Annotated in this window: 46 protein-coding genes, 1 tRNA gene and 1 pseudogene (1 of these 48 running past the window's edge); 29 read left to right on the plus strand and 19 right to left on the minus strand. The window is 66.1% G+C overall.

The annotated features are described in order from the left end of the window. From A5791_RS04305 to mfd, 8 genes are all read right to left on the minus strand, one after another. Positions 1 to 257, minus strand: a 257-nt coding sequence (locus A5791_RS04305; protein ID WP_067231809.1) for a hypothetical protein, incomplete at its 3' end; no start/stop codon positions are given. 269 nt (positions 258 to 526) lie between these two features. Beyond that, positions 527 to 1,480, minus strand: coding sequence for a Ppx/GppA phosphatase family protein (locus A5791_RS04310; protein ID WP_156660992.1), 954 nt, complete (start codon positions 1,478 to 1,480; stop codon positions 527 to 529). Further along, positions 1,471 to 1,953, minus strand: coding sequence for a DUF501 domain-containing protein (locus A5791_RS04315; protein ID WP_067231675.1), 483 nt, complete (start codon positions 1,951 to 1,953; stop codon positions 1,471 to 1,473). The genes A5791_RS04310 and A5791_RS04315 overlap by 10 nt, the downstream gene beginning before the upstream one ends. After that, complete coding sequence (locus tag A5791_RS04320; protein WP_067231679.1) at positions 1,946 to 2,608, minus strand: septum formation initiator family protein; 663 nt, start codon at positions 2,606 to 2,608, stop codon at positions 1,946 to 1,948. The genes A5791_RS04315 and A5791_RS04320 overlap by 8 nt, the downstream gene beginning before the upstream one ends. 5 nt (positions 2,609 to 2,613) lie before the next feature. Beyond that, entirely contained in the window at positions 2,614 to 3,903 is a 1,290-nt protein-coding gene (gene eno, locus A5791_RS04325; RefSeq protein WP_067231683.1) for a phosphopyruvate hydratase, read from the minus strand. A 73-nt stretch (positions 3,904 to 3,976) separates the two neighbouring features. Then, positions 3,977 to 4,702 (minus strand): lytic transglycosylase domain-containing protein, encoded by a 726-nt coding sequence (locus A5791_RS04330; RefSeq protein WP_067231686.1) that lies wholly within the window; start codon positions 4,700 to 4,702, stop codon positions 3,977 to 3,979. A 263-nt stretch (positions 4,703 to 4,965) separates the two neighbouring features. Then, entirely contained in the window at positions 4,966 to 6,066 is a 1,101-nt protein-coding gene (locus A5791_RS04335) for a nucleoside triphosphate pyrophosphohydrolase (protein WP_067231689.1), read from the minus strand. A 61-nt stretch (positions 6,067 to 6,127) separates the two neighbouring features. Continuing rightward, the gene (mfd, locus tag A5791_RS04340) at positions 6,128 to 9,793 is read right to left on the minus strand and encodes a transcription-repair coupling factor (protein ID WP_197504594.1); all 3,666 of its coding nucleotides are present in this window, start codon (positions 9,791 to 9,793) and stop codon (positions 6,128 to 6,130) included. A gap of 108 nt (positions 9,794 to 9,901) precedes the next feature. Here mfd and A5791_RS04345 point away from each other — a divergent pair. Next, positions 9,902 to 10,906 (plus strand): annotated as a pseudogene (locus A5791_RS04345) (hypothetical protein); the annotation flags it as partial. Here A5791_RS04345 and A5791_RS04350 read toward each other — a convergent pair. Beyond that, positions 10,848 to 11,441 (minus strand): TetR/AcrR family transcriptional regulator, encoded by a 594-nt coding sequence (locus A5791_RS04350; RefSeq protein WP_156660997.1) that lies wholly within the window; start codon positions 11,439 to 11,441, stop codon positions 10,848 to 10,850. The pseudogene A5791_RS04345 and the gene A5791_RS04350 sit on opposite strands and share 59 nt — an antisense overlap. A gap of 216 nt (positions 11,442 to 11,657) precedes the next feature. On the opposite strand from A5791_RS04350, the gene A5791_RS04355 reads away from it, so the two are divergent. From A5791_RS04355 to A5791_RS04375, 5 genes are all read left to right on the plus strand, one after another. After that, positions 11,658 to 11,732 (plus strand) — tRNA-Gln (locus tag A5791_RS04355). A 97-nt stretch (positions 11,733 to 11,829) separates the two neighbouring features. Beyond that, positions 11,830 to 13,314 (plus strand): bifunctional UDP-N-acetylglucosamine diphosphorylase/glucosamine-1-phosphate N-acetyltransferase GlmU, encoded by a 1,485-nt coding sequence (gene glmU, locus A5791_RS04360; RefSeq protein WP_067231816.1) that lies wholly within the window; start codon positions 11,830 to 11,832, stop codon positions 13,312 to 13,314. Between the two features lie 102 nt (positions 13,315 to 13,416). Continuing rightward, the gene (locus A5791_RS04365; protein WP_067231699.1) at positions 13,417 to 14,397 is read left to right on the plus strand and encodes a ribose-phosphate diphosphokinase; all 981 of its coding nucleotides are present in this window, start codon (positions 13,417 to 13,419) and stop codon (positions 14,395 to 14,397) included. Further along, a complete protein-coding gene (gene arsC, locus A5791_RS04370; RefSeq protein ID WP_067231703.1) occupies positions 14,398 to 14,754 on the plus strand; it encodes an arsenate reductase (glutaredoxin) in 357 nt (118 codons plus the stop codon). A gap of 23 nt (positions 14,755 to 14,777) precedes the next feature. Further along, positions 14,778 to 15,386, plus strand: coding sequence for an LpqN/LpqT family lipoprotein (locus tag A5791_RS04375; RefSeq protein ID WP_067231819.1), 609 nt, complete (start codon positions 14,778 to 14,780; stop codon positions 15,384 to 15,386). Positions 15,387 to 15,464: 78 nt separating this feature from the next. Here the strand turns inward: A5791_RS04375 and A5791_RS04380 are convergent, their stop codons facing one another. Beyond that, positions 15,465 to 18,770 (minus strand): LuxR family transcriptional regulator, encoded by a 3,306-nt coding sequence (locus tag A5791_RS04380; protein WP_231995799.1) that lies wholly within the window; start codon positions 18,768 to 18,770, stop codon positions 15,465 to 15,467. A 92-nt stretch (positions 18,771 to 18,862) separates the two neighbouring features. Here A5791_RS04380 and A5791_RS04385 point away from each other — a divergent pair, with 92 nt between their 5' ends. The 5 genes from A5791_RS04385 (at position 18,863) to pth (ending at position 25,917) form a co-directional block, all read left to right on the plus strand. After that, positions 18,863 to 22,012 carry an adenylate/guanylate cyclase domain-containing protein gene (locus A5791_RS04385; RefSeq protein ID WP_231995800.1) on the plus strand — a complete coding sequence of 1,050 codons (3,150 nt, stop codon included), beginning with the start codon at positions 18,863 to 18,865 and terminating at the stop codon, positions 22,010 to 22,012. A gap of 230 nt (positions 22,013 to 22,242) precedes the next feature. Further along, on the plus strand, positions 22,243 to 23,475 hold the full coding sequence (locus A5791_RS04390; protein WP_067231709.1) for a cytochrome P450: 1,233 nt from the start codon (positions 22,243 to 22,245) through the stop codon (positions 23,473 to 23,475). Positions 23,476 to 23,486: 11 nt separating this feature from the next. Beyond that, complete coding sequence (locus A5791_RS04395) at positions 23,487 to 24,356, plus strand: oxidoreductase (protein ID WP_067231713.1); 870 nt, start codon at positions 23,487 to 23,489, stop codon at positions 24,354 to 24,356. 280 nt (positions 24,357 to 24,636) lie between these two features. After that, positions 24,637 to 25,305 carry a 50S ribosomal protein L25/general stress protein Ctc gene (locus tag A5791_RS04400; protein ID WP_067231826.1) on the plus strand — a complete coding sequence of 223 codons (669 nt, stop codon included), beginning with the start codon at positions 24,637 to 24,639 and terminating at the stop codon, positions 25,303 to 25,305. 36 nt (positions 25,306 to 25,341) lie between these two features. Beyond that, a complete protein-coding gene (gene pth / locus A5791_RS04405; RefSeq protein WP_067231716.1) occupies positions 25,342 to 25,917 on the plus strand; it encodes an aminoacyl-tRNA hydrolase in 576 nt (191 codons plus the stop codon). A 13-nt stretch (positions 25,918 to 25,930) separates the two neighbouring features. On the opposite strand, the gene A5791_RS04410 is transcribed toward pth, so the two are convergent. The 5 genes from A5791_RS04410 to A5791_RS04430 all read right to left on the minus strand — a co-directional run bounded on the left by A5791_RS04410 (position 25,931) and on the right by A5791_RS04430 (position 31,910). Continuing rightward, the gene (locus tag A5791_RS04410) at positions 25,931 to 27,565 is read right to left on the minus strand and encodes a fatty acyl-AMP ligase (RefSeq protein ID WP_067231720.1); all 1,635 of its coding nucleotides are present in this window, start codon (positions 27,563 to 27,565) and stop codon (positions 25,931 to 25,933) included. A 267-nt stretch (positions 27,566 to 27,832) separates the two neighbouring features. Next, positions 27,833 to 28,792, minus strand: coding sequence for a 4-(cytidine 5'-diphospho)-2-C-methyl-D-erythritol kinase (locus A5791_RS04415; RefSeq protein ID WP_067231723.1), 960 nt, complete (start codon positions 28,790 to 28,792; stop codon positions 27,833 to 27,835). Between the two features lie 58 nt (positions 28,793 to 28,850). Further along, positions 28,851 to 29,777 (minus strand): 16S rRNA (adenine(1518)-N(6)/adenine(1519)-N(6))-dimethyltransferase RsmA, encoded by a 927-nt coding sequence (rsmA, locus tag A5791_RS04420; RefSeq protein WP_067231726.1) that lies wholly within the window; start codon positions 29,775 to 29,777, stop codon positions 28,851 to 28,853. After that, positions 29,741 to 30,829 carry a resuscitation-promoting factor gene (locus tag A5791_RS04425; protein WP_067231729.1) on the minus strand — a complete coding sequence of 363 codons (1,089 nt, stop codon included), beginning with the start codon at positions 30,827 to 30,829 and terminating at the stop codon, positions 29,741 to 29,743. Before A5791_RS04425 ends, rsmA begins: the two co-directional genes overlap by 37 nt. A 220-nt stretch (positions 30,830 to 31,049) precedes the next feature. Continuing rightward, positions 31,050 to 31,910, minus strand: a complete 861-nt coding sequence (locus A5791_RS04430) for a TatD family hydrolase (protein ID WP_067231733.1) — start codon at positions 31,908 to 31,910, stop codon at positions 31,050 to 31,052. 18 nt (positions 31,911 to 31,928) lie between these two features. On the opposite strand from A5791_RS04430, the gene metG reads away from it, so the two are divergent. After that, the gene (gene metG / locus A5791_RS04435) at positions 31,929 to 33,485 is read left to right on the plus strand and encodes a methionine--tRNA ligase (protein ID WP_067231736.1); all 1,557 of its coding nucleotides are present in this window, start codon (positions 31,929 to 31,931) and stop codon (positions 33,483 to 33,485) included. Here metG and A5791_RS04440 read toward each other — a convergent pair. Further along, positions 33,469 to 34,149: a DUF6875 domain-containing protein gene (locus A5791_RS04440; protein ID WP_082966733.1), complete on the minus strand. Its 681-nt coding sequence runs from the start codon at positions 34,147 to 34,149 to the stop codon at positions 33,469 to 33,471. The two genes, metG and A5791_RS04440, sit on opposite strands and share 17 nt — an antisense overlap. Further along, positions 34,136 to 38,047 carry a non-ribosomal peptide synthetase gene (locus tag A5791_RS04445; protein WP_067231740.1) on the minus strand — a complete coding sequence of 1,304 codons (3,912 nt, stop codon included), beginning with the start codon at positions 38,045 to 38,047 and terminating at the stop codon, positions 34,136 to 34,138. The genes A5791_RS04440 and A5791_RS04445 overlap by 14 nt, the downstream gene beginning before the upstream one ends. A gap of 614 nt (positions 38,048 to 38,661) precedes the next feature. On the opposite strand from A5791_RS04445, the gene A5791_RS04450 reads away from it, so the two are divergent. After that, positions 38,662 to 39,024, plus strand: a complete 363-nt coding sequence (locus A5791_RS04450; RefSeq protein ID WP_067231743.1) for a PAS domain S-box protein — start codon at positions 38,662 to 38,664, stop codon at positions 39,022 to 39,024. Positions 39,025 to 39,044: 20 nt separating this feature from the next. Here A5791_RS04450 and A5791_RS04455 read toward each other — a convergent pair whose 3' ends face one another. Together A5791_RS04455 and A5791_RS04460 are read right to left on the minus strand one after the other, a co-directional pair. Further along, positions 39,045 to 39,713: a TetR/AcrR family transcriptional regulator gene (locus tag A5791_RS04455; RefSeq protein ID WP_067231746.1), complete on the minus strand. Its 669-nt coding sequence runs from the start codon at positions 39,711 to 39,713 to the stop codon at positions 39,045 to 39,047. A 128-nt stretch (positions 39,714 to 39,841) separates the two neighbouring features. After that, positions 39,842 to 40,519 (minus strand): TetR/AcrR family transcriptional regulator, encoded by a 678-nt coding sequence (locus tag A5791_RS04460; protein WP_067231750.1) that lies wholly within the window; start codon positions 40,517 to 40,519, stop codon positions 39,842 to 39,844. Between the two features lie 353 nt (positions 40,520 to 40,872). Here A5791_RS04460 and A5791_RS04465 point away from each other — a divergent pair, with 353 nt between their 5' ends. The 16 genes from A5791_RS04465 to A5791_RS04540 all read left to right on the plus strand — a co-directional run. After that, positions 40,873 to 41,172: a PE family protein gene (locus tag A5791_RS04465; RefSeq protein WP_067231753.1), complete on the plus strand. Its 300-nt coding sequence runs from the start codon at positions 40,873 to 40,875 to the stop codon at positions 41,170 to 41,172. Positions 41,173 to 41,192: 20 nt separating this feature from the next. Beyond that, a complete protein-coding gene (locus A5791_RS04470) occupies positions 41,193 to 42,383 on the plus strand; it encodes a PPE family protein (RefSeq protein WP_067231756.1) in 1,191 nt (396 codons plus the stop codon). Positions 42,384 to 42,537: 154 nt separating this feature from the next. Then, on the plus strand, positions 42,538 to 43,320 hold the full coding sequence (locus A5791_RS04475) for a glucose-1-phosphate cytidylyltransferase (protein ID WP_067231832.1): 783 nt from the start codon (positions 42,538 to 42,540) through the stop codon (positions 43,318 to 43,320). Then, positions 43,317 to 43,979, plus strand: coding sequence for a PIG-L deacetylase family protein (locus tag A5791_RS04480; protein WP_067231835.1), 663 nt, complete (start codon positions 43,317 to 43,319; stop codon positions 43,977 to 43,979). Before A5791_RS04475 ends, A5791_RS04480 begins: the two co-directional genes overlap by 4 nt. 45 nt (positions 43,980 to 44,024) lie before the next feature. Then, positions 44,025 to 45,071: an NAD(P)-dependent oxidoreductase gene (locus A5791_RS04485; protein ID WP_067231759.1), complete on the plus strand. Its 1,047-nt coding sequence runs from the start codon at positions 44,025 to 44,027 to the stop codon at positions 45,069 to 45,071. Further along, entirely contained in the window at positions 45,068 to 45,634 is a 567-nt protein-coding gene (gene rfbC / locus A5791_RS04490) for a dTDP-4-dehydrorhamnose 3,5-epimerase (protein ID WP_067231761.1), read from the plus strand. The genes A5791_RS04485 and rfbC overlap by 4 nt, the downstream gene beginning before the upstream one ends. 48 nt (positions 45,635 to 45,682) lie before the next feature. Continuing rightward, the gene (locus A5791_RS04495) at positions 45,683 to 46,531 is read left to right on the plus strand and encodes a WecB/TagA/CpsF family glycosyltransferase (RefSeq protein WP_231995801.1); all 849 of its coding nucleotides are present in this window, start codon (positions 45,683 to 45,685) and stop codon (positions 46,529 to 46,531) included. A gap of 12 nt (positions 46,532 to 46,543) precedes the next feature. Continuing rightward, positions 46,544 to 48,049: a sugar transferase gene (locus A5791_RS04500; RefSeq protein ID WP_082966735.1), complete on the plus strand. Its 1,506-nt coding sequence runs from the start codon at positions 46,544 to 46,546 to the stop codon at positions 48,047 to 48,049. Positions 48,050 to 48,061: 12 nt separating this feature from the next. Continuing rightward, entirely contained in the window at positions 48,062 to 49,564 is a 1,503-nt protein-coding gene (locus A5791_RS04505) for a flippase (RefSeq protein ID WP_082966736.1), read from the plus strand. Further along, positions 49,561 to 51,585 (plus strand): glycosyltransferase, encoded by a 2,025-nt coding sequence (locus A5791_RS04510; protein WP_067231764.1) that lies wholly within the window; start codon positions 49,561 to 49,563, stop codon positions 51,583 to 51,585. The genes A5791_RS04505 and A5791_RS04510 overlap by 4 nt, the downstream gene beginning before the upstream one ends. 25 nt (positions 51,586 to 51,610) lie before the next feature. Continuing rightward, entirely contained in the window at positions 51,611 to 53,113 is a 1,503-nt protein-coding gene (locus tag A5791_RS04515) for a hypothetical protein (RefSeq protein WP_156660995.1), read from the plus strand. Between the two features lie 120 nt (positions 53,114 to 53,233). After that, on the plus strand, positions 53,234 to 54,463 hold the full coding sequence (locus tag A5791_RS04520; RefSeq protein WP_067231772.1) for a class I SAM-dependent methyltransferase: 1,230 nt from the start codon (positions 53,234 to 53,236) through the stop codon (positions 54,461 to 54,463). Positions 54,464 to 54,522: 59 nt separating this feature from the next. Next, positions 54,523 to 55,605 carry a class I SAM-dependent methyltransferase gene (locus A5791_RS04525; protein WP_067231775.1) on the plus strand — a complete coding sequence of 361 codons (1,083 nt, stop codon included), beginning with the start codon at positions 54,523 to 54,525 and terminating at the stop codon, positions 55,603 to 55,605. A gap of 7 nt (positions 55,606 to 55,612) precedes the next feature. Continuing rightward, the gene (locus tag A5791_RS04530) at positions 55,613 to 56,446 is read left to right on the plus strand and encodes a bifunctional 2-polyprenyl-6-hydroxyphenol methylase/3-demethylubiquinol 3-O-methyltransferase UbiG (protein ID WP_067231779.1); all 834 of its coding nucleotides are present in this window, start codon (positions 55,613 to 55,615) and stop codon (positions 56,444 to 56,446) included. A gap of 93 nt (positions 56,447 to 56,539) precedes the next feature. After that, complete coding sequence (locus A5791_RS04535) at positions 56,540 to 57,616, plus strand: glycosyltransferase family 4 protein (protein ID WP_197504596.1); 1,077 nt, start codon at positions 56,540 to 56,542, stop codon at positions 57,614 to 57,616. Beyond that, on the plus strand, positions 57,616 to 57,671 hold the 5' portion of the coding sequence (locus A5791_RS04540; protein WP_067231784.1) for an acyltransferase. Its footprint extends 1,189 nt past the window's final position; only the first 56 of its 1,245 coding nucleotides appear in the window; its start codon is at positions 57,616 to 57,618; its stop codon lies beyond the right edge, outside the window. Before A5791_RS04535 ends, A5791_RS04540 begins: the two co-directional genes overlap by 1 nt.

A 57,671-nucleotide genomic window follows, 5' to 3' on the forward strand; every position in this document is an offset into this window, starting at 1 on the left:
GTCCGCACCCGGTTGATGATCCGGTATTCAGTTGCGTGTGGAATGTACGCCGGTGCGTACATCCCACGGCCCAGCCGTCGTACCCGATGCCTGCCGATTTCCCAACGCAACGCGTCTGACACCGCCTTCGAAGGCCTGCCGCGGACGCAAAAGCCGTACCGGTCAAGCGCATCGATTAGTTCGACGATGGTCGCAGGCCCATTCTGCGACAGATACATCGTCAGCACGTAGCGCAGCTCGATTCCTTGAAGTTGCATGCGCGAATCGTTGCACGCCGGTACGACATTGGCTGGCTGAGCGTATGGCGTATCGCGTTCAGTGTGAAACTATGGCGTCCAGTGTGAAACCTGGGCGCTCATACGGCGAAAACCCCGCCCTCACGTCACACCGAAAGCCGTAGATTCACAACCGAATGCCGAAGACCGTCCGCCGTCAGCACCAACTGCGGACCACAGCGCAGTTGTCGCGCTGAGGTGGACAAACAGTTGTGTGCCCCTCTTCCAGATACGCGTGTGACAGATGTGACTCAGCCCGTAATCGAGAGCGCGATCCCGTCCAAAATGTCGTGTTCGCTCACCGTCAACTCGTCGATACCCGCCCGCTCATGCAGCTCACGCGCCAGCTCCTGCACCACGATCGCTCCCCCGCCGATCACGTCAGCCCGGCCCTCGTGCATCGGCGGCAGCGCGGCCCGCCGAGACCGCGTCATGCCAATCAGCCCGTCGCAGACAGCCAGCAGATCACCCATGGCGACCCGCGAAAGGTGAATGGCCGCAGCATCATACACACTCATATTGTGGGCCAGCGCCGACAATGTGGTCATCGTTCCGGCGAGCCCGACCCAGGTCCGGGCTCCTTCGACCGGCACCGCCCCCAGCGCGATTTCGAGCCGTTCCCGCACCATCCCGCGTGCCGCCTCGACTTCCTCCGGTGCCGGCGGGTCCGAGTGCAAACACCGCTCAGTAAGCCGCACACATCCGATGTCGGCCGAATAGCTTGCCACGACTTCGGATTCGCCGAGCACGATCTCGGTCGACCCCCCACCCAAGTCGACGACGACGAAAGGCGCACCGCCACTGTCCAATTCGTCGATCGCCCCGTGGAACGACAACGACGCTTCCTCATCGCCACTGATCACTTCGGCAACCGCGCCAGGGATCACCGCACCCAGCACGTCGGCGGTCATGGCGAAGAACTCGTCACGATTGCCCACGTCTCGCGCGGCCGACGTGGCGACCATCCGCACCTTTTCGACGCGGTGCGCCTTGAGCAGCGCCGCGTAGTCGGTCAGCGCCGCCCGGGTTCGGGCCAGCGCTTCCGGCGCAAACTGGCCCGTCGCGTCGACTCCCTGCCCTAGTCGCACGATTCGCGTCTCGCGATGCACGTCGCGCAAGCCTGCCAACCCGGCCTCCACATCGGCGATCAGCAAGCGAATTGAGTTGGTGCCGCAGTCAATTGCGGCAACCCGGCTCACGGCCAACGCAGCACCTCCGCCGTCCCCGGCTCGCCGGACAATAGTGAGAGCGCCTCGTCACCGAGCGGATTCATCCCCGGTCCCTTGGCCAGCGAATGCGCGATCAGCACGTGCAGGCACTTGACGCGGTCGGGCATGCCACCGGCGGAGTAGGTGGTGCCCAACGACTCGATCGCGTCCCGCTCGGCCAGATACGACTCGTGTGCACGCCGATATGCGGCGGCCAGTTCGGGGTCCTGATGCAGGCGCTCGGTCATCTCACGCATCAGTCCGGTGGTCTCCAGCCGGCTCGCGGCCGCGGTGAGCACTGGATGCGTCAGGTAGTACAACGTCGGAAATGGCGTGCCGTCAGGAAGTTTCGGAGCGGTCTTCACCACGCCGGGCTGACCGTCGGCGCAACGGTAGGAGATCTCGAGCACGCCGCGAGGCTCGCGACCGAGCTGACGCGCAACCGCCTCCAGGTCGGCGCGATCAACCACCGGGCGACGTGGGCTTGGGCAGTCCCGGTGGCCCAGGCTCTGTGGAGGGGGCCGGCGGACCGACGGTGGGTGGCAAGTGTGGCGCGTCGGCGATGGTATGCCACAGCGAGGTGTACCAGGGGTTGTTGCTGGCCGGCTTCGGTGTGTCAGGGCCCGGCTGCGGGGACACCGTCGCCGTCGCGGGTAGTTGCACCTGGAACGGGATATCCCCGGGCTTCACGAAACCGAGACGCTCGCGGGCCTGCGCCGCGATGTAGGCCGGGTCGGCGAGCTTGTCCTTGCGCTGCTGGAGCTCCCCGATCTGCTGGCGCAGTGCAGCTTCGGTCGCGGCCAACTGATTCATCTCCGTTTGCTGCTGAAAGTACGTGCGTACCGGGCCGGCGATGGTCAGCGTCAGCACGCACACGACGATGGCCAGGATCGCGGCCCGCCGCGCGGTGAAACCCAGCCGCTGCTCGGACCGCTGTTCCACCGATTCGGTAATCGACTGCTTGATGGGTTCGATGACCTGCTCGCGCAGGCTTCGCGTCGCGCCGGCGTGCGGAGCCTGGGCGGCTTTGGCGGGCTTGGCAGAGCGACGGGCCCGAGCCGAGTCACCGGCTTTCCCCGGACGCGAGGCCGGAGAGCGACGTTTCCCGTTGGCTGCCAAGCTAATTCAACCTATTTCGGGTCCAGGGCGAATCGCGGGAAGGCGAGATCACCGGCGTAGCGCGCGGCGTCACCGAGTGCCTCTTCGATCCGCAACAACTGGTTGTACTTTGCGACGCGCTCGCTGCGGGCCGGCGCACCGGTCTTGATCTGCCCGCTGCCGACCGCCACTGACAGGTCGGCGATCGTGGTGTCCTCCGTCTCGCCGCTGCGGTGACTCATCATCGTGCGATACCCGCTGTGGTGTGCCAAGGCGACCGCGTCCAGCGTCTCGGTCAAGGTGCCGATCTGATTCACCTTGACCAGCAATGCGTTAGCCACACCCTTTTCGATGCCGTCTTCGAGGCGTTCGGGATTGGTGACGAAGATGTCGTCGCCGACAATCTGCACCCGGTCGCCGATCGCCGCCGTCAGAGCGGCCCAGCCGTCCCAATCATCTTCGGAGAGTGGATCTTCGATGGACACCAATGGGTACTGGCCGAGCAGGCCGCCGTAGAACTCGGCCATCTGCTCGGCGGTGCGGGTCGCGCCCTCGAATTTGTAGCCGGTGCCTTCAGTGAAGAACTCGGTAGCCGCGGCGTCCAGGGCCAGCCCCACGTCGGTTCCCAGCTTGAAGCCGGCCGACTCGATGGCCCGGCCGATCAAATCCAAAGCAGCGGTGGTGCCCGCGACATCCGGCGCGAAGCCACCTTCGTCGCCCAGCCCGGTGGACAGCCCCTCCTTCTTGAGGACCGACTTGAGGGAGTGGTACACCTCGGCACCCCAGCGCAGCGCCTCCGCGAAGCTGGGCGCACCGATCGGGGCCACCATGAACTCCTGAATGTCGACGGCCGTGTCGGCATGGGCACCGCCGTTGAGGATGTTCATCATCGGCACCGGCAGAATGTGCGCGTTGGGGCCGCCGATGTAGCGGAACAGCGGCAGCTCGGCGGAATCCGCGGCAGCCTTGGCGACGGCCAGGGAGACCCCCAGAATCGCGTTGCCGCCCAACCGTGACTTGTCCGGGGTGCCGTCCAGGTCCACCAGCGCCTGGTCGACGAGGCGCTGGTCGTCGGCGTTGAGTCCGATGACCGCCGGGGCGATCTCATCGAGCACGGCCTGCACGGCTTTCTTCACGCCCTTGCCGCCGTAGCGATCGCCTCCGTCGCGCAATTCGACTGCCTCGTGCTCGCCGGTCGACGCACCGGACGGCACCGCTGCGCGGGCGAATGTTCCGTCGATCAGAGCGACCTCGACCTCGACCGTCGGGTTGCCACGGGAATCGAGGATCTCGCGGGCACCGACCTGCTCGATAATCGGCACTGGGTTCTCCTTTGCGCTCTCTGAAAGGTCCCGGCAGCCTTTAGCGTAAGGCCTGGGTCAGCGCCCTATCCTTCTACAGCGGGTGACCCGCCGCGTAGGCGGTCGCCCAGTCCCGCACCGCCCGCGCGTAAACGCCCGAGTTGTTGTATGCCCGCAGCGCGGTTATCCATCCTCGCGGTGTCGCGAGATCCTTTCCGCGCCAACACAAATAACCTGCGGCCGAGAGCGCGGCATCGTCGATGTTGTCCGCGCTGACCGCGCCGTCGTTGTTGGCATCGACGCCGTACAACCGCCAGGTCTCCGGAATGAACTGCATCGGACCCATCGCCCGCACCACCCCGCTGCCGTCCGATGGACCACTGTCGTCGACGATGCGCAGCGTGCCGCCGGTTCCGTCGAGGTGAACACCCCGGATCGGCGGAGTCACATCCCCGTTGGGAGCCACCGTCGCACCCCGGTAGGTGCCATGATGACTCTCTACTTGCCCAATACCGGCCAGCGTGGTCCACGCGATATGGCACTTGGGATTCTCGACTTCGGCGACCCGGGCGGCGTAGGCGTAGGCCTCGAGCGCGATCACCGGTATTTCCAGTGCCGGAGCGCGCTTCTCCGCCCAATCACGCAACTGATCCGCGGGCCGGCCACGGGCATAGGTATCCACCGGCGGCACTGGGTCACCCGACGGCGGCGGCACCCCGTCGGGGATGAAAAGGCTGAGCTGCCAGGTACAACTTGACGCCAAAAGCATGGCGGTCGCACCGATAACGGCGACCGCCCGCAACCAACGTCTCGGCGACACAGTGCTTACTTTGGCTTCCACGACTCCGCGTGCATTTCCTCTTATTTCCGGCTAGCCCATCAACATCGTCCCATGGGATCGCCGGCAACCCCGTTTCCACTGGCCGGGAAGGCCAACATTTCAGCGATTTTTCGATTAGCTGCAGATAATTCTGGCTAGCAAATCGGACCCGACGACTTCGACGCCCGGTAGTCATAGCAAACATTTAGCCGATCGCTGAAACGAAGTTGCGGGGAACCGGCCCGCCGCGACCATAAAACGTGCTACCGACGGCCTTTGCGCTTCTTCGAACCGCCGCTGGATGCCTTCGGCTTGTCGGCTTCGTCGCCTTCCTCGGCTTCGTCGGCTTCCTCGGTTTCGTCGGCTTCCTCGGTTTCGTCGGCTTCGTCGGCTTCGTCGGCTTCCGGCGCGACGACGGCCGGTGCAGCGGGCGGCCAGTAGGCGCGCCACTCGTCCTCGGTGACCGCGCCCAGCGGAGCCACATCGAACTCCTCGGCAACGTCGTCGCCACGACGTGCGGCGGCGATTGACCTCTCGACGCGGCGAACCGTGTCGGCGAACTCCAAAACGGCTGTGCGCAGCGAGTTTTCCGCATCGACATGGGTCGACAGCGAGATGGAGGTGATCTCGTCGGGGATCAGATCGGCAGGCAACCCGGCGTTGCCGACTCGCTCAATCACCTTTTGCGCCAACGCCAGCGCCGGCTGGCCGGTATGCACGTCGTCCATCACCGACTGCCGTGGCCTTTCGGCGGCCTTGCGCTCTTCCCACTGAGCCAACTGGGCTTCGAGCGAAATAGGTTTTCCGGCAAGCACTTCCGGCACCCGATTGCCGAGCTTCCGGATCAGGGCTGCGGCGACGTCGTCGATGGTGAAGGGCAGCTGCGGCGCATCCTCGGCGATACGCGCATGAAAGAGAACCTGCAGCAACACATCGCCCAGCTCCTCGCGCAGCTGATCCGCGTTGCCGCTGCGGACCGCGTCCAACAGCTCGTAGGTCTCTTCCAGCAGGTACCTGCGCAACGAGTCATGAGTCTGCTCACTTTCCCACGGCCCGGCGACGCGAAGCTTGTCCATCATCGCGACGGCGTCGACAAGCCGTTCGCCGCGCGGGGTCGCCGGCGCCGCAATCAGCCGGGCGCCGGCGGCCAGTCGCGCGGTGACGGCGGGGTGATTGGCATCGGACGACAACAACACCGGCGCTGGGGCTTCCGGATCTCCGGAGTGCACCGGGCGCGCGGCGGGCAGCGACCAGGGCACCGCGACGGGCATCTCCTCGGTGTACTGCACTTCGCCGCTGAGGAATTCGATGGCTTCGACGGGCACCAGCGACGGGCGGCGTGGGTCGCACAACACGACGATCATTTGCGCCGCTCCTCCCCGTCCTTTTCGTCGCTGCGCGCCATATCGTCGCCGGCGCGGATTATCACGCTTGGCGCTCCTCACTCGAAGTCGCTGCAGGGCCCGTTATACCAATTTCCTGCTGCGGTTTGCCCTCAAGGGCAGTTACCAAGTCGGCGACCATCTGGACCAATTCGACATCGCGGATGCGAGGCGCACCGACACCGCCGGCCCGCGGGATCGGGACCTGAACCGTCGACGTGGTGGCGCGGTAGCTCGCTGCCGGATGGATGCGCTTCAGCCGAACCTGGGCGGAATCCGGCAAAAGCATCGGCGACAACCGCACCGTCGCCGCCGACGGCGCCGAAACCTCGGTGATGCCGGCAGCACGGCACAGCAGCCGTAGCCGCGCCACCGCCACCAGTCGTCGAGCCGGTTCGGGCAGCGGCCCGTAGCGGTCGGTGAGCTCGTCTACGACGGCAGCGACGGCAGCGTCGTCACCTGCTGAGGCAAGGCGCCGGTAGCCCTCCAGTCGCAGCCGGTCGCTGGCGATGTAATCCGGCGGCAGGTGCGCATCGACCTGCCGGTCGATGCGCACGTCCTTGGGCTCCTCGGCCGTCGTCACCGTCTTGCCCTCGGCGGCCGCGCGGTAGGCCTCGACGGCCTCACCCACCAGCCGCACGTACAGATCGAACCCGACCCCCGCCACGTGCCCGGACTGTTCGACGCCGAGTACGTTTCCCGCGCCGCGGATTTCGAGGTCTTTCAAAGCGACCGCCATACCCGCGCCCAGCTCGTTGTTCTGCGCGATGGTCGCCAGCCGGTCGTAGGCCGTTTCGGTCAACGGGGCGTGCGGCGGGTAGAGGAAGTAGGCGTACCCGCGTTCGCGACTGCGCCCGACCCGGCCGCGCAGCTGATGCAGCTGGGACAGCCCGAACGTGTCGGCCCGCTCGACGATCAGCGTGTTGGCGTTGGAGATGTCCAGGCCGGTCTCCACGATCGTGGTGCACACCAGGATGTCGTATTCCCGGTTCCAGAACCCCTGCACGGTGCGTTCTAACAGCTCCTCCGGCATTTGGCCGTGCGCGACGACCACCCGCGCCTCAGGCACCAAATCGCGCACCCGGGCGGCGGTCTGGTCGATCGAGCTGACCCGGTTGTGCACGTAGAAAGCCTGCCCGTCCCGCAGCAGCTCGCGACGCAACGCGGCCGCGACCTGCTTGTCGTCGTGCGGGCCGACATACGTCAGCACCGGGTAGCGGTCCTCGGGCGGCGTCAGGATCGTCGACATCTCCCGGATGCCGGCCAGACTCATCTCCAAGGTGCGCGGGATCGGCGTGGCGCTCATGGTCAGCACGTCGACGTGGGTGCGCAACGACTTGATGTGCTCCTTGTGCTCGACGCCGAAACGCTGCTCCTCGTCCACCACGACCAGGCCCAGATCCTTCCAGCGGACCGCCGTCTGCAGCAGCCGATGGGTACCGATCACGACGTCCACCGATCCGTCGGCCATGCCGTCTAGCACCGCACGGGACTCCGTCGCATCGGTGAACCGGGACAGACCCTTGACGACCACCGGGAAGCCGGCCATCCGCTCGCGGAACGTCTCCAAGTGCTGATCGGCCAACAGCGTCGTGGGTACCAGCACGGCGACCTGCTTGCCGTCCTGGACCGCCTTGAACGCCGCCCGCACCGCGATCTCGGTCTTGCCGTAGCCGACGTCGCCGCAGATCACCCGGTCCATCGGCACCGGCTTCTCCATGTCGGCCTTGACCTCGGTGATGGCAGTGAGCTGGTCGATGGTCTCGGTGAAACCGAAGGCGTCCTCCATCTCGGCCTGCCACGGCGTGTCCGGGCCGAACGCGTGTCCGGGGCTGGCTTGCCGCTTGGCGTACAACGAGACCAGCTCGCCGGCGATCTCGCGGACCGCGGAGCGCGCCTTGGTCTTGGTGTTGGCCCAGTCGCTCCCGCCGAGCCGGCTCAGCGCCGGCGCCTGCCCGCCGACATAGCGGGACAGCTGATCCAGCGAATCCATCGGGACATAAAGCCGGTCGGCCTGGTGGCCGCGCTTGCTCGACGCGTACTCGAGCACCAGATATTCCCGACGCGCTCCGCTGACCGTGCGCTCGACCATCTCCACGAACCGCCCTATGCCGTGCTGGTCGTGCACCACCAGGTCGCCGGCCGTGAGCGCAAGCGGGTCGACGGTGTTGCGGCGCTTGGCCGCCAGTCGCTTGCCGTCGACATTCGTGGCCCGGCTGCCGGTCAGGTCGGTTTCGGTGATGATCACCAGGTTGGCGGTCGGTATCACCAGGCCGTCGTGCAGCGGGCCCTTGAGCACCCCGACTATCCCTTGTTTTGGCGAGGCGCCGCAGTCCAGCATGGCGGCGGGGGTGTCGGATTCGGCCAGCCGTTCCACGACCCGGTGTGCCGTCCCGGTCCCGGGCGCGACCACCGCGGCGTAGCCACCGGTCGAGACGTGCGCGCGCAGCATCGCGAAGATCGCATCGATGTCGTGCTGATGTCCGCGGGCGGACGGCGCCGTCCGGACGTCCAGCTCCATTGCCGACTCGGCGGAGAGCTGGCTCAAGGTCCACCACGGATGACCCGAACCGGCCGCGGCTGCGCGCAGCTCGTCCAGCTCGGCGAACCCGGATCCGCCCAGCTGACCGACGTCCAGCGGCGCTTTATCGTCTCGAGAGCCCATCGCCGCGACCGACCACGACGCCTCCAGGAACTCGCGGCCGGTCTTGATCAGGTCGGCTGCGCGGGTGCGCACCTTCTCCGGGTCGCACACCAGCACCGGTGTGGCGTCGGGTAGCTGATCGGTCAGCAGTGCATGGGCCCCGTCTTCCGCGGGCTGGAGCACCGAGAGGAGGGCTTCCATGCCGTCGACCGGGATGCCCTCGGCGAGCTTGGTCAGCATGTCGGTGAGCGTGCCGGTGATCGCGCCCTCGTCGGCGGGGTGCCGTTCGGCCAGCGCGGCGGCGCGGGCCCGGACATCGTCGGTCAGCAGCAGTTCCCGGCAGGCGACGGCGACGAGGGTTTCGACCGCGATCTCGGGGATGGAGCGCTGGTCCGCGACCGAGAACATCCGCATTTCGCTGACCTCGTCGCCCCAGAACTCGACGCGGACCGGGTGTTCGGCGGTCGGGGGGAACACGTCGAGGATCCCGCCGCGGACCGCGAACTCGCCGCGCCGGCCCACCATGTCGACCCGGGTGTAGGCCAGGTCGACCAGCCGGGCGATCACGTCTTCGAACTCGATCTCCTCACCGACGGACAAGCTGACCGGTTCGACCAGGCCCAGTTGCGGGGTCATCGGCTGCAGCAGCGAGCGCACCGGCGTGACCACCACACGCAGGGGCGGGCCCAGCCGGGCGTCATCGGGGTGGGCCAGCCGCCGCAGCACCAACAACCGGGTGCCGACGGTGTCGACGCCGGGCGATAGCCGTTCGTGCGGCAGCGTCTCCCAGGACGGGAACACCGCCACCGCCTCGCTGAACACGCCGCGCAGTTCGGCGTTCAGGTCGTCGGCTTCCCGGCCGGTCGCGGTCACTACCAGCAACGGGCCTTGCCGAGCCAGTGCGCAGGCCACGAACAGGCGTGCGCTGGCCGGTCCGACCAGCGTCAATTCGTCGGGTCGATCGGAGGCGCGCGCGATCAGCTGCTGGAATGTCGGCGCTGTCAACGCCAATTCGACGAGCCCCGCGATCGGGGTATCTGGGCTGCCAGGCCCCGGTGCGGTCATGATGCATCCCATTCTAGGGGCGGCAAAAATCGTCAATATTGGGCCGGGCGGCGTCAAGGAAGCGTAAGGAAATCGGCTTGAAGGCTCGCTCGGGCGCACGTTGAATGCATGACATTGCTGGACATGCTGCCTTCCATCGGCAAGGCCGCTCCGCGGCGGTTCGATCCGGCGATCTGGCCGACGACTACCTCTTCCGACGAAGACTTCCGGTATCGCGCGCGCCGCTATCGCAAAAGCCTGCGGGACGTAGAGGTGGTCTATGCCGGCAAGTCGCTGCTGACAACCGCGGTGGCGCGCTGGGCGCACGAGGAGGGGCTCGGTATCGATGTCTGCTCGCCTGGTGAACTGGCTGTCGCCCTGGCCGGCGGTGTGGATCCGGCCCGCATCATCATGCATGGCAACGCAAAGTCGCCCGAGGATTTGCCCGACGCGGTGGCCGTCGGGGTCGGGCGCATTGTCGTCGACTCGGACATCGAGATCGCCTACCTCGCCAGCCTGGCAAAGCGGCGCCAGCGGGTGCTCGTGCGGGTGACGCCCGATGTCGACATCCAAGGAAACCGCGCGGTCACCACCGGGATCAGCGCCCAGAAGTTCGGGTTCACGTTGGACGGCGACCGGGCCGCCGAGGCGGTCGAACACGTACTTGCGCACCCCACCCTCGACTTGATCGGGCTGCATTGCCACATCGGCTCGCAGGTCACCGATCCGGCACTGTACGGCGAAACGATTCACCGGATGATCGCCGCGATGGCCGACATCCGCGCCAGGCACGGCGTCATCCTGACCGAACTGAACATCGGTCTCGGTGGCGATCGCGAGCGCGGCGACGCCGGGCGAAGCGGGTCGCCACCAATCGGTCTCGGTGGCGATCGCGAGCGCGGCGACGCCGGGCGAAGCGGGTCGCCACCAATCGGTCTCGGTGGCGATTGCGAGCGCGGCGGAGCGGAGCTCAGCCTCGATCAGCTGGCCGCGGTAATCGAGGACGCCCTCGACGAGGGCTGCGCCGCCGAGCACTTCCCCCGTCCGGCCGTCGTGGTCGAACCCGGCCTATCAGCTACTCGTCCTGCAGCTGCGGATCGGCTTCGAGGTGCGTCAGGCCGTTCCACATCAGGTTGACCAGGTGCGCGGCGACAACTTCTTTTTTGGGCTCCCGTGTGTCGAGCCACCATTGCGCCGTCATAGACACCGAGCCGACTAGTGCCTGGGCATACAGCGGGGCCAGGTCGGGGTCGAGCCCGCGGCGGGCGAAGTCGCCGGCCAGGATGGAGCTGACCTGGCTGACGGCATCGTTGAGCAGGCTGGAGTAGGTGCCCGAGCTGATCGAGGCCGGCGAGTCGCGGATCATGATGCGGAAGCCGTCGGTGCGCTCCTCGACATAGGTGAGCAGTGCCAGCGCGACCCGCTCGACGCGAACCCGGGAGCGGTTGTTGGTCAGCGACGAAGTGATGCCGTCCAGCAGCGCCGACATCTCCCGGTCGACGACCACCGCATACAGGCCCTCTTTGCCGCCGAAGTGCTCGTAGACGACGGGTTTGGACACGTTGGCCCGCTGCGCGATCTCCTCGATCGAGGTCCCGTCATAGCCCCGTTCGGCGAACAAGGAGCGCGCGATGCCGATTAGCTGGAGGCGGCGTTCGTTGCCCGTCATCCGTGCGCGGGGGGCCCGCACTTCCTTGCCCGGTGCTGCCACGTCAACAAGGGTATCGGTTTGTGCGCTGCGCATTCGCCCGTTCACTGACCGCGTTGAGTCTGCGCCTACGGCGAGCCCCACTCGACATTCCACGCCATAGCCGCAGGCTCAACGCCGACATTTCACACTCGACTAAAGTCTTGGGGGCGCGGGCCGCCCGCCGTTGTTAAGCAATCCGTCGTGGTGTAATCGGCAGCACCTCTGATTTTGGTTCAGATAGTTCAGGTTCGAGTCCTGGCGACGGAGCCACATATCGACCAGTTCTTTGCCGCGAGCGGGCATGGAATGCCACGCTTAACGGCGTGTCGGCGTACAACCGCGCACGCTCGCGACCGAAGGAGACTTGATGACCTTTCGTGGTGACACCGCGGTCGTCGTCCTGGCGGCCGGGCCCGGCACACGCATGCGATCGGACACCCCGAAGGTGCTGCACACCCTGGGCGGACGCAGCATGCTGTCGCATTCGCTGCACACCATGACGAAGCTGGCACCCCAGCATCTGGTGGTGGTGCTCGGCCATGACCACCAACGGATTTCCCCTCTGGTCGCGGAGCTGGCCGATACCCTCGGACGCAGCATCGAGGTCGCGCTGCAGGATCAGCCGCTGGGCACCGGGCATGCCGTCCTGTGCGGCCTGTCGGCGCTGCCCGCTGACTATGCCGGAATCGTCGTCGTCGTCGCGGGCGACACCCCGCTGCTGGACGCCGATACGCTGGCCGATCTGATCGCCACCCACGGTGCGACCCACCCCGAAGGCAAAGCTGCCGTCACGGTGCTGACCACGACGCTGGACGATCCACACGGCTACGGCCGCATCCTGCGCACTCAGGACGACGAGGTCATGGCGATCGTCGAGCAAACCGACGCCACGGCATCGCAACGCGGCATCCGCGAGGTGAACACCGGGGTCTACGCCTTCGACATCGGCGCGCTGCGCTCCGCGCTGAGCCGACTGAGCTCCGACAACGCCCAGCAGGAGCTTTATCTGACCGACGTCATCGCCATCCTGCGCCGCGACGGGCAGACCGTCAGCGCCCGGCACATCGACGACAGCGCACTGGTAGCCGGCGTCAACAACCGGGTTCAGCTGGCCGAGCTGGGCGCCGAGCTCAATCGCCGGATCGTGGCCGCCCACCAACTGGCCGGGGTCACCGTCGTCGATCCCGCCACCACCTGGATCGACGTCGACGTGACGATCGGCCGCGACACGACCATCTACCCCGGAACTCAGCTGCTCGGCCGCACCCGGATCGGTGGTGGCTGCGTCGTCGGGCCGGACACCACCCTGACCGACGTCAGCGTCGGTGACCGCGCAACAGTCTGCCGGACCCACGGAAGCGAGTCGTCTATCGGCGACGGCGCGACCGTCGGGCCGTTCACCTACCTGCGGCCCGGGACCGTATTGGGGGCCGACGGGAAGCTCGGCGCGTTCGTCGAGACCAAGAACTCCACCATCGGCGCCGGCACCAAGGTGCCGCATTTGACCTATGTCGGGGACGCCGACATCGGCGAGCACAGCAATATCGGCGCGTCCAGCGTGTTCGTCAACTACGACGGCACCACCAAGCGGCGGACTACCATCGGCTCGCACGTGCGCACCGGCTCGGACACCATGTTCGTGGCGCCGGTGACCGTCGGCGACGGCGCCTACACCGGGGCCGGCACGGTGGTCCGCGAGGACGTCCCGCCGGGAGCGCTGGCGGTGTCGGCGGGCCCGCAACGCAACATCGAGAACTGGGTCCAGCGCAAGCGCCCGGGGACTGCGGCCGCAGAAGCGGCCGAGGCCGCTAGGCGCGCTGCTCAGGCGGCCGAATCCGAACAGAAACCGTGAGTTCGTTTCCCGGCTACCCGCCAATTTGCCGGTACTCTTCGCTACGTACGATGAGTAGTCCGTTTTGATCTCGATCGATCCCGAACGCGCGAGGGCAGCACGTTGAGCCACGACTGGACCGATAATCGCAAAAATCTGATGCTGTTCAGCGGCCGCGCGCATCCAGAGCTGGCCGAGCAGGTGGCGAAAGAGCTCGACGTCCACGTCACCGCACAAACGGCGCGCGAGTTCGCCAACGGCGAGATCTTCGTGCGGTTCCACGAGTCGGTGCGCGGCTGCGACGCGTTCGTGCTGCAGTCCAATCCAGCCCCGGTCAACCGGTGGCTGATGGAACAGCTGATCATGATCGACGCGCTGAAGCGGGGCAGCGCCAAGCGGATCACCGCGGTCCTGCCGTTTTACCCCTACGCCCGCCAAGACAAGAAGCACCGCGGTCGCGAACCCATCTCGGCGCGACTGGTCGCCGACCTGCTCAAGACCGCCGGCGCCGACCGGATCGTGACGGTCGACCTGCACACCGACCAGATCCAGGGCTTCTTCGACGGACCCGTCGACCACATGCGCGGACAGAACCTGCTGACCGGCTACATCAGGGACAACTACCCGGACGGCAACATGGTCGTGGTCTCCCCCGATTCCGGCCGGGTGCGCATTGCCGAGAAGTGGGCCGACGCGTTGGGCGGCGTTCCGCTGGCCTTCATTCACAAGACCCGCGACCCGCGGGTGCCCAACCAGGTGGTGTCCAACCGCGTGGTCGGTGAGGTCGCCGGCCGCACCTGTGTGCTGATCGACGACATGATCGACACCGGCGGCACCATTGCCGGCGCGGTAAAGCTTCTGCATGACGACGGCGCCGGCGACGTGATCATTGCGGCCACCCACGGCGTCCTGTCCGACCCGGCCGCCGAACGTTTGGCCGGGTGCGGAGCGCGCGAGGTGATCGTGACGAACACGTTGCCGATCGGCGAGGAGAAGCGTTTCCCGCAGCTGACGGTCTTGTCCATCGCGCCGCTGCTGGCCAGCACCATTCGCGCTGTTTTCGAAAATGGCTCAGTCACAGGGCTTTTCGACGGAGACGCCTAGATGGGTTCTGGTTCGGGCGACACTGTCATCTACCACAACCCCAAGTGCAGCACCTCGCGTAAGACGCTGGACTTGTTGCGGGACAACGGTATCGAGCCGCAGATCGTCCAGTATCTGAAGACGCCGCCGTCGCGGGCAGAGCTGGTACGCATGATCCGCGACGCCGGGATCGACGTGCGCACGGCGGTACGCAAGCGTGAACCCTTGTACGCGGAACTCGGCCTCGCCGATGCGGGCGACGACGAATTGCTCGACGCGATGGCCGAGCATCCGATTTTGATCGAACGACCGTTTGTCGTCACGCCGAAGGGCACTCGGCTGGCACGGCCTGTCGACGCTGTCCGCGAGATTCTGTGAAGCGCTGTGTGGCTGCGGTCACGATGGCCGCGTTGGGCGCGGTCGCCTGCGGGCCGAAATCGCCTGACTTCCAATCGGTCTTGTCCACGACAAGCAGCGCAGCAGCGACGACAACCACCACCACCGGCAAGCCCGCCCCCCTCTCGGAATACCTGGAGAGCATCGGCGTCAACGGCGAGCCGGTGCCACCGGGTGACGTTCCCGATCTCACCGTGTCCATTCCCACGCCGCCGGGGTGGGGGCCGCACGGTGATCCGAAGGCGCACCCGAACGCGGTGATGCTCGCCAAGGGCGACAACTTCCCGGCGGCCCTGCTGGTCGTGTTCAAGCTGCGCGGAAGCTTCGATCCCGCCGAAGCGATCAAACACGCCAATGCCGATATGCCCGAAGGCTTTCACCAACTGAATGCCTCTATGGCGCCGTTCAACGGCTTTCCGTCGTCGATGGTCGAGGGCAGCTACGACGCACGAAGCGGGCGCATGCACAGCTGGAACCGGATCGTGTTGCCGACGGGCTCGACGAACCAGCGATACATGGTCCAGCTGACCATCACCAGCATGGCCGGCGAAGCGGTCAAGCAGAGTGACGACATCGAGGCGATCATTCGGGGATTCGTCGTCGCGAAGAAATAGCGTCCACCGCGAAAGTGCAACTAGCTACGCGTTTCTCGAGTAAGGCCGTCGGTAGTTGCACTCTCGCGACCGCGCTAACTAGTGGCGGGTTGCTTCCTGGACGAGCTGCACGCGAGACGTCAGGCCGAGCTTGGCGTATACATGCGTCAGATGGGTTTGCACGGTACGCGGGGAGACGAACAGCCGCGCGCCGATCTCCTTGTTGCCCAGACCCTCCCGGACCAGACGCACGACGTCCCGCTCCATGGGCGTCAGCGAGCGCCAGCCGGTGGTCGGGCGTTTGCGTTCGCCACGACCGCGCTGGGCGTAAGCAATTGCCTCCTCGGTCGACAACGCGGCACCTTCGGCCCGGGCAGCGTCAAAGTCGTTGTGTCCCAATGCCGCTTGGACTGCTGCCACGGCGGCGTCATAGCCTGCTTGATACATCGGGTAGCGCGGGTGCCTCATGCGTTGCCGTACAGCCTCCGCCGCTCCCAACAGACGCGCCGCGTACGCGTAGTTGCCATCGTCGGCCGCAAGGCGGGCAAGGCATTCCAGAGTGTCGTCCACCCGCAGGTATCCCCGAGTCTGTGCGGCGATGGTGAGCGCGTCATGGGCGTCGCGCTCAGCTTGCTCCGGCTCACCCTGCCCGATCGCAACATATGCCCGCACTATCAGCGTGAACGCTCGGGGCCATCCGGCTAGCGCTTCGACGGTTTCGTCAGCCCAACGTCGGGCGGTCACCAGGTCCCCGCACGCCAAGGCGGCCTCGGCCGTAGGGGTCAAGGTTCTAGTGAACCTTTCGCGCAGCTGATTGGTGTGCTGCCAGGCGGTTTCGGCTGCCGTAAATGCTGCCGCTGCGTCGCCGTCGGCAAGAGCAGCCGCAGCGAACACCGCATACACCCCGTCTTCCATGACGCCGCCGATCGCCTCGGCGGCGGCCAGGACGGATTGCGCCTCGGTGCGCGCGCCTGACACCTCACCCTGGTGTGCGAGCCCGGCGCCATGACATAGCCGAGCGAAGATCGCCGTGGTCAGATCTCCATCCATGTCGGCATCGTCAGCCACGGCCCGGACGGTTTCGCTTGCCTGCGTGAGGTTTCCCTGCAACATCAGCGCTAAGCCGAGCCACAATCGGTTGTTCCGTGAATAGAATCGGTCGCCGAGCGCGTCGGCGAGGTCACGCCCCTGTTCTGCGGCCGGGAGCGCTGCGGTCGGGTCACCGGCTATGACGCTGGCGGTCGCGTAATAGCTGCAGACCAGACAGAGGCTCCACTGATCACCCGCTGCGCGGGCGAGGTCAATCGCCTCCGCGAAGTAAGAGTGGGACCCTTCGGCGGTGCTGGCGGCGCGCACCCCGCAGGCGATGAGGGCGCGCGCGATCAACGCCGGGTCGTCGAGCTGACGAGCGAGGGCCAGCGCCCTTTGTGGGCGATCCGGGGGTGTTAACGCACCGACCTGCGCAGCGATGATGGCTTCGTGGGCCGCCGCGCTCGCCCACACCGCCGGTTCGATGTCCGCGTTGGCCTCGTCGCTCAAGATGGCGTCTATTCCAGCCAGCGCTTCCTGCGCACGCCCGCCCCGTAACCACAACGGCCGCAACGACAATATGAGCCGCAGGGCCGTCTCGGGCTCGGAGTTCTCCCGGCTCCACGCGAACGCGGCTCGCAGGTTGTCGATTTCGGTTTGAGCCCAGCGCAACAACTGCTCATCGTGGGCGTGGCCAAGTGCTTCACGCTCCGCCGCCGTAGTCGCGTAGTAGTCGCGATGGCGCGTTCGGATCTCGACGGCCTCGCCGGACTCACCCAGTTTTTCTTGCGCGTATTGACGGATGGTTTCCAGCAATCGATAGCGCATTCCCGCACCTGTGTCGATGCTGGTTTCGGAGGCAACGACGAGGGATTTGTCGACCAATAGGGTCAGCAAATCCAGGAGTTGGTAGGTCTCCGCTGTGCTGGTGGCGCCGACGGCCTGGGCGGCATCGAGGTCGAACCCGCCCATGAATACCGCAAGCCGCCGGAACAAGACCCGCTCCGGTTCGGTCAGTAGTGCATGCGACCAGTCCACCGAAGCGCGCAGGGTCTGCTGACGCCGCACCGCCGTGCGCGCACCGCCGGTCAGCAACCGGAACCGGTCATGCAGGCTGTCCACGATCTGCTTGAGCGACAATGCCCGAATACGCGCTGCGGCAAGCTCAATCGCCAAGGGCATACCATCCAGGCGTGTGCAGATCTCTTTGACGAGATTCGTATTCTCTTCGCTCACAATGAATTCGGGTCGCGCATGGCGAGCACGGTCGCTGAACAACTCGACGGCCTCGTCGGCAAGGGACAACGACGGCACCAGCCAGGCCAGCTCGCCCGGTACCCCCAGCGGCTCCCGGCTGGTGGCGAGCACCGTCAAACGCGGGCACGCACCCAGCAGTTCGACGATCATGGTCCCGCACGCATCGAGCAGATGCTCGCAGTTGTCCAGCAGCAACAACATCGTCTTCTCGCCGAAGAACCGCACCAGCGTGTCCATGGTCGAGCGCCCCGGCTGGTCCGGCAGACCGAGCGTGCGAGCGGTCGTAACGGGAACCACCGCCGCATTGGTGATCGGCGCCAGGGCGACATACCAGATGCCGTCAGAGAACTCGGCATTCAACTGAGCGGCCACTTCGACGGCAAGGCGCGTCTTGCCAGTACCGCCGGCACCGGTCAACGTCACCAGCCGATTACCCGCGACCAGCTCACGCAACTCCGTCATCTGCCCCTGGCGCCCAATGAAACTCGTCAACTGAACCGGAAGATTGTGCGACGCAACGACACTACGCACCCGCAACGGCGGAAACTCATTACGCAAATCCGGATGACACAACTGCACCACGCGCTCCGGACGCGGCACCCCCCGCAGCGGATAACTGCCCAACTCCGTCAACCACACATCCTCAGGCAACCGATCCACCACCAACGATTCCGTCACGCCCGACAGCACGGTTTGGCCGCCATGCGCCAGATCGCGCAATCGTGCCGTGCGGTTGATCGTCGGACCGACGTAGTTGCCCTCGTCGCGCAACTGAATCTCACCGGTATGCATACCGATGCGCACCCTCAGCAGGGCCAGCGGCGCCCGCTGCAACGCCAAGGCACACGCCACCGCATCGGACGCCCGCGCGAACGCCGCCACGAAGCTATCGCCCTCACCCTGCTCCACCGGACGCACCCCGCCATACGCCGCGACGGTCTCATCCACCGTGCGGTTCAGTACCGCCAGCGCCGCTGTCATCTGCTCGGGCTGAGACTCCCACAACCGCGTCGACCCCTCGACATCAGCGAGCAGCAACGTCACCGTCCCAGTCGGCAACAACTCGCTCACACCCAACTCACTCCAGGTCAGCGTCGGCATCTCCACGTGTTGGCTCATGGTAGCCAGCATCGCCGTCGCAACCTATGCAAAACATCCGCCAGAGCGCGCAGATACCTCCGCCGGCCCGCGTAGGGTGCCACGATATCCAGGTGACCGATGGTCGACCGATTGAAGAGTTGCTGGATCGTGCGGTCGCTGCGATCAACCGCGGTGACCGCGCCGCCGCGACCGCCCTGGCCGCTCAGGTGCTGGCTGCTGACAGCGCCAACGCCGAGGCCGAAGACCTATTGGCCGTGCCAGGCAATCCCGGTGAGATCCGCCGATTGACCATTTTCTTTGCCGACCTGGTGGATTCGACGGTGTTGTCGACTCGGGTCGAGCCCGAGACCTATCGCCTGCTGGTGGGTCGCTATCGCGAGCAGGTACTGCGTGCCGTTAATCGCTACGAGGGTCACGTCGGCTCCACCAAAGGCGACGGATTGCTCGCGGTGTTCGGCCATCCGATCGCCCACGAGGATGATGTGCGCCGCGCGATACAGGCGGGCCTCGAAATCACCCGCGAAGTAGCCAAACTCAGTGAACAGGCCCGCCGCCGCTTCGGAATCGAAATCAACGTCAGGATCGGGGTGCATCGCGGCCTGGTGTATCTGGATACCGTCCAGGACGACGTTTACGGGCTGGCCGCCAACCTGGCGGCGCGCGTCTGCGGTCTGGCTCCACCGGGCGCGGTCGTGGTTTCTGACGCCGTCGAGACGTTGGTACGCAACAACTTCGAGTTGGAGGCTCGGCCGGCAGCGCTGGTCAAGGGCGTCGAGGATCCGATCACGCACTTCCGCGTGTTGGCCGAGCGTGCGCCGGTGCAGAATCCGGGTCACGGTCCACTGGTCGGGCGTGACGCCGAATTGACGCACCTGCAACAGTCTTGGGAGCAGGCGAAAGCCGGAACATTGGGCATTCCGGGGTTGGTGTTCCGGGGCGAGCCTGGGATAGGGAAGTCCCGGCTGGTGGCGGCTGCCGTCGAATTGGCCGACGAGGCCGTGGTCCTGGAATTGGCCGGGTCGCCGTTTCACACCGACGCCGGCCTGTACCCGGTACGCACGTTGTTGGAGTATCGCTGCGGCATCGCCCGCAATACCGACCACGCTCAACGACTGCGGTTGCTGGACAACGAAGTTCGTGCCCGCGGCCTGGATCCGCAGAGCACAGTGCCACTGTTGGCGCCAGTGCTGGGCATCGACACCGGCTACCAGCAGGTGGCTGCGGAGGGCCGCAAACTGTACGAGTCGATCGCACAGGCGGTGCAAACTTATCTGCTGACATGTGTCGGCCACGGGCCCGGACTGGTAGTGGCTGAGGATGTGCACTGGTTCGATCCGTCGACGCGCGAGGTGCTGACCGCGCTGCTCGGCGCGGCCCAGGGTCGGCTGCTCGTGGTGATCACCGGGCGCCCCGGGAATTGGCTGCCCGCCGGGTGGCCGCACCAGCTGTTCGATCTGACGCCATTGACCGACGAGCAGGCCGACATGTTGATCACCGCGCTGGACCCCAACCTCACCGCAGATGAACGGACGGCGGTGGCCCAACGGTGCGACGGGGTGCCCTTCTATATCGAGCAGGTCGTCAACGGCGTTGGCCAGACGGGGGTGCCGGAAACGTTGTACGAGCCGTTGTTCGCCCGGCTTCGCGCCAGCCCCAGAGTGGTTCCCGTGCTGGAGGCGGCGGCCGCCATTGGCCGCCACGTCGACCGGGGTCTGTTGTGCTCGGTGGTCAAACTTGCAGACGACGAGGTTGACGACGTCATCGGCGAGCTTGAAGACGCTTCGGTACTCGAGTGGTGGGGTGCCGATACGTGGCGGTTCCGCCATGAACTGCTCCGCGAGGTCGCCGCCGAATTGGCGCCTCCCAGTGTGCGCCGATCGCTGCATGCCAGGGTGGCCGACGCGCTGTCTGAAAGCGCGGACCCGGATTGGCAGCTGATCGCCGGGCACAACGAGAGCGCCGAACGGTTCTTCGAGGCCGCCGCGGCCTTGCAGGACGCAGCGGCGGATGCGCGGCTTCGCGGCGCGCTTGCGGAGGCCCGTACCTACCTGACCCGGGCCATCGAGCAGCTCGACCGAGCCACGCCGGGCCCTGACCGCGACAGTCTCGAAATGGGACTACGCCTGGAAAGCGGACGCCTCGCCGGTGCCACCGAAGGCTATCAAAGTCGCTCTGCCGCAGTGGATTACGAGAGATGCCTACAGCTGGCCGGCACTGACCTGCGGGACGAGGAACTTTTCGCCACATTGGCCGCGCTGGCTGGCTACTACGTCACGCGCGCCGACCTCGACCAGGTGGAACAGGTGCTCGAGTCGCTGCGCGCCGGCGTCGAGCACGGCCGCGACTGGTTCGCTCCGGTGATCGAGGCCTACCGCGGGCTGGTGATGCTGCTGCGCGGCGAATACGACTCCGCTACCAGCCTTCTCCAACGGGCCATCGCCGGCTTGGCCGACATGGACCAGAACAGCGTCTATCTGCACGAGCCAGGCTGGTATGTGGCCAACGAACCGCTGACGTATGCCCACACGCATCTGGCGTTTGCCCGCTTCATGGGTGGTGATTTGATCGGCGCCGAAAGCGAGCTGGCCCGGGCCCTGTGTCGAAGCGAGCAGCTCGGATTCCCGTCTGGCCCATACACCGTCTGCTACGCGCAGTTGATCGAGATCGCGATGCGATTCGAAGCCGGCCAGGTCGAGACCGTCGCAAGTCTGGCTGCCGAGCTGACTGCTCGCGGTGAGCGGCACGGCTTCGAGGTGTGGCAGCTGGTGGGTGTCACCTGTCAGACCGCAGCTCGCGGCCTGGCGGCGCTCGACGCCGGCGATCAGGCCGGTCTGCACAGTCACATCGCGACCCTGACGTCACTGCTCGACTCCTTCCGAACGTTCGAGGCGCATTTGTTCGTCACCGGGTACGACGTCATCCTGGGGCGGCTGTTGATCGGCGCCGGCCAACCCGCGGCGGCACGCGAGCGCCTTGAGTTGGGACTGTCGTTGGCTCGGCGCACCGGGATGTGCTGCTATGACGCCGAGTTGCTGCGACTACGCGCGCAAACCCGGGACGACGAGGCCGCCCGCCGCGCTGACATCGGCGCCGCGCTCGAACTGGCCCGCCGCCAAGGCGCGCGATTGTTCGAGTTGCGGTCCGCGCTGGATGATTACGAGCTTCGCGGTGAGGAGGCAACTTCCGCCGTCGCCAACGCCTTGGCGCGCATACCTCGTGACTTTTCATGGCCGGAACTTGCTCGGGCGCCAGTAGTTTGAGCGGGGCGCGCAACCAAGTCTCACCGGTATGCGCACCCTCAGCGGCGCCAGCGCCGGCATCTCCGCGTGCTGGCTCACGGTAGCCAACGTCGCTGCCCCAACCTCTGCAGAACGGGCCGGTAGAGCGCGCACCGTGCCGCTCGTGGCTTGCGGAATTACGACCCCACACCGCGCAGATCTACGCGCTGGCGCCGATGGTCTTGCCTGCCAACCGCCGGATAGTCGACGCCATGACGATCCAAACCGCACTCGAGTCCCCAAGCGTTTTCGATGCTGGCCTGCCCGGTATTGCCTACGACCACCTCACTGATCCGGCCGAAGCGCACCGCGTCCTCGCTGGCGCCCGCAAGCAGGCCCCGATCGCCATCGGCCCGTACGGCCCGGAAATGTTGAGCTACGAGCTGGTCCGCACTGTGTTGCGGGACAACCGATTCGTCACCGCCCACGGACTGGGGCTGCCCGCGCGAGGAATCACGTCAGGTCCACTGTGGGACAGGGCAATCAGCAACATCCTGGGCATCGACGGCGTCGAGCATCATCGACTGCGCCGGCTCGTGTCGAAGGCCTTCTCACCACGGGCCGCCGAACGGCTGCGCACGTTGACCGTCGACGTCATCAACGGGCTGGTCGAACCTTTCACCAGCGCCGGGCACTGCGACATCGTCGCCGATATCGCAAAAAGCTATCCGACACAGATCATCTGCGCGCTGCTCGGCGCGCCGGCCGAGGATTGGCAGCTGTTCTCCGACTGGACCGACGACATCAAGAAGTTCTTCGAGGCCGGCGTCGCCGACGACGCCCCGCTTATCGAAAAGGCGTGGAACGAACTGGACGCCTACCTCGAGGAGTTGATCACCCGTCGGCGCGCCTCGCTGACCGACGACCTGATCTCCGATCTCATCCGTGCCGAAGAAGACGGCGACCGACTCACCCACGACGAACTGCTCATGCTCTGCGCCACGCTGCTCGGCGCCGGCACCGATACCACTCGCCACCAGCTCGCCGCGGCGGTGCAAACCCTCTGCGCGCATCCCACCCAGTGGGCCATGGTCGGCCGCCATCCGGAGTTGGCACCGCAAGCAATTCAGGAGTTGATGCGTTACAGCCCGATCATTTTCGGTGCTATCCGGCAAGCCGCCGAGGACGTCGAGCTGGCAGGGGTCCGTATTCCGGCCGGCACCCTGGTGATCGCCAACACCGCCTCGGCCAACCGCGACCCCGAGGCCTATGACGACCCGGAACGGGTTGACATCACCCGGGCAAACCCAGCTGCCATCCTCAACTTCGGCGGCGGCATGCACTACTGTCTCGGCGCTCACCTCGCACGGCTGGAACTGACCGAAGCTCTTCGGATCATCACCGCACGGATGCCGAACGCCCGCCTGGCCGGCCCGGTCCCGTGGAGAGCCATCAGCGGGATCACCGGACCCCTGGCGGTGCCTCTGGAGTTCGACACCATTTAGGCTTCCCAGCCATGGCCGACTGGACCGCCGCCGACCTGCCGTCATTCGCCGGGCGCACCGTCATCATCACCGGCGCCAACAGCGGGCTGGGGGCGGTGACGGCCCGAGAGCTGGCGCGCGTGGAAGCAAAGATCGTGATGGCCGTCCGCAACACGGACAAAGGCGATGCCGCCGCGCGACAAATTCCCGGCCAAGTCGAGGTGCGCCAACTCGACCTGCAGGATCTGTCGTCGGTGCGGCAGTTCGCCGACGGGGTGGACAAGGCCGACATCCTGATCAACAACGCCGGCATCATGGCCGCACCGCATGCCGTCACCGCGGACGGCTTCGAGAGCCAGATCGGCACCAACCACCTCGGTCATTTCGCGCTGACCAACTTGCTGCTGCCCAAGCTGTCCGATCGGGTGGTGACGGTGTCGTCGATGGCGCACTGGCTTGGCCGCATCCGCCTCGACGACCTCCACTGGCAGAACCGCCGGTATTCGGCCTGGCTGGCCTACTGCCAGTCGAAGCTCGCCAACCTGCTGTTCACCAGTGAGCTGCAGCGCCGCCTCGAGGCTGCCGGTTCGCCGCTGCGTGCGCTGGCAGCCCACCCTGGCTATTCGCACACCAACCTGCAGGGCGCCTCGGGCCGCAAGTTGAGCGATACGGTCGTCTCGGCGGCGACTCGGGTTGTGGCCACCGACGCAAATTTCGGCGCTCGGCAAACGTTGTATGCGGCGTCGCAGGACTTGCCGGGTGACACGTACGTCGGGCCCCGGTTTGGCTACGTCGGGCGCACGCAACCCGTCGGGCGCAGTCGGGCGGCTCGAGACCTGGCGACTGCCCACGCTCTCTGGCAGGTTTCCGAGCAGCTCGCGGGCACCAAGTTCCCGCTGTGAGCTGCGCTAGTTGGTGCCGAGCCTGCGGTGGCGGCGCCGAACCTGCATCCAGGGCCCCGCTGTCGCGAGTTTCGTCGCCCTCACCGCAGGATCGATACCACGATCCGTGACGGAAGTGACAACCGTGGCCCGGAGATTTCCGCTCCCACCGGCACATGCGCTAACCTGACCGGGCGTCACGGCGAGGGTGGCAGGCCAAGCAGCCAGCACCGTTATCGACGGAGACCGACATACCGTCGCGATCCTGGCCGTGGTCAACCAGACACACAGGAGCGACACGATGGCAAAGTCAGCAGTCAACCAACTGCCCGTCAAGGTACGTAGCGAGACCGGCAAGGGCGCGTCCCGCCGGGCTCGGCGCGACGGCAAGATTCCCGCCGTACTCTACGGTCACGGCGCCGATCCACAACACCTGGAACTGCCTGGTCATGACTTTGCCGCCGTGTTGCGGCACTCCGGTACGAACGCGGTGCTGACCCTCGACATCGAAGGCAAAGAACAGCTGGCGCTGACCAAAGCGCTCGACATCCACCCCATCCGCCGCACGATCCAGCACGCCGACCTGTTGGTCGTGCGTCGCGGCGAGAAGGTGACCGTCGAGGTTAACGTGGTCGTCGAGGGCGAGGCAGGACCCGACACACTGGTCACCCAGGAGACCAGCGCCATCGAAATCGAAGCCGAGGCGCTGTCGATTCCCGAGCAGTTGACCGTCTCAGTCGAGGGCGCCGAGCCGGGCACACAGTTCACCGCCGGGCAGATCACGCTGCCGGAGGGAGTGAACCTGATTTCGGACCCCGAATTGCTGGTGGTCAACGTGGTGAACGCGCCGACGGCCGAGGACCTCGAGGAAGAGGGCGCGGGCGAGGAAGCCGAGGCGGCAGAGGGTGCCGAGGGTGCCGAAGAAGAGGCCGGCGAAGCCGCGGAGACCTCTGCGGACGAGTCCGAGTAGACGGTTCGCCCACGGAGACAACCCACGGAGACAAAAATGGCCGAGCCCCAGTTGGTGGTCGGCTTGGGGAACCCGGGAGAGCACTACGCCCGAACGCGGCACAATCTGGGGTTCATGGTCGCCGACCTGCTCGCCGCGCGCCTGGGCGCAAAATTCAAGGCGCACAAGCGCTCCGGCGCCGAGGTCCTGACGGGCCGGTTAGCCGGACGCTCGGTGGTACTGGCCAAGCCCCGCTGCTACATGAACGAGTCGGGCCGGCAAATCGGCCCGCTGGCGAAGTTCTACTCGGTGCCGCCGGCCGACATCATCGTCATTCACGACGAGCTCGACCTCGAGTTCGGTTCCATCCGGCTCAAGTTCGGCGGCGGCGAAGGCGGGCACAACGGGGTGCGCTCGGTGGCGTCTGCGTTGGGTACCAAGGACTTTCAGCGGGTGCGCATCGGGATCGGCCGTCCCCCTGGCCGTAAAGATCCGGCCGCCTTCGTGCTGGAGAACTTCACCGCCGCCGAGCGCGCTGACGTCCCCACCATCTGCGAGCAGGCGGCCGACGCCACCGAGTTGCTCATCCAGCTTGGGCTGGAACCCGCGCAAAACCGCGTCCACGCCTGGTAGGCACGCCCGCCAGTTAGGTGACCAGCATCAGGGAGGTGGAACGGCGCAACTTGCCCGACGGGGTCTTCGGGATGGTTCCCGGACCCAGGACAACCACGTTGCGGGGCCGCACGTCGACCTCGGCAAGCACCTCGTGCGCCACCTGGTGCTCGATACGGCGCACCTCCGCCGGATCTTCGAAAGCGTTGGACTCCACCGCAACGGCAAACGTCTCGCGGGAATGTCCGGCGTCGAGCCGTACGGCCACCGCGCAACCCGGACGGACACCTTCGACCCGGCCGGCGGCCCGCTCGATGTCGGTCGGATAGATGTTTCGGCCGGCCATGATGATGACGTCCTTGACGCGGCCGCACACCACCACGTGACCGTTCTCCATCTGATAGCCGAGATCACCGGTGTCGTACCAGCCGTGCTGGTCTTGCGCCGGCAGGAATCCGCCCATCGTGATGTAGCCGGGGGTCACCGACTCGCCGCGCAACTCGATCACCCCGACACCGCGGTACGGCAGGATGTTGCCGTCGTCGTCGACGATGCGGGCCTCGATGCCGTGCAGCAGCGGCCCGAGTGAGGCCAGCCGGCGGGTGTTGCCCTTGGTCGCCGGGACCGCGCGGCGCAGCGCGGCCAGCAGATCGGCATCCACCTCGTCGACGACCAGGCCCGCGCCGCACTCGGAGAAGGCCACCGCGAGCGTGATCTCGGCCATCCCGTACGCCGGCAGGATCGCTCCGGGGTTCAACCCGAACGGCTTACCGGCCTCGACCAGGTCTTCGACGTCAGCAGGCTCCACCGGCTCGGCCCCCGACAGCGCGAAGCGCAGCGTCGACAGGTCGAACTGACCGGGCTTGGCCTGCTTGCGCAACCGCTTGGCAAACAGCGAGTAGGCGAAGTTCGGGGCCGCCGTCATCGTGCCCTTGTACTTGTCGATCAGCTTGGCCCACAGCAGCGTGTCGCGCATGAAGTCCATCGGGGTGACCTTGACCAGCTCACCGCCGAAGTACATCGGCACGGTCAGGAAGCCGATCATGCCCATGTCGTGAAACAGCGGCAGCCAGCTGACCATCACGTCGGTCTCGGCGTTGTACTCGGCGCTGATGAACATCGCCTCGAGATTGGCGAACAGGTTGCGGTGGGTGATCTGGACCGCTTTCGGCGACCCGGTCGAACCGGACGTCAACTGCATCAGCGCCAAGTCGTCCTCGCCGACCTCGATGGGGTCGATCGGCTCGGATCCCAGCAGCTGCTCGACGGTCAACACGTTGATGCCGCGCTCCTGCAACACCGGCGCGGCGGCCATGAACGGCTCGGAGATGACAACCGCCTTGGCCTCGATCATGTCGACGACGGTCGTGGTGTCCTCGGCCCAGATGGCCAGGTCGGTGCGCGGGGTGGGCTGGTGCAGCATGGTCAGGCTGGCGCCGCGCATCCACAGCCCCTGGGCGGTCGGAGCAATCTCGACCGGAGCACCCGCGAGCACACCGACCCCGTCGCCGCGGCCTATGCCGGCCGCCGCCAATCCACCGGCGATCTTCCGCGCCCGCTCGTGCACCTCGCCCCAGGTGTGGCGAACCGGAGTGTGTGGCTCGCCGGTCACCATGCCCTTGGTGGTCTCGCGGGCGTTGCGGAACATCTTCTCGGTAAATCTGCTCACAACCAACTCCTCGGTTCCGGCACTGTTCCCAAGGTTCGGGATCTCATGCTCCGCCTGCCGAGCTCCACATTCTGGCAGGCGCGCGCACACAATTGGGGCGCGGTTACGTCTCGAAACAGTGATAAGCCGACGACGGCAGAGGCAGACCGCCCAGCGGAGCGCATGTGCTTACCGTCATTCGTCACCGCGGGATATCTTAAGCTCCTCTTAAGGAACTGCCAAACTGTGACGCGATGTGAGTGCTAATTCACATGGAAGGCGTGCGGCTCACACGGCATCTGTCGGCGCCGGCACCACGCGGGCCCCGGCTACCGGCCCGGTGGCGACCCGAACACTGCGGCAAACACCCGCGCCGGACAGCTGGGTGCCGACGTCGATCGCCGACGCCTCCGACGCGCAGAGGAATGCGCAGGTGGGCCCCGAGCCGGAAACAATGCCGGCCAGCGCGCCCGCGTCCACGCCGGCGCGTAGCGCGCGCCGCAGCGCCGGGTCCAGGCTGACCGCGGCGGCTTGCATCTCGTTGCCCAACAGCGGTGCCAGCTGCTCTGGATCGCCCGCGGCCAACGCGGCCAGCACCGGCCCCGGTTCATCGAGTCGCGGCGGATCACCGGCGGCCCGCAGGCGGTCGAGCTCGGCATAGACCGCCGACGTGAGCAGTCCGCTGTCGGCGAAGGCCAGCACCCAGTGGAACGTGTTACGGGACAGCACGGTGGCCAGCTCCTCGCCGCGGCCGGTGCCCAGGGCGGTGCCGCCGTGCAGGGCGAACGGCACGTCGCTGCCCAACCGCGCCGCGAGCATGCGCAGGTCGCGGCGGGGCAACGCGAGCTCCCACAGGGAGTTCATCGCGACCAGCACCGCCGCCGCGTCGGCGCTGCCGCCTCCCATCCCGCCGGCAACCGGAATGGCTTTGTCGATCATGATCGACACATCGGGCGCCCGGCCCACGTGTTCGGCCATCAGCTCGGCGGCCTTCCAGGCCAGGTTGCGCTCGTCGGTGGGCAGCTTGTCGGCGCCCTCGCCGACGACCTCGAGCGAGAGCACGTCGGCGTTGCGCACGGTCACCTCGTCGACCAAGGAGACGGCGTGGAACACCGTCGTCAGCTCGTGATAGCCGTCCTCGCGGCGATCGCCGACCGCGAGGTAGAGGTTCACCTTGCCGGGCACCCGAACGGTGGCCGACCCGGTGGGCACCCACAATTCGGCGGTGTTCCCGTCAGACCCAGCCACGGCAGCAGACTATCGCTGCCGGCAACAATCCACACGCGACGGGCCGAAAGGCCGCGGGCTACCCGGCTGCGGCGGTGTTGTCCGACCGTTGCAACAGGCGCACGAAGTCGTCGATGGAGAGCGTCTCGCCGCGGCGGGCCGGGTCGATGCTGGCGGCGAGCAATCGCGTGGCCGACTCGTTGCCCGAGCCCGCCCACTCCGCGAAGGCGTTGCGAGATGTCTTGCGCCGCTGCGCAAACGCGATATCCACCAACTCGAACACCTGCCGCCGGAAGGCTTCGCCCGTCAGGTCGGTAGGCCACGGGGAGGTCGTGTACCGGTCGATGCGCACCAGCCCGGAGTACACGCGCGGGATCGGCCAGAACACCGTCGGCGACACCGTCCCGCAGCGGCGCACGCGTCCGAAGTAACGCACCTTGACGCTGGGCACGCCGTATTCCTTGCCGCCGGGCTCGGCGGCGAGGCGCTCGGCGACCTCGGCCTGCACCATCACCGTCACGGTGCGGATGGAGGGGAACTCGGCGAGCAGATGCAACAAGGCCGGGACGGCGACGTTGTACGGCAGATTGGCGACGACTGCGGTCGGGGCCGCCGTGTCGTCAGGCAGATCCTCGCGGCGCAGCGTCAACACGTCCCGGTTCAGCACCGTCAGCCGGTGGATTTCACTGTGCGAGTGCTCCGCGACGGTCTGCGGCAGCCGCGCGGCCAGCACCGGGTCGACCTCGACGGCCGTGACCGTCGCGCCGCGGTCGAGCAACGCCAGGGTGAGCGACCCGAACCCCGGTCCGACTTCCAGGACTACGTCGGAGCGACCGACCCCGGCGGTCGAAACCACCCGTCGCACCGTGTTGGCGTCATGGACGAAGTTCTGCCCGAGCGATTTCCGTGGCCGGAATTCGAGTTCCTTGGCCAGCCGCCTGATCTCGGTGCGTCCGAGCAGCCGGATCGTCAGCGCGCACCCGCTCTTCCGCTGCACACCGGCCAGGCGCCCCAGCCCTGGCGCTGTTGGGTCACCGAAGCGACGGCGATCTGCTCCTCACGGGTGGCCAGGTCGGCGCGCGGGGCGTATTGCAGCCCGCCGTTGCGCTCCCAGGTGCCTTGGTCGAATTGCACCCCACCGTAGTACCCGTTCCCGCTGTTGATCGCCCAGTTTCCGCCCGCCTCGCAGCTGGCGATGGCATCCCAGATGGCGCCGTCGGATACCGGCGGGACCTCCGTGCCGGGCTTGGTCCCCACCCGAACCACCGCTTCGTGCGCGGGCGTCACCACCACGTTGGCGACGGGCAGCCGGCCGGTCTCCACGCCGTTGACGGTGGCCACGGCGAACGTGACATCCTGCACGCCCGGGCTGCCGGGATCTTCGACGATCTGGCGGCTGGCGTTCAGCTCCGGATCCTCGATGCGACGAGAGCTCGGCGGCAGCGGGACGCGCTCGGTGACCCGCTGGATGCGGTGGCGGGTGACCTGAATTTCCATGCCGTCGACGATCGGCGAGGTCGCATTGGGCACCACTTGGTCGCTGTCCAGTAGCGGGGCGCCGGCGGCCTTCAGCAGGCCGGCCACATTCGGTGCGGGCAGGTGCACGGTACGCACCGCGCCACCGTCGTTGATCTGCACCGTCTTTGCGCTGACCACCGGCAGGGCCATTCCGCTCAACGGGACCCGGCTGCCGCGAGAGGCCGCGGCCGGGGCGGTGTCGGTCATTGCGAGTTGGGCAAGTGCCTCGTCGACGGTGGATGCCGTCGTCCAAACCTGGCGAGTCTGCTGGCCGTCCAGCGAGATCTGCAGTGGCCGGCTGCGTCGCAGCACGATGTTGTCGGCGTTGTGGACTTGCACATCGGCGGCGGGATACAGGTCGTCACGCTCGCCGACGGCGAAGCCGTTCTCCCGGACGATGTCGATGACTCGCGACTTCATGGTCGTCACCCGAAGCACGGTTCCGTCCACCGTCAACGTCACCTTCTTGGACGTCGAGATGGCGTAACCACCCGCGATCGCGAGGGTCAACAGGAGCCCTCCGACGAGGAACCGCAACATCGGCGAAGGAGCTTGATTCAGTTTTGCCAGAACACCTAACGACCGCTTATCCCCGACCGCGGATATCACTAGCATCCACTCCAATGACCTTTTCGAGCTCTACACGCCAAAAAAGGGCCCAGAGGCCCACCTGTCATGATCACAAGACGGTAACGAATCAGCCAAGGCTCGGCAACTCCGACAGCCCGGCGCCTGCCAAAATCAATGCAAACGCCACGAACTACGCGGCCGGCAGCTTCAGCCCATAGACCCGAGCAGCGTTGCTCGTAGTGATGCGCGCCAACTCTACGTCAGAGCTATCAACCAGCTCAGCAATGGCGCGCACAGTATAAGGAAGGCAGTACGGTTCATTCGCTGAGCCGCGGTAGGGATGCGGAGTCAGGAACGGCGCGTCCGTCTCCACCAGAAGTTGCTGGGCGGGTATCAGCGGTACGGCTTCGCGCAGCGCACGAGCATTGCGAAAGCTCGCCGTCCCGGACAGGCTGAGCAGCCATCCGGCGTCGACGCAGCGGCGGGCCATCGCGCTGCCGGACGAAAAGCAGTGGAATATCACGTCCTTCGGCGCGCCCTCGGCAGTCAGTACGTCGAGCACCTCCGCGTCGGCGTCCCGGTTGTGGATCATCAGCGGTTTGCCGGTCCGCTTCGCCAGGTCTATATGCCAGGCGAAAGCCTCGCGCTGCACCGCCGGCTCGGCGCAACCCTCAAGGCGGCCCGGCCAGTACAGGTCCAACCCGGTCTCGCCGACGGCAACCACTCGCGGGTGGGCCGCCAGTCGCTCGATCTCGGCGCGGGCGTCGTCGGTGAGCGCGTTCGCGCGCGTCGGGTGCAACGCCACCGCCGCGTACACCCGTGGGTCCCACTCGGCCGCGCGCGTCACCCAGCGCGCCGAGTCCAGGTCGTCGGCGATGGTCACCACCGCCACCACACCCACCGCCGCGGCTCGCTCGACGAGGGCGGCGACGTCCTCGGAGTCGCGCGCGCCGCAGGCATCCAGGTGGGTATGGGCGTCGACCAGCGGGGCCAGCGGCTCGGGAGCAGGGGGTGTCTGTCGGTTACCGGACCGGTTGGAGCTCACGGGCACACAATAGGGTGATTCGCAATGAGGCCCTACTACGTCACCACCGCGATCACCTACCCCAACGCCGCGCCCCACCTGGGGCACGCGTACGAGTACATCGCCACCGACGCCATCGCGCGGTTCAAGCGGCTCGACGGCTTCGACGTGCGCTTCCAGACCGGCACCGACGAACACGGCCTCAAGATGGTCCAGGCCGCGGCGGCCGAGGGGCTGCCGACCGCGGAGCTGGCTCGCCGCAACTCCGACGAGTTCCAGCGCCTGCAGGAACGGCTGGACATTTCGTTCGACCGGTTCATCCGCACCACCGACGCCGACCATCACCAGGCGTCCAAGGAGATCTGGCGTCGGATACAAGCGGCCGGCGACCTCTATCTGGACAGCTACGCCGGCTGGTATTCGGTGCGCGACGAGCGGTTCTTCGTCGAATCGGAGACCGCCGAGGTGGACGGAACCCGGATCGCCGTGGAAACCGGCACCCCGGTGACCTGGACCGAGGAGCAGACCTACTTCTTCCGGCTCTCGGCGTATGCCGACAAGCTGCTGGCCCATTACGAGGCGAACCCGGACTTCATCGCTCCCGAAGTGCGGCGCAACGAAGTGGTCAGCTTCGTCTCCGGCGGATTGCACGATCTGTCCATCTCGCGCACCTCGTTCGACTGGGGGGTGCAGGTGCCCGGGCATCCCGACCACATCATGTACGTCTGGATCGACGCGCTGACCAACTACCTGACCGGGGTCGGGTTCCCCGATACCGACTCGGAGTCGTTCCGCCGCTATTGGCCCGCCGATCTGCACATGATCGGCAAGGACATCATCAGGTTCCATACCGTCTACTGGCCGGCGTTCCTGATGTCGGCTGGAATCGAGCTGCCGCGAAGGGTTTTCGCGCACGGATTCCTGCTCAACCGCGGCGAGAAGATGAGCAAGTCGGTGGGCAATATCGTCGCCCCGGAAGCCCTGGTCGACAGGTTCGGGGTGGACCAGGTCCGCTACTTCCTGTTACGCGAGGTGCCGTTCGGCCAGGACGGCAGCTACAGCGACGAGGCCATCATCACCCGGATCAACACCGACCTGGCCAACGAGCTGGGCAACCTGGCCCAACGGTCACTGTCGATGGTGGCCAAGAACCTGGGCGGGGTGGTGCCCGATCCCGGTGACTTCACCGCTGACGACACCGGCCTGCTGGCGGTTGCCGACGGCTTGCTGGGGCGGGCGCGCGCCCATTTCGACGCGCAAGCGATGCATCTTGCCTTGGAGGCGATCTGGCTGATGCTCGGCGACGCCAACAAGTATTTCTCGGCGCAGCAGCCGTGGGTGCTGCGCAAAAGTGAGGCCGAGGCCGACCAGGCTAGGTTTCGCACGGTGCTTTACGTCACCTGCGAGGTGGTGCGCATCGCGGCGTTGCTGGTGCAGCCGGTCATGCCGCAGTCTGGCGGCAAGCTGTTGCGCTTGCTCGGCCAGGACGAAAGTCAGCGTTCGTTCGCCGCTATCGGACAGCGGCTGGCACCCGGTACCCCACTGCCGCCGCCGACCGGTGTCTTCCCGCGCTATCAGGAGCCCACTACCCAAGCGGAGTAGAGCGGCTCAGGCCGCCAAATCTGTCGGCGATCTCCGAGCGCGCGTGCGACGGAATTTCGGGTGCGAATCGCGTGGCGTAGGCAGCAATCCACTTCTCGTTGCCCCGGAGGAACGGGTAGTCGGTGACCACCATGTGCCGCACGGCGAGCATCGCGAACGGTGCGTCCAATGGCCTGAAGTCCGGGTTGCGAAGCCCCTCCTCCTGGTGGCCGGGGTAAAACTGGCCGACCATCAGCCCGCGCTTCACGAATGCGTGCTTGCATTTGTTCTGGACGGCATCGATCTGACCGAAGTCCGTCACCTCGGGGAAGACCACGACGACGGCTTTGTAGATCGATTCAGGGCGGTCAACCGGAGGAAGTACAGGCAGAGCCGCCGCGATTTCCTCGAGCAAGCCGACCATGCTGTCGTGGTCCAGATTGTTCCCGCGCACGAATGCCACCCAGAACAGATGCTTCTTGATCGAAGTGCCCGTGAAGGGGCAGACGGCCCCCGTGCGCCCGAGATCGGGATGCGACTTGCTCAGCCAGTTCTTGGCCCAGTGCTTGACCGTCTCGAACTCCCACTCCGCCACTGCCGGAGGCGTCGGACCGGCAAGCGTGGACAGCGGCACCGAGAGGTCTGAGGCGCGGAAGGCCGCAAACTGTGCGCTATTCCGGTTCATCGGCGCTCGCGGTGTCAACCGATTCCCTTGACTTACGGAGCGACTCGAGCATTATCGTCGCGAGCAGCTCCGCTTGGGGTGGCTGAAGCAGCCCGACGTGGTCACCGGCAAGACGATCCGCGGCCAAGGGCCCCTTGTGAAATGTGCCCCAGCCCAATAGATCTTCCTCTGCGGTTCCTGCTGAGACCTCGCTGACGAACAGATGCGTCGGCACCTGATGTCCGGGCTGCTGATAGCGCGCTGCGATCTCTGCAGCGCCGCGGCAGTCGAAGCCGCGCTGCGGCCGCGGCGAACCACTCCCGAGCACTCGACGCGCGACTTCGGCGTACTTGGCCCGCTCATCCGCGAGCTTTTCGCGTAACCGGCGAAGCCGCCGTCGCGGCGTCAGCTGCAGCAGCGATGGTGACTCGATGTCGAGAATGCCCAACCAGTCGATCTGCTCGCCGGCACGGACAGCCTGACGGGCAACTTCGTAGGCCACGAGGCCGCCGAGCGAATAGCCGGCCAGCGCAAGCGGCCCTACTGGCTGCCGACGGCGGATCATCGAAAGAGCTTGTCTCGCATGGTCTTCGACGGCCACCAATCGGTCGAACTGTCCGCCTGGCTGTTCGGGGATCAGCGTGTGTACCGGCTGCGCGGCACCCCACTGCGCGGTGAAGTGTCTGACGCTCATCGCCGACGCAAGGTCGGAGAAGATGAAATGCAGCGGTGGGCTAGACGTGACTTCCTCGGCAGCGCTGGAACTTTCGGTTCCGATCAACTTGGCGAGTCCCGCAACGGTCCTGCCATCATCGACGACCGCTGCTACCGACAGCTCGACACCAAATTCCCGCGCGACATCGGCGACCAAGCGGGCGGCCAGCAGGGAGTGACCGCCCAAATCATAAAAGTCTGAGTCGACGTCGGTTACCTGCACGCCCAGCAGGTCAGCCCACAGCGCGGCGACGCGCCTTTCGGTTTCGTTCCGCGGAGGCCGAGCGTCGACTCGGCCTGTTTCCCGCCGTGGCGACGGTGCGGGCAGCGCGGCGTTGTCGAGCTTCCCACTGGTGGTCATCGGCAGCGCGCTCAGATACACGAACGCGCTGGGAACCATGTATTCGGGCAGGCGGCGACGCAGCCAATCACGTGCCTCCGCGTCGCTCAGGCGCCCCGGCTCGCCGACGATATACGCGACCAATTGCCGTTCGCCGTTGGGCGCCTCGCGACCGATCACTGCGCAGCCCCCGATTTCCGGATGCTCACACAGGGTTGACTCGATCTCGCCGGGCTCTATGCGAAAACCGCGGATCTTGAGCTGGTCGTCGTAGCGGCCCAGGTGTTGTAACCGGCCATCGGGCAAGAACCTGCCGCGATCGCCGGTGCGGTAGATCCGCCCGCCGGCATGGAAAGGATCATCTCCGAACCGACGTGCGTGCTCGTCAGGACGATTGAGGTAACCACGTCCCACCCCGACGCCGCCGATGGCGATCTCGCCGGGAACCCCGACCGGTTGGAGACGACCGCGGGGATCGATGATGTACACCCGTACGTTCGGCAACGGTCTGCCTACGGTGATGGTGTCTCCCTGGGCCAGCCGGGCAACGCTGGTGCCCGCCGTAGCCTCGGTCGGGCCGTAGCCGTTCCAGACCGCTGCGCACCGTTGCAGCAGCGCGTGGGCCAGCCCGTCGGTGAGCGTTTCACCGCCGGCCGCCACCTTGAGACGCTCCTCGCCACGCCAGCCGGCGGCGATGAGACCCCCCCAGGTGGTTGGTGTCGCGAACATGAAGGTCGCGCCGGTGTCAGCGATCAAGCGACTCAGCGAAGCCGGGCTCACCGCCTCCGCCGCGGTGGCGAGCACTACCCGTGCCCCGCACGCCAGTGCGCAGAAGATATCGAAAAGCGCCATATCGAAACTGATCGACGCCACCGAGAGCACTGTGTCGCAGGCATCGATGCCGAACTCCCGACACAACGTTCGCGTCAGGTTCGTGACGCCGCCATGCTCGATGAGGACCGGCTTCGGGCGACCGGTAGACCCTGACGTGCAGATCACATAGGCGAGATCGGTCGACGACACGATTGGCAAGGCACCAGGGCCGTGCTGGTGCCACCCAAGGTCGCCGAGGTCGATGACGGTGGCCGCGATTGCGTCTGTCCCAGCCGGCAGCTTGCGATCGGTGAGAACGATGCCCGCGCCAACGTCATTGAGGCAGAACGTGTTCCGGGCGGCCGGCTGGCACGGATCCAGCGGCAGAAATGCCGCGCCGGATTTGAGGATCCCCAGAATGGCAGCCACCACATCGGGCGTTCGGTCCAACAGAAACGCCACCACCGTTCCGGGCCCACAGCCCGCCTGCACCAACCGAGATGCGATGACCGCCGCGCGGTCGTCCAACTGCCGATAGGTCAGGGTGGCTTCTTTCGACGGCGGGCCGACCTTGACCGCTACCGCGTCAGGCGTACGTTCGACCTGCCGGCTGATGACCTCATGCACGCATTGCGGCGAGGTTCCCTCGTCGCTGGTCCGATTCCAACTCAGCTGACGTCTGCGCTCATCTGGGGTAACCAGGTCGTGTTGAGCCATCGGCAATCGAGGGTCCGCCGCGACGGCATCGAGCAATCGAAGCCAGTGCGTCGCCATCTGGCGTGCCGTCGCACGGTCGAACAAATCCGCATTGAAGACGAACCCTCCCACGACGCGCCCGTCGGGGCGCTCATCCAACTCAATACCTATGTCGTCGTTCGCCGATCCGACGGCGTCCCGAACCTCGGCTTCCATCGCGTGTAGCGACCACCCGTCGGCCGGCGCAATCAGCGGCTGAAATAGCAATTGCGTTTGAAAGAGCGGACTGGTGCGGGGATCTCGCGGTACACCAAGCGCAGTCACGAGAGTGTCGAACGGCACAGCATCGCTGAACGCCTCGTCGGCCACTCGGCGGATTCGGCCTACCAGTGCAGTGAAGCACTCTTCATCCGAGACGCGGCATCGCAGGGCCACCGGTGTCACGCAGTTGCCGGCCACCCACAACAGGTCGTCACGCTCGCGCAGGTCATACGTGCTGCCGAAGACGACGTCGGTCGAGTCGGCATACAGATGTAGCCACCACGCATATGCGGCAGCCAGCGCGTGAAATAGAGTGCCGCCCGCTGCCCCGGCAGCGCGGCGCAGCCCTTGCACGGTGGAGTGTTCAATTGCAAGCGGGACTGTCCCGCCGGCCAAAGTCGGACACGGTGGCCGCGGGTGATCGAGCGGCAGATTGCTTGGCGCGCTGCCGGCAAGCCTGCTGCGCCACTTGGCAATTCGGGCGGCTATCTCCCGTCCGCGAACCCAATCGCGCTCCCACATCGTGTAGTCGGCGTACTGCGCTTGCGGGTCGGGCAGTGACACGTGCACGCCCGTGGCGTAGTTGCGGTACAGGGCCGTCAGCTCTGCGAATACCACGCGTTGCAGCGTTGTCCAGTCGAAAACCAGATGGTGGAGGCCCAGCTGCAGCCGGTGGTCGTCGTCGGCGATGCGGATCAGCCGCGGGCGTATCAAGGGCCCCTCGGCCAGGTCATAGGGACGCAACGTGTCGGCGGCGGCGATCTCGGTAGCCCGGTGTACGGCGTCTTCGAGACTCAGGTGTGTCAAATCGACAAGGGGCAGTTGGACTTCCGTTGGTTTCCGGACGATTTGATGAGGCACACCGTCAATCGTTTGAAAGGTGGTGCGCCACACCTCGTGCCTCGCGACCACATCGGTGAGCGCGCGGCGCAGCGCTTCCACGTCGAACGGACCCGCCTTGCGAATGGTGATCAGCTCGTTGTACGCGGGCGAGCCCAACGCGAGCCGGCTGAGATTCCAGAGCCGAGTCTGCGAAACCGACAGTGGCAGCGGCGCCGACCGAGACCGCGGACCGACTCGACGCGTCTCGGTCACGGTGTGCTCACTGAGCCGAGCCGTCAAGCCGTGACCCGCCGCTCGCCATGCATGGCACCGACTGCCGCGCGGTGGTCACCAACGACATGTGGTCCTCCTGGGCGGGACGATCGACCCGGCGTCGGGCCCGACCAGGCGGACGCCGCATCCTGGCCATACCGGATGTTTCCTAATTAGCTTTTTTACATACCATATCGCGGTAAGCGATGCTGTCGTCAAGTTCACAGTTTGTTTCCAGTGCCCTACGGCCGTGGTCAAGAGCGGTGTGAAAGAAGGGTCTCCGCCGACAGGGGCTGGCGGTCCCAGTAGTCACACCTCCCACATCAGTACCGCCGCGGGCGGCACTAATCGATCGCGGAATGCGCTAGCACCGGCGCTATCAACTTCGCGAAGAGGAAAGTATGGCCGACGCAGAGACTGATGTGACAGTTGAGGCTCTGTGGCCAATGCGGTCATCCTCAGGCCGGCGGCTGCTGTACACCCGACCGCTCGGCCCACACCGGCACAGGCCGTAACAGCCGATCCCACAAAAACACCGCCTGTGATACCGGCTGCCGTGGGTAATAATTGGGCGCGTGGAACGACGACGCACCTGGCAACAAACCGAATCGCCGATGGCCACGCTGGAGCAATTGCCGGCGCTGGTGATCCTCGAGCGGATTCCGGTCCCAGTGCTGGCCATTGGGGGCGACGGCAGAATCTTGTTCACCAACACCGCGTTCGCGGAGATGGTCGGCTGCGAACCGGAAGAGGTCTTGTCGCTGCGGTTCCACGAGATTTTCCACCAGGTGCCGGTTTCGGAATCGCTGCTTTCGGTCGTCCATGCATTGGCGAACATGGTCGTCGAACTGGCGCACAAGGACGGCTCAGTGGTGCGCGCGTTGATGAGCAGGTCAGCGGTCATGCGCGCGGACGACGATTTCGCCCTCGCGACTTTCCAGGACTTGACCGAGCAGTTGTGGGAAGACGGGCATTGAGTTCACGGCTGTGGTCCGAGCTACTCCCGGGCATGGCGCAGAGATTCGCGCGCGAGGAACTCGCGGAAATACGGTACGGATGCCTCGGCGACTATGCCGGCGATCAGCAGCGCCCACACCTGACCGACCCATTCGGCGAAGTCGCCGCCGACGCCGCCCGCTGGACCGTCGTCGGAAACGCTGTTATTTAGCAACCGCATTCCCAGCACGGCGCCGACAATCAACTCGCTGACCACCGTCGGCTCGACGTCCTGCCTGAGGTCTCCTTCCGCGGCCGCGCGCCGGGCCTCTGCGGTCATCAGCTCGACCAACCATGTGCCGAAGCGCGTAGCGGCGTCGTTGAATCCGCTCAGGGCACCGCTCAACCGCTCGGCGGCGCGGGCCATTTTGTCCGTGCTGAGCACCTCGGCAATGGTGAACGTGCCGTGAATCATGTTCTCCAGCGCCGGCGACGACGACCCACAAACGTTGCGGAAAGCGGCCAGCATGGCGTTCGAGCCTTCCTCGATGATCGCCGACGCCAGCGATTCCTTGGAATCGAAGTGGTGATACAAGGCGCCCTTGGTCATTCCGGTGCGTTCGATGATCGTGCCCCACGCGGCGGCGGCATAACCGACCTCGCCGAACACCTCGATCGCGGCATCCAATATCCGTCGCCGAGTGACTTCGGACCGAACCTGGCGGGCCATCGCTCCTGCACCTCCGGAGTTTGGTGTCGAATCGCTTAGATTCCGGATGTCGGAGCCTATATTCCCCGGCCAGGGACCTAACGCCTAGAGAGGTTACACGCTTGCGACCAGCCGAACGGCCGGTCTGGTCAATCGGAATCGGAGCCGTTCGAGCTGGTGTTGATTGCCAGCGCTGTGCGACGCCGGACGAATTGGCGGAAGTAATCGATCCGGTCCGGTTGCAGGACGCCGTTGAGCACGATGGCCCAGCTCTTCTCGAGGTCGCCCAGAAACCGTTCGGGCTCGTCCAGGTTGCTGGTCTGCCGCAATCCCAGATGCAGCGACACGACGAGCCGTCCCAAATCCGCTGGATCACAACGTTGGTCGACATCACCCTCGGCGATCGCACGCTCTGCGGCGGCGGCCATCGCGTTGGCCCAATCGTCGAATAGCCGCTGCTGCAACCCTTCCGACCGGCCTACCGACTCGAGCAGGTTCAGCGCCGCCCTGACCGCGTAGGTCTTGATGTCATGAACGGCTATCAGATAGGAGGCGTCAATCAGGGTTTCCAGGCCCGAAAGCCGCCGCGCGAGTACATCTTTCAGTGTGGCGGTGCCTTCGGTCGTTTGCCTCTCGATGATCGCGACCGCCAGCGCATGCTTGGACCGGAAGTGGAAATACATCGCGCCCTTGGTCAGTTCGGCTTCGGCGAGGATGTCGTCGAGGCCGACGTCGTGGTAAGCCCGTCGAGCGAACTGATGCGCGGCGGCCCGCAGGATCTGCCGCCGCGTCGTGTCGGCGCGTCCGTCAGTCGAGTTCGTGGTCATCGCAATTGCAGAGCAAGCCGCCGGTGATTCAGGTCGGCGCCCGAGCCTCGACCATGGCTAACGCGAGTGTCCGAGCCGACTGGGCAAGCCAGTTGGATCGCCTTCACGCTGCCCTCCTCGAAACAGGGGCACACCTCGGTCAAGAAAGAGCACGTCCGACGTGTCCGGGTTGCTTTTCGAGGTTAGCAGCAAGGCGCCGACCTGCAGAGTTCCGACGCTGTTAGCCCGGCTACAGACTCCGGATACTTATAGTACGCGCGTGGAGTGCATACCATTCGTAAGGTATGTATAGTCTCCGATCAGATGGCTGGCAGTTTGCTCTTGTCGGCCCCGGTTCCGGTTAGGGGAAGCGCATGTCGTTCGTGACCACACAGCCAGAAGCACTTGCGGCATCGGCCGGCACGCTGCAAGGAGTCGGCGCGGCCGTCAACGCCGGAAACGAGGTGGCGGCAGGTTCCATCACCGCAGTCGTTCCGCCGGCGGCCGACCGCGTGTCGGCGCTGCTGGCAGTGCAATTCGCCGCGCACGCCCAGATGTACCAAGCCGTGAGCGCCCAGGCCACAGCCGTTCACCAGCAGTTCGTCGACGTCCTGGCCATCAGCTCGGGTTCCTATGACGCCACCGAGGCCGCCAACGCGGTCGCGGCTCGCTGACCCGAACGGAAACCGTCACAGTGCTGGATTTCGGCGCGCTGCCACCGGAGGTCAACTCGACGCTCATGTTTGCCGGTCCGGGTCCCGGGTCGCTCGTGGCGGCGGCGGTGACCTGGGACGAGCTGGCGGCAGAGCTGACTGCCGCGGCGGCTGCTTACCGCTCCGTGGTGGCCGGGCTGACCAGCGGTCGATGGCTGGGTCCGTCGTCGCTGTCCATGGCGTCCGCGGTGGGGCCGTATGTGGCGTGGACCAGTGGCACTGCCGCGCGTGCGGCCGAGGCCGCCAGCCACGCCAGGCTGGCCATAGAAATCTATGAAGCGGCCTTCGCGATGACGGTTCCACCGTCCGCCGTCTACGCCAACCGGGCCAGACTCGCGACGCTGGTCGCGACCAACTTCCTCGGTCAGAATTCGGTGGCCATCGCGGCTACCGAAGCCGAGTACGTCGAGTATTGGGCCCAGGACGCCGCGGCGATGTATCAGTACGCCGCAAACTCGGTTGAGGCGTCGGACGTCACTCCGTTCGCCTCGCCACCGCAGGTCGACAATCCGGCCGGGCTGGTTTCGCAGAACACCTCGGTCGCCGCGGCGACGGGTGAATCGGGGGCGACCCAGGCGACGCTGGCGCAGGTGGTGACCTCGGTTCCCACCGCGCTGCAAGGACTCTCGAACCCGGCGGCGGCCACCACGGGGTCCTCGGGACTGCTCAGCGGGCTTACCGGCGGGCTGACCGGCGGCCTGTCCGATCCGTCGAGCACGGTGGGCATGGTGACGAACTTGTCGATGATCGGGTTAACACCGCTGTTCGGACTTTCCAGCGTGCTCGGCATCGCCCAGACCATGCAGAGCATGGCGGCCACCGCGGCAACGGAGGTGGGTGGAGCCGCCGAGGCAGCCGCTGCTGGTGCCGCCGAGGCCGCCGAGGCCGCACTGGGATCGAGCGTGCTGGGCAGTATGGGTCAGGCAGCCGCCCTGGGCTCCCTGTCGGTGCCGCCCGCCTGGACCAGCGTGATCCCGACGGCGCCGTTGGCCGGCGTGGGGACGGCTTTGCAGAACGGTGGCATGGGCCCGCTGTCCCAGATGCCGGCCCTCATGGGCGGAATGCCGCTGCGGGGCGCCACCACGGGCGCCGCTGCCGGGCCACGATATGGACTGGTACCGACGGTGATGGCCCAACCGCCATCCGCTGGTTACGGCTCGGCCGTCAGCTAGAAAGGCATCCGATGCGCCCCGAATACTCGCTGAACAGCCGTACCCTTCACTACATACCACAGGTATGTACAACCGCCAATATAGATATTTTTGGTATGCGCGTGGTTCCACCGAACGCAGCGCTTAGGGATCGCATTTCGAAGGGATGGCAGTCATGAAAGTCGTGCTCTTTTGCGGCGGCTACGGCATGCGCATGCGCAGTACCGACGGTGATCTCGTTCCCAAGCCGCTGCAAATGGTCGGTCCCCGGCCGCTGTTGTGGCACGTGATGCGCTACTACGCGCACTACGGGCACAAGGAGTTCATCCTGTGCCTGGGCTACGGCCAGACCATGATCAAGGACTTCTTCCTCAACTACCGCGAGATGGAGTCCAACGACTTCGTCATGCGCGCAGGCAAAATCGAGTTGCTCGACTCCGACATGTCGGACTGGACCATCACCTTCGTCGACACCGGTCTGGAATCGCCTATCGGAGAGCGGCTTCGACGGGTTCGCAAATACCTTGGTAACGACGAGTACTTCCTGGCCAACTACGCCGACGTGCTCACCGACGCGCCGCTCGACATCATGATCGACCGGCTGATCGAAAGCGGCGCAACGGCTTCCATGCTGACGGTCCCGCCGCAATCGTCGTTCCACTGCGTCGATGTCAGCGCCGACGGCGACATCAAAGAGATTGCGCCGGTGACCAAGTTCCCGATCTGGGTGAACGGTGGCTACTTCGTGCTGAAGCAGGAGATCATCGACCTGATCCCGGAGAACGGTGACCTGGTCGGCGACGGGTGCATGGCGCTGGCCGGCACCGGCGGATTGTTGGGCTACCAACACGAGGGTTTCTGGAAGCCCGCCGACACGTTCAAGGAGCGCGCAGAGCTGGACGCCGACTACAACGCGGGTGTCCGGCCGTGGATGGTGTGGGAGGGATGTCCGGCATGATTCCACTAACGACCGGGGCCATAAGTTCCGTTGCCGCCATTGGCGCGCATTGCGATGACATAATGATCGGCGCCGGTGCCACCCTGATCCAGATCGCGCGTCACAATCCCGGAGTCACCGTGCATGTGCTGGTGTTCACCGGCGCCGGGACCGAACGCGAGATCGAGGAGAAGAACGCGTTCGCGGCGTTATCCCCGCACGCCAACGTGGATTTGACCGTGCTCGACCTGCCGGACGGTCACCTGCCCGAACACTGGCGACACGTCAAGCGTCACCTCGCCAAGTTCCGCCGCGGCTGCGAGCCCGATTTGGTGTTGGGCCCCCAGCGCCGCGACTTCCACCAGGATCACCGCCTGCTCGGCGAACTCATCCCGACCGAGTTCCGCTCGCATCTGGTGCTGGGCTACGAGATCCTGAAATGGGAGTCTGATCTGCCGAATCCTGCTGTCTACGTGCCGGTTCCGGATCAGGCAGCGGGCCAGAAGGCGCAGCTGCTCATGGCGAGTTATCCGTCCCAGATGCAGCGCGACTGGTTCGAGGCCGAGGCGTTCCTGGCGCTTATGCGGGTCCGCGGCGTGCAATGCCATACCCGCTACGCCGAGGCATTCGTCGTCGAAAAGGCGGTGCTGACGCCGGGCACCGCCGCATCACCGAACTAGCCGGCCGCCGAAAACCCAGTCGAAACCCGACCGAAGGAACACCACATGCGAGTGCTGGTCACCGGCACAGAGGGATATCTGGGCTGCCTGCTGGCACCACTGCTGCTCGAAGACGGCCACGACGTCGTCGGCCTGGACACCGGCTACTACAAGGCCGGTTGGCTATGCCCCGGCCCCCTTGCCGGAAGCACCCACGGTGTCGAGCCGGCGACCCTGGTCAAAGACATCCGCGACGTGACCGCCGGCGACCTGCGCGGGTTCGACGCGATCGTGCATATGGCCGAGTTGAGCAACGACCCGATCGGCGACCTGATCGGCGATGTCACCTATCAGGTAAACCACCACGGCAGTGTGCATTTGGCCGACTGCGCCAAGCGGGCCGGCGTCACCAGGTTCGTCTACATGTCGTCGTGCAGCGTCTACGGCATCGCCGACGGCACCGTCGACGAGTCCAGCCCGGTCAATCCGCTGACGCCCTATGCGAAATGCAAGGCACTGGTCGAGCGGGACCTCACCGCGCTGGCGGGCGATGACTTCTCGCCGACTTTCCTGCGCAACGCAACGGCTTTCGGCGCCTCACCACGGATGCGGTTCGACATCGTGCTGAACAACCTGGCCGGCCTGGCGTGGACCGAACACCGCATCGCAATGACCAGTGACGGCACACCGTGGCGGCCGCTCGTGCACGCCCTCGACATCGCGCAGGCGATCCGCTGCGCGCTGCGCGCCGACCGGCAGAGCGTGCATGCGCTGGTGGTCAATGTCGGCAGCGACGAGAACAACCGCACCGTGCGCGAGATCGCCGAGACGGTGAGCGCCGAATTCCCAGGGTGCGAACTGACTTTCGGCCCGCCCAATGCCGACAACCGCAGTTACCGAGTCGCATTCGGCAAGATCCGCGAAGTATTCGCCGGCTTCAACGCCACCTGGGACGTGGCCGCCGGCGCGGCCCAGCTACACCGGGTGTTCCAAAGCATCGCCATGGAACCGGAGACATTCCACGGCCGCGGACATACCCGGCTCAAGCAAATCGAGTACCTGCTCAAGACCGGGCAGGTCGACGAACGACTGTTCTGGAAGGAGGCATCGTGAAGTACACGCCCACGAGCGTCGCGGGGGTGACGATCATCGACATAGAGCCGCACCGCGACCACCGCGGCTTCTTCTCGCGATCGTTCTGCGCCGACGAGTTCGCGCACTATGGGCTGATTTCCGATGTCTCGCAGACCAACATCTGCTTCAACAACACCCGCGGAACGGTACGCGGCCTGCACCGCCAGGTGCCGCCGCACGCCGAGGCCAAGCTGGTGCGCTGCACCCGCGGCGCGATCATGGATGTCGCGCTCGACGTTCGCCCAGAGTCGCAGACCTACGGCAGACACGTGATGGTGGAACTGAGCGCGGACAACCGCCGGGCGCTGTTCTTGCCACCGTACGTAGCCCACGGGTTCCAGACTCTGACCGACGACACCGAGGTCGTGTACCAGGTCAGCGGTCCCTACGAGCCGGCCGCCGAAGAGGGATTTCGTTGGGACGACCGGGCTTTCGGCATCAAATGGCCGCTTCCGGTCACGGTGATGTCCGAGAAGGACGCCAGCTGGCCGGCGTCGGGTGAGACCCCAGAGATCACGCCGGCCGAAAGTGCCGCGTCATGACGAGCTGTGCGCGCCGTGCGCGCACAGAGCAATGGGGATAGGCCGGAAATGGGCCACGACAAGCTGCCGCGGATTCCGGTGCGCATGGTCGTCAGCGGGAGCATCGTCGAACGCTGCGACGCCGGCGAGGTGTTGTCGATCATTGCGGCACGCCTGCGATCCCCCGGGCCCGGTTTGGCCGTGGGATCGGTGAACCTGGACCACCTGCACCATTTCCGCAGTATCGGAGCCGCCCCCGCGGGCCGGCTGGAATGGCTGTTGCTGGCCGACGGCATGCCGATAGCGTGGCGGGGCCGGCTGCTCACGGCCAGCCCCTGGCCGCGGGTAACCGGAGCCGATCTGTTGCCGGCTCTGCTCACGTTGGCCGAAGATACCGGTCAGCGCGTCGGCTTCTTCGGCGGTAGCCCTGCGACCCATCACCTGCTGGCACGACATGTGTACGAACGCTATCCAAGGCTGAACGTGTCGGGGATGTGGGCACCGAATCAGTCCGAGATCGAATCGGATTCAGACACGTTGGCTGCCGCCATCCGCGGCGCAGAGACCGACATTCTGGTAGTCAGTCTGGGCAAGCCACGCCAGGAGCAGTGGGTGGACCGGCACGGGCATGCGACGGGAGCACGGATATTCCTGCCGTGCGGTGGCGCGGTGGACTTCCTGGCCGGTAAGACCCGCCGTGCCCCGCAGTGGATGCAGCGGCTCGGGCTGGAGTGGTTCTACCGGCTCAGAACCGAACCACGGCGGCTGGCCCGCCGATACCTCCTGCAGGGCCCATTCGCGTTGTTGCGCGCCACCCGCGCCCAGCTCATCTGCTATCCCGGCGTCTACTACGCCGGCGCGCCGGCCCACGATCATGCCGTGCTGCCGACTGCCGCAACCGAAGCGGCATCCGCGTAGAAGGCACCCGACATGATCACTACGCTACGAGCCCTGGACGGCCTATCGCCCGTCAATGCGAACCCAACCCCGCCGGCGCGCGTCAAAGTCGTCTCCCGCTGGCAGCAGCAGTATGCGCGTCGCCTGCATGTCACCGACTCGGTAATCGTGTGCGGCGCAGTCGTCCTCGCCCAATATGTCCGGTTCGGGCGCGAGCCGGACACCTCGGGCTACCCGGGCCCGGTGATGACGCTGTTCTCGTGTCTGTTTGCGGTCCTTTGGCTTTCGTCGATCGCGGTGTTTCACACCAGGTCGACACGGGTGATCGGGTCGGGCATCGACGAATACCGGCGCATCGCCAGCGCGTCCTTCTGGACGTTCGGAATCATCGCGATGGTCACGCTGCTGGCCAAGATCGACCTGGCCCGGGGCTACCTGGCCGTCGCACTTCCCGTCGGGACGTTCGGACTGGTGGCGAGCCGCAATTTGTGGCGCAAGCATGTGTGGCAGCAGCGGGTCAAGGGCCGTTGCCAGACAATGGTTTTGGCGATCGGGGACCGGGCAGGCGTATCACATCTGGCACACGAGCTGCTGCGCAATCCGAAGGACGGCTACCTGGTCGTCGGAGTCTGCATCCCGGGGTACGGGGCTGCTTGCGGCGACATGTTGATGGTTCAGGGCCGCGAGATACCGATTCTCGGCGACGAAACCGCTGTGGTATCTGCGATTCAGTACTGTAGCGCGGACACGGTGGCCGTGACGCAAACCGAACACTTCGGTGTGCGGGGAATCCGGGAGCTCATGTGGCAGCTGGAGACGATGGACATCGACCTGGTGGTGGCGCCCGGAGTCATGGACGTCGCCGAAGCACGACTGACATTGCGGCCGATCGCGGGATTTCCTCTACTGCATGTCGACAAGCCGCAATACGAAGGCACGCAGCGCTTTCAGAAGCGAGCGTTCGACTTCTGCTTCGCGCTGGCGGCGCTCATCGGGGCCTCGCCGCTGCTGATCGTCGCTGCCATCTGCATCAAGCTGACCAGCAAAGGACCGGTCTATTATCGCGCCGAACGCATCGGCCTGGACGGCAAGCCCTTCACCATGCTCAAGTTGCGGACCATGGTCAACGGGGCGGACCAGCAACTCGATCGCCTACTGCCGTTGAACGAAAGCGCCGGCGGCATGCTCTTCAAGATGCGCGAGGACCCGCGCGTGACCCGCGTCGGAAAGTTGCTGCGCCGGTTCAGCATCGACGAGCTGCCGCAGTTCATCAACGTGCTCAAGCGGGATATGAGCGTGGTCGGTCCGCGGCCACCGCTGCGCCGCGAGGTGGAGAACTACGCCGGCGAGGTCAAGCGGCGGCTGTTGGTGAAGCCGGGTGTCACGGGGTTGTGGCAAGTGAGCGGGCGCTCGGATCTTTCCTGGGAAGACTCGGTGCGGCTGGATCTTTCCTATGTCGACAACTGGTCGATGGCAGGCGATCTCGTGATCATCGCCCGCACCCTCAAAGCCGTCCTGGCCAGAGACGGGGCCTACTGATGACGGACAGCCATGACTGAGCCGGCAACCGAGACTCAGCCCGATCGGGCCGTCGGGCCCGCTTCGTCCGCCGTGACCGGACCCGCCGAGGTGCAGGCGGGGCGGATCGCGCACGCGGTGACAATCCAAATGATCTGCCGCGCACTGGGAATGCTGGCCTCAGTGATTTCGGTGGCGATGACCGCCCGCTATCTGGGTCCCGGCGGCTACGGACAGCTCACCATCGCGGTCGCCTTCATCGGCATGTGGACCAGCCTCGCGGACTTGGGAATCGGCACCGTCATCGTGCGCCGCGTGACCTCCGGCCGGGGCGATCTCGAGCGGCTGGTCCGGGTCAACAGTGGCATGTCGCTGGTGTATTGCGTGCCGCTGGCGACGGTTGCAGCGCTGTGCGGGTTGTTGATCTACCGGGACGCCGACGTACGGGTCATGCTGGTGGTGTTGTCCGGGCAGCTGTTGATGCTGACCATGAAGACCCGGTTCGAGCCGGTGTTCCTATCCACCGTCCAGTTCTCCGCGGTGGCCTTCTCCGACATCGCGGGCCGGCTGGCCACGCTGGCGATGGTCGCCTGGCTGGTGACGCAGCGGGCAGACGTCATCTGGTTCGCGGTCGCGCAGCTCCTCCCGCCCCTTCTTCAGTTGTCGATCCAGGGGACGGCGGCGGCCCGGCACATCTCGCTGCGCCCCACCTTCGCGCCGCAGGAAGCCAAAGATCTACTGCGAGAAAGCCTTCCGCTGATGGGCGTGATGGTGGTCGGGATCCTCTACTGGCGCACCGACGGCGTGATCCTGTCCCTGGTGAGCAGTCACGCCGAGGTCGGCGTGTACGGGTTGGCCTACACCATCGCGTTCAACACCGAGGCGTTGTCGACCTTCTTCCTCAAGTCGACGTTGTCGACGGCCACCACCCTGTTCTCCCGTGACGTCGCGGCCTTCGCCCGCTTCCTGCGCCGCAGCGTCGAACTGATGTATTTCGTGGCCGTCCCGGTCGCGATCGTCGGCGCCCTGCTGGCCGGGCCGCTCATCGGATTGTTCGGCGACGCGGCATACGTCGGTCGCGGGACGCCGACCTTGGGGTTGCTGTTCATTGCGGTCGCGCTGCGATTCGTCTCCGCCACACTGGGTCAGGGCTTGTTCGCCAGCCATCAGCAGCGCTTCTTCTTCCGGCTGTTCCTGGTGGCATTGGCCCTCAACATCGCGCTGAACCTGGCTCTGGACGGCCGGTTCGGCGCTGTCGGCGCCGGAATCGCGTTGGTGTGCACGGAGTTGTTCGGTCTGGTGCTCGCCGGCTGGCGGCTGCGCCAAGAGTGCAACTATCGCGGCCCGGGCCTGTTCTTACTGCGGACGCTGATCCCGGCGACGGCCAGCGCCGTTGCCGCACTGCTGCTTTCGGGACAGCACGTGGTGTTGACCCTGGTCGCCGCCGCTGCCGCATATCTGGTCGTCAGCCTGGCGATCGGCCCCGTGAACTGGTCGACGCTGACCTCGCTCTACCGGAAGCAGGTGGTGACATGACAACGGACATGTGCCGGACCTACGCGGAGCCCGGCGGACCCGCTCAAACCATGAACACCACGCTGTCGCACCGACCCTTGGCCGTGCTGATCGTGACCTACAAGAGCCACGATTTGGTGGAGCAATGCCTGGCCAGTGTCGCCGAGCAGCTACCCGGCCTGCCGGTCTACGTCTACGAGAACAGTGGTGACACGTATCCCGGTCGCCAGGTACTGGCCGCTCGCCACCCGGATGTGCATTGGGTGCTGGGGCCGGTGAATCTTGGCTTCGCCGCGGCCTTCAACGCGCTGGTAAAGCACACACCACCGGACACCGACCTGCTGATGATGAATGCGGACAGCCGACTGCGCGGTCCGCTGACCCGCACCAGAGAGCTGCTGCAACAACCCGGAGTGGCCGCCGTGTCGCCGACTATGCGTGACGCGGCCGCACCGCGCCGGGTCACGTGGGACGTCGCGCGCCGGCGTACCAAGCTGATCCGTGCACTGGTGGCGGCCAGCGGCTATTCGGATAGGTTGCGCGGCACACCGGTTTCGCAGCTCTATGCCCGGCAGCCCACTGAATCGCAGGAGATCGACGGATACATCGCCGGTGCCTGCCTGGCGATCAACCGTGCGGCCTGGGACTCCGTCGGCGTCTTCGACGAGGAGTTCTTTCTTTACGGCGAGGACGTCGACTGGCAGACCCGCGCCCGCGCGGCGGGCTGGCGCGTGGTGCTCGCCGACGAGCTCGCGGTCGATCACGGCAATCCGTTACCCGACGTTTGCAACATTTCCAAAGGGCCCGATTCAGTGCACGGCGGTGAGGTTTCGGCGGACGAGCGCCGACGGAATCGGGATTTGCTGCGTGCCAACACCGCGCTGATGCTCGAACGCCAGACCACCGTCCACCACGCGGACATCTACCTCGCCGGCACCACACTGTTGGACCGCGTACAGCGGTCGAAGCGCATCGCGCGCGCCGAGGCGCGCGCCAAACAGCGCACCGAACTTCCGGCGATCGTGATCACCACCAACCGACTGGTGTACGGCGGCGCCGAACGGCAGAAGTCCTTGCTGGCAACCGAATTGGTGCGCCGCGGCTACCCGGTCACCATCGCTTGCGTCCAACGCTTCGGTCCGCTGATCAAGGAAATTCCACACAACGTGCGCGTAGTGCGCCAACCGTGGTGGGCACCGCACGTGGACTTGCCCCCCGGTCCGGCGGTGGTGATCAGCGGAGACACCAACACCGAGACGGGATTTGCCACGGTGTGGCGGGCGTCGGGGGCGCACCGGCGCTGGCTGGTGGCCCCGCACACTCACCCGGACATGCCGATCTACTCGCGGCCACTGGTGTCCGCCATGAACCGCGCCGACGGCTTCGTCATGCTGGCGCAACGACATTGGGACATGCTTGCCGAACACCATCGGCTGACGCGCCGGCACTTCGTCGCGCCCAACGGCGTGGTGGTACCCGGGCCGCCCGGTGCGCCCAGGGCCCGTACGGCCGGCGATCCGCTGCACCTGGTGATGCTGTCCCGCATCGAGGAGTTCAAGAATCCACACCTGCTGATAGAGGCCCTCGCAGGTCTGGCCGAATTACCCTGGAAGCTCTCCGTATTCGGCGACGGCCCCGATCGTGAAGAGCTGGAGGCCCGCACCCCTGAAGGGCTGCGTGACAGGGTGCACTGGCGCGGATGGTCGGACGGCCCCGGACCCGCGCTCGCCGACGCCGACCTGCTGTGCATGCCAAGCCGTTGCGAGACGTTCCCGTTGGTGATCCTCGAAGCGATGGCCCGCGCCATACCGGTGGTGTCATCGGCGGTGTGCGCGGTACCGGAAATGCTCGACTTCGGCGCGGCGGGGTTCCTCGTGGAGGACATCTCGGTGGCGGGATGGCGGGAGCGTCTGGCCGAAATCCTCGCCGCGCCCGACGCGTTGCCGTCGACCGGCCGGCTGGGCTTCGAGCGAATGAGCAAGCACTACACCGTGGAAGCGATGGCTGACGCCTATATCGACGCGATCAACGAGGTGCTATGACCGGCGCGCTGACAAGAGTTGCATCATGAACATCGGATCGGGCTGGAAAACAGCCTTGTCCGGACGACCTCGACGCGGCGAGCGCCGCAATCCGACGGCCGCCGCAGCGTCGCCGATGTACGAAACGGTGATCCTGGGCGGTGGGCCGGCCGGGACCGGGTGTCTTGTCTGGGCGGCGCGGCACGGCCGGCTGGGGGCATGGCTCGACGGCGGAGTCGCGCTGGTCGAACAAACCGGCCAGCTGGGCGGTGCACTCGGCCAGTACCCGCTGAACGCCGACTCGCGTGGCATGTCTTTCCTCGAATGTCTCGACGGGCCGCACTGCGAGGCCGCGCTGACCGGGGTGAGGGCAGACCCGGTGACGGTTGAATTGGAACGCTGGCGCGAGGGGAGGCCAACGCTTCGGCTGGTCAACCGCTTCGAGCGGTGCGTTGGTGCAGCCATTCTGTCCGAATTCGCCCGGCATCCGAACAGCCGTGCTTTCACCGGTGCAACCGCGCTGGCGATCCGGCAGGAACGCGGCGGGCCGGTTGCCGTCTTGATCGCGACCGAAGACGGGCGACGTAGCGTCATCCGCGCCGCCAGTGCCGTCGTTGCACTGGGCGGCCGACCGATTACCTCGTGGAGCGGCGTCGAACTTGCCGCCGGCCTGAATCTCGGGGACTGGCGCAGCAAGATCTTGGCCAGCCACCGGCTGCTGACGCGCGGTGGCGCACAGGAGGTGGGGCGACGGCTCGCCCGCACCAACCTCGAGCCGCGCGTGGTCATCGTGGGCGGGGCGCACAGCGCCTTTTCGTCGGCATGGATGCTGCTGGAGCAGGTTCCGGGGTTGCGCTTCGGCCCGCGCAGCGTGCACATCCTGCATCGCAGCGAACCGCGCCCGACGTACGTGTCGCGTGGCGCGGCCTGGGCCGATCGCTACCAGTTCTCCGAAAGCGATGTCTGCCAGGTCACCGGCCGCGTGCATCGCCTCGGCGGGTTGCAGGGCGACGGCCGTGAAATATGGCGGCGCATCCACGGCAAACCGGGGACCGAGCGGGATGACCGCGCCGTCACCATGCCCATCGGCGGCCTGACGCGTGCCGAGCTGAAGGGACTGCTCGACAACGCAGATCTGATCGTTCCGGCCCTTGGATATCGCCTGGCGACCATCCCCATTTACGACCCGGACGGCCGTCCGGTGAGATTGGCGAGCACCGGCCCCGCGGTCAGGGCCGATGCGCGGCTGCTCGCCGCCGACGGCACACCTGTTCCCGGCGTGTTCGGGGTGGGGCTCGGGAGCGGTTTCGTGCCCTGGGGTGCCATGGCCGGCGAAACGTCCTTCGCCGGCCAGCAGAACAGTCTCTGGCTATACCAGAACGGCCTCGGCGAGCTGATCTACAACAGCACCCGACGATTGGCACAGCAGCAGATGCGCGGTGCGGAAACCACTTTCGGTGCGGCAGCCACATTCGACACCATCCCGACCCCGGACGCCGGCGCGGCAATCCTCGCGGCGGCGTCGTCGTCGGCAACAAAGGAGGCGTGATTCTTGCCTGTCAAGCTGTCTAACCCGTTGAGCGTCAGGCGTAGCCGTCGGCGCGGTCTTTCGCCGTCGACGACGGTCGAAAGTGCAAGGCCCAGCCGCACACCAAGAGTCGAGAGCGGAATGATTTGCCGCTTATGCGATTCCGAGCGATTGTTCAGCGTCTTGGACCTCGGCGCGACTCCGCCGTGCGAAAAGTTCCTCACCGCCGAGGAGCTCGATCTACCGGAGCCCACTTTTCCGCTGCACCTGCGGGTGTGCGCGGACTGTCTGCTCTTGCAGATACCGGCGCTCATCACGCCGGAGGACACGTTCAACGAATATGCCTATTTCGCCTCTTATTCCGACAGCTGGGTGCAGCATGCCAAGAGCTACGTCGACGACGCGGCACGGCGCCTGAATCTGGGTCCCGACTCGTTCGTGGTGGAGGTCGCCAGCAATGACGGCTACCTGTTGCAACACGTCGTCGCCGCGGGTGTGCCGTGCCTGGGCATCGAGCCGTCGCTGAATGTGGGGGCGGCCGCGCGCGAGCGGGGTGTGCCCACCGTGTCAGCGTTTCTGGACGAGCAGATCGCTCAGGGCATTCGCGAAGAACACGGCCCGGCAGACTTGGTCGTCGCCAACAACGTCTACGCGCACATCCCCGATCTGCGCGGCTTCACACGTTCGCTGCGCCGGCTGCTCGCCGACGACGGCTGGCTGAGCATCGAGGTCCACCACGCGCTGCATCTGGTGAAATTCGCACAGTTCGACACGATTTACCACGAACATTTCCAGTACTACACGCTGTTCTCGGCGATCAACGCCCTCGCCACGGCCGGGCTGGCCGTCGTGGACGTCGAACTCCTGCCTACACACGGCGGATCCATCCGGGTGTGGGCCCGGTCTGCCGAATTCGCCGGACCACCGAGCGAACGGGTGGAGAAGGTGCTGCGCGCCGAGGATGCGGCCGGGCTGCACCGCGTCGACGGGTATCTGCATCTGCGTCCGCAGACCGAGGCGACCCGCCACGCGTTGTTGCGGTTCTTGTTGCAGTGTCGTGCCGATGGCAAGCGCGTCGTCGGCTACGGCGCGCCCGGCAAGGGCAACACATTGCTGAACTACTGCGGGATTCGCAGCGATCTGCTGGAGTACACCGTCGACCGCAATCCGTACAAGCATGGTCGTTTCACACCCGGGACGCGCATCCCGATATATGAGCCGGAGCGCATCGCCACGGACCGCCCGGACGTGGTGGTGGCGCTGCCATGGAACCTCGAAACCGAACTGACCCAGCAACTGGGCTACATTTCCCAGTGGGGCGGCCAGCTGGTTTTCCCCCTCCCGACATTGCACCCGGCGCGACAACCATGACGCCGAATGCCTTGTCAGCACACCGAAAAGCCGCTCGTAGCGCGGATTGCGTTGCTGCCGTGACCATCTGCCGAGGGTGCGGTCGCCCCGACCTTGATCGGGTTCTCGACCTGGGAAAGGTGCCGGCTGCGGACAACTTTCCCCCGGCCGGCGCACCGGTGACCGCCGAGGAGGCGTCACATCCGCTCGCGATGGATCTGTGTGCTCATTGCGGGCTGGCCCAGCTCGCCGACGACGACACCGAGACAGCCGAACCGCGCGGTGTAGAGCCGCAGGCCCTGCGCGACCAAGCCGTCGACGCGCTGCAGCGAGTGACTACCTCGGGCTGGCTGCGCGGCACCACCGTTCGCGAATTCGGCAGCCCACATGGCGGGACGTGGCTACCGCTGCTGCTCGAGCGAGGTCATTCTCAGCGCGCCTCCGGACCGGCCGATGTGGTGCTCGATTCCTTTGGCATCATGCACGATCCGGATCAGCGATCGGCGTTTCGGCTGCGGGCGGAGGCGACCGCCCCTGACGGGGTGCTACTACTGCAATTCCACTCGCTGTTGACGATTGTGCGGCAGGGTCAATGGAACGCGTTGCGCCACGGTCACTTTGCCTACTACTCATTGACGGCGTTGACAAGACTGCTGGCTGCGACCGGCATGAGCATCGTCTCGGCATGGGAGTTCGGGCTCTACGGCGGAACCGTGCTGGTTGCCGCGGTGCATGGCAAGGCCGAACCCGACCAGAGCGTCAACGACATCTTGCGGCGTGAGCGTGCCTTCGGCATCACGGACGCGACCGTCGTACAACGATTGCAGCGCTCCGCCCAGGATCACATCGCGCGGCTGCGCGACTGGCTGCTGGACCAGGCGAGCTGCCAGCGCACGGTCTACGCATACGGCGCCGGGTCACGCGTCGTCGCACTGTTCAGCATCGCCGGCGTCGATCGCCGACTGTTGCGGGCGGTCGCCGACGCGTCACCGGCCAAGCAGGGGCGCCGGATACCGGGTACCGACGTGGTGATCGTGTCACCCGAACAACTCATCGCGGCCGATCCCGATCGCGTGCTGTTGACTCTGCCGGACCTCTACGACGAGGTCCGGCAACAGTTTCCTCAACTCGACGGACGCTGGTCAGTCGACATACTGGATTGAGACCGGAATGACCGTACTAAGCCACAATCAGGCGCTGCCGAACTTTGCCGAGCACGCTGAGGACACCAAAAACCACGCCATTGAAACACCCACGGCACCACAGGAATACGTGCAGCGGTATTTGGCTCGTCAGATAGCGGACCGGTGTGGCGACTGGAATGCACTGCGCATCATCGACATTGGGTGCGGACGTGGCGACACCGTCGCATGGTTGCGCGCCCAGGGTTGGGACGCGTACGGAATCGACATCTCGCCGGATTACATAGAGCGGGGACGCCGATACCTTGCGGCAGGCGGTGACGATCCCGCGCGTCTGCAGGTGATGAACGCTGACTTCAGTTACCCGTTCCCGGACAACATGTTTGACGTAGTATTGTCCGATCAGGTCATCGAGCACGTCGCCGATCTTGACCTGTTCGCCGCGGAGGTAGCGCGAATCTCGGCGCCGGGAGCGTACGGGCTACACATCTGGGATGCCAAATGGCGTCCCGTCGAAAGCCATCTCCGGTCACCGTTCGTACATTGGCTACCCAAGGGTCCGCTGCGCCGCGCCGCCGTCACGGCAGCTCTGCGATGCGGCCTTGCGGCGCCGTACTTCACGCAATTCCGCTTTGCGGACCGGGTTGAGATCTTCCACCGGTTCAGCGAGGACGAGACGTTTTACCGGTCACTGCGGAGCAGCATCGCCACCCTGCAGCGCCACGGTCTGCGGTGCGAGGCACGACTGACCGCACAGGACAAGATCGGCCTTCGTCTGCCGGCCGCGCCGAAGGCGGCGCTGCCGCTGCTGGGGTGGCTCTACCGGCACATGTTCAGTGCCGTGGTGGAGACGCACAAGTGAGGGGCCGAGCAGACGCAAAAGCACCCTTTTCGGGACGAAAATGGGTGCTTTTGCGTCTGCCCGCGGGGAGGGGTGACCGTGAATTCGCTTAGGGTGCTGTGGCTTTCGCCGTGGATGCGTCCACTGGCGCGGGTTCAGGCCGAGGCTCTGCGCAGGCGAGGGATCGACGTCTTGCTGGTGACCACCGACCATCACCATCCGGAAGCCGACGCGGCACGAGACTACGAGCTGGTGCTCGATCCGCGAGTCCGCACCGCGGCCACCTGGCCGGCCTACTTGGCGGCGTGGCGCAGGGTGCACGAGTATCGCGCCGACGTCGTGATCGCCGAACTCGTCAACGATCCGCGCTGGATCGCTTTGGCCGGGCCGGCGCCGCGCATCCAGTTGGTGCACGACGACAACCCCAAAGACGCCCTCGAACAGCGTCCCGCCTACGAGCGAGCGGTATTCGACCGTTGGGGCGCCCGCTCGACGGCCACCGTTGCATACAGCCGGCATGTCGCGGCCGCGATCGCCGCCCGGCGTGACGTGGCCGGGACCCCGGTACATGTGCTGCCGCTCAGCAGCGACCTTGCCGCGGACCTGGTGCCCCCGTTCGTCGACCCCGAAGGCCGCCGCGATTTCGTGATGATCGGGCGGCTGAACCCGTACAAGAACCTCGAGGTGGTCCTGCAGGCGTGGCGGCAGCACGTGGGCGGGCCGGCGTGGCACGGCGACGAGCTGGTGCTCGTCGGCGACGGGGCGGTCGACATCGGCACCTTGCCCGCACACACGCGTTGGCGCGCAGGCAAATACCGCTACGTTGACGTGGCCACCACCCTGGCCCGCGCGAAGGGTTCGATCGTCCACTATCGGCGCGCGTCGCAAAGCGGTGTGCAGGTGGTGTCGATGCAGCTGGGCGTGATGCCGATCGTGTCGACGGCCGGTGGGCTACCCGAGTTCCAGCCCCCGGGTTGCCCACCGATCGGTGTCGACGACGTCGACGGACTCGCCGCCGCGTTCGACGAGCTGGCCGAACCACTGTGCGCGACGCTGCGCGGCGCCGAAGCCAAACGCGACTTTGCGCAGCGGTTCGCCGTCGACCACTGCGCCGACGGGTTGCTGAACGTCATCACCGATGTCTTGCAACGGTCCCCGCGGGTGCCGGCCGTCAGCGGGACGACGCGATGATGACGGCGCAACCGGCCGGAACCGTTGCCGCACGCAAGCTGCCCGGGGCGGCGAC

This window comes from Mycobacterium sp. 852002-51163_SCH5372311 (assembly GCF_001667115.1).
GTDB lineage: Bacteria > Actinomycetota > Actinomycetes > Mycobacteriales > Mycobacteriaceae > Mycobacterium.

Bases quoted from the DNA above. Each gene is read 5' to 3' on its own strand.
- A5791_RS04455 (WP_067231746.1), bottom strand. From the start codon at position 39,713: ATGGCCCGCCAGGTTCGGTCCGAAGTCACTCGGCGACGGATATTGGAT.
- metG (WP_067231736.1), top strand. From the start codon at position 31,929: ATGAGGCCCTACTACGTCACCACCGCGATCACCTACCCCAACGCCGCG.
- A5791_RS04485 (WP_067231759.1), top strand. From the start codon at position 44,025: ATGCGAGTGCTGGTCACCGGCACAGAGGGATATCTGGGCTGCCTGCTG.
- A5791_RS04335 (WP_067231689.1), bottom strand. From the start codon at position 6,066: ATGATCGTCGTGTTGTGCGACCCACGCCGCCCGTCGCTGGTGCCCGTC.
- A5791_RS04375 (WP_067231819.1), top strand. From the start codon at position 14,778: ATGGCCGCGTTGGGCGCGGTCGCCTGCGGGCCGAAATCGCCTGACTTC.
- A5791_RS04480 (WP_067231835.1), top strand. From the start codon at position 43,317: ATGATTCCACTAACGACCGGGGCCATAAGTTCCGTTGCCGCCATTGGC.
- A5791_RS04475 (WP_067231832.1), top strand. From the start codon at position 42,538: ATGAAAGTCGTGCTCTTTTGCGGCGGCTACGGCATGCGCATGCGCAGT.
- A5791_RS04510 (WP_067231764.1), top strand. From the start codon at position 49,561: ATGACAACGGACATGTGCCGGACCTACGCGGAGCCCGGCGGACCCGCT.
- A5791_RS04440 (WP_082966733.1), bottom strand. From the start codon at position 34,149: ATGAACCGGAATAGCGCACAGTTTGCGGCCTTCCGCGCCTCAGACCTC.
- A5791_RS04515 (WP_156660995.1), top strand. From the start codon at position 51,611: ATGAACATCGGATCGGGCTGGAAAACAGCCTTGTCCGGACGACCTCGA.
- A5791_RS04505 (WP_082966736.1), top strand. From the start codon at position 48,062: ATGACTGAGCCGGCAACCGAGACTCAGCCCGATCGGGCCGTCGGGCCC.
- pth (WP_067231716.1), top strand. From the start codon at position 25,342: ATGGCCGAGCCCCAGTTGGTGGTCGGCTTGGGGAACCCGGGAGAGCAC.
- A5791_RS04425 (WP_067231729.1), bottom strand. From the start codon at position 30,829: ATGTTGCGGTTCCTCGTCGGAGGGCTCCTGTTGACCCTCGCGATCGCG.
- A5791_RS04465 (WP_067231753.1), top strand. From the start codon at position 40,873: ATGTCGTTCGTGACCACACAGCCAGAAGCACTTGCGGCATCGGCCGGC.
- A5791_RS04530 (WP_067231779.1), top strand. From the start codon at position 55,613: ATGACCGTACTAAGCCACAATCAGGCGCTGCCGAACTTTGCCGAGCAC.
- mfd (WP_197504594.1), bottom strand. From the start codon at position 9,793: ATGACCGCACCGGGGCCTGGCAGCCCAGATACCCCGATCGCGGGGCTC.
- A5791_RS04460 (WP_067231750.1), bottom strand. From the start codon at position 40,519: ATGACCACGAACTCGACTGACGGACGCGCCGACACGACGCGGCGGCAG.
- glmU (WP_067231816.1), top strand. From the start codon at position 11,830: ATGACCTTTCGTGGTGACACCGCGGTCGTCGTCCTGGCGGCCGGGCCC.
- A5791_RS04395 (WP_067231713.1), top strand. From the start codon at position 23,487: ATGGCCGACTGGACCGCCGCCGACCTGCCGTCATTCGCCGGGCGCACC.
- A5791_RS04350 (WP_156660997.1), bottom strand. From the start codon at position 11,441: ATGACGGGCAACGAACGCCGCCTCCAGCTAATCGGCATCGCGCGCTCC.
- A5791_RS04450 (WP_067231743.1), top strand. From the start codon at position 38,662: ATGGCCACGCTGGAGCAATTGCCGGCGCTGGTGATCCTCGAGCGGATT.
- A5791_RS04390 (WP_067231709.1), top strand. From the start codon at position 22,243: ATGACGATCCAAACCGCACTCGAGTCCCCAAGCGTTTTCGATGCTGGC.
- A5791_RS04495 (WP_231995801.1), top strand. From the start codon at position 45,683: ATGGGCCACGACAAGCTGCCGCGGATTCCGGTGCGCATGGTCGTCAGC.
- arsC (WP_067231703.1), top strand. From the start codon at position 14,398: ATGGGTTCTGGTTCGGGCGACACTGTCATCTACCACAACCCCAAGTGC.
- A5791_RS04520 (WP_067231772.1), top strand. From the start codon at position 53,234: ATGATTTGCCGCTTATGCGATTCCGAGCGATTGTTCAGCGTCTTGGAC.
- A5791_RS04400 (WP_067231826.1), top strand. From the start codon at position 24,637: ATGGCAAAGTCAGCAGTCAACCAACTGCCCGTCAAGGTACGTAGCGAG.
- A5791_RS04500 (WP_082966735.1), top strand. From the start codon at position 46,544: ATGATCACTACGCTACGAGCCCTGGACGGCCTATCGCCCGTCAATGCG.
- A5791_RS04380 (WP_231995799.1), bottom strand. From the start codon at position 18,770: ATGAGCCAACACGTGGAGATGCCGACGCTGACCTGGAGTGAGTTGGGT.